Annotated in this window: 51 protein-coding genes, 7 pseudogenes and 1 CRISPR repeat array (2 of these 59 only partly in view); of the genes and pseudogenes, 46 read left to right on the top strand and 12 right to left on the bottom strand. The window is 33.0% G+C overall.

Annotated elements, in window-relative coordinates:
• Window positions 1-1,023, bottom strand: partial view of an ISL3 family transposase gene (locus B5P37_RS03155; protein ID WP_085236860.1) — the 5' portion only. Its footprint begins 297 nt before the window's first position; 1,023 of the gene's 1,320 nt are visible here — the first part of the coding sequence; its start codon is at window positions 1,021-1,023; its stop codon lies off the left edge, out of view.
• Window positions 1,024-1,359: 336 nt separating this feature from the next.
• Here B5P37_RS03155 and B5P37_RS03150 point away from each other — a divergent pair, with 336 nt between their 5' ends.
• The 7 genes and pseudogenes from B5P37_RS03150 to B5P37_RS12290 form a co-directional block, all read left to right on the top strand.
• Window positions 1,360-3,123, top strand: coding sequence for an RNA-binding domain-containing protein (locus tag B5P37_RS03150; RefSeq protein WP_085236859.1), 1,764 nt, complete (start codon window positions 1,360-1,362; stop codon window positions 3,121-3,123).
• Between the two features lie 351 nt (window positions 3,124-3,474).
• Window positions 3,475-3,690: pseudogene (locus B5P37_RS03145) on the top strand (transposase); the annotation flags it as partial.
• Window positions 3,691-3,814: 124 nt separating this feature from the next.
• The gene (locus tag B5P37_RS03140) at window positions 3,815-4,111 is read left to right on the top strand and encodes a hypothetical protein (protein ID WP_085236857.1); all 297 of its coding nucleotides are present in this window, start codon (window positions 3,815-3,817) and stop codon (window positions 4,109-4,111) included.
• 66 nt (window positions 4,112-4,177) lie between these two features.
• Entirely contained in the window at window positions 4,178-5,137 is a 960-nt protein-coding gene (locus B5P37_RS03135; protein WP_085236856.1) for an IS30 family transposase, read from the top strand.
• Between the two features lie 152 nt (window positions 5,138-5,289).
• Window positions 5,290-6,168, top strand: coding sequence for an IS21 family transposase (gene istA / locus B5P37_RS03130; RefSeq protein WP_244898633.1), 879 nt, complete (start codon window positions 5,290-5,292; stop codon window positions 6,166-6,168).
• A complete protein-coding gene (gene istB / locus B5P37_RS03125; RefSeq protein ID WP_085238406.1) occupies window positions 6,168-6,926 on the top strand; it encodes an IS21-like element helper ATPase IstB in 759 nt (252 codons plus the stop codon). The genes istA (B5P37_RS03130) and istB (B5P37_RS03125) overlap by 1 nt, the downstream gene beginning before the upstream one ends.
• 53 nt (window positions 6,927-6,979) lie before the next feature.
• Window positions 6,980-7,528, top strand: a pseudogene (locus B5P37_RS12290) (group II intron maturase-specific domain-containing protein); the annotation flags it as partial.
• 137 nt (window positions 7,529-7,665) lie between these two features.
• On the opposite strand, the pseudogene B5P37_RS03115 reads toward B5P37_RS12290, so the two are convergent.
• Window positions 7,666-7,836 (bottom strand): annotated as a pseudogene (locus tag B5P37_RS03115) (tyrosine-type recombinase/integrase); the annotation flags it as partial.
• On the opposite strand from B5P37_RS03115, the gene B5P37_RS03110 reads away from it, so the two are divergent.
• Window positions 7,822-8,070, top strand: coding sequence for an ATP-binding protein (locus B5P37_RS03110; protein ID WP_342351453.1), 249 nt, complete (start codon window positions 7,822-7,824; stop codon window positions 8,068-8,070). The pseudogene B5P37_RS03115 and the gene B5P37_RS03110 overlap by 15 nt on opposite strands.
• Window positions 8,071-8,098: 28 nt before the next feature.
• Here B5P37_RS03110 and B5P37_RS03105 read toward each other — a convergent pair whose 3' ends face one another.
• Window positions 8,099-8,587 carry a hypothetical protein gene (locus B5P37_RS03105; RefSeq protein ID WP_244898632.1) on the bottom strand — a complete coding sequence of 163 codons (489 nt, stop codon included), beginning with the start codon at window positions 8,585-8,587 and terminating at the stop codon, window positions 8,099-8,101.
• A 67-nt stretch (window positions 8,588-8,654) separates the two neighbouring features.
• On the opposite strand from B5P37_RS03105, the gene B5P37_RS03100 reads away from it, so the two are divergent.
• On the top strand, window positions 8,655-8,942 hold the full coding sequence (locus B5P37_RS03100) for a transposase (protein ID WP_085236845.1): 288 nt from the start codon (window positions 8,655-8,657) through the stop codon (window positions 8,940-8,942).
• A 29-nt stretch (window positions 8,943-8,971) separates the two neighbouring features.
• Here B5P37_RS03100 and B5P37_RS03095 read toward each other — a convergent pair.
• Window positions 8,972-10,101 (bottom strand): IS3 family transposase gene (locus tag B5P37_RS03095; RefSeq protein WP_103322067.1). Its coding sequence is split into 2 segments (ribosomal slippage): window positions 8,972-9,855 and window positions 9,855-10,101, totalling 1,131 coding nucleotides; the frame shifts between segments, so codons are not numbered across the junction.
• Window positions 10,102-10,176: 75 nt separating this feature from the next.
• On the opposite strand from B5P37_RS03095, the pseudogene B5P37_RS03090 reads away from it, so the two are divergent.
• Window positions 10,177-11,022: pseudogene (locus B5P37_RS03090) on the top strand (IS3 family transposase); the annotation flags it as partial.
• Between the two features lie 253 nt (window positions 11,023-11,275).
• On the opposite strand, the gene B5P37_RS12115 reads toward B5P37_RS03090, so the two are convergent.
• On the bottom strand, window positions 11,276-11,539 hold the full coding sequence (locus B5P37_RS12115; protein WP_240622426.1) for a hypothetical protein: 264 nt from the start codon (window positions 11,537-11,539) through the stop codon (window positions 11,276-11,278).
• 274 nt (window positions 11,540-11,813) lie between these two features.
• Between B5P37_RS12115 and B5P37_RS03080 the strand changes: the two genes are divergently transcribed.
• The 7 genes from B5P37_RS03080 (at window position 11,814) to rpsI (ending at window position 21,621) form a co-directional block, all read left to right on the top strand.
• Entirely contained in the window at window positions 11,814-11,999 is a 186-nt protein-coding gene (locus B5P37_RS03080; RefSeq protein ID WP_211275675.1) for a hypothetical protein, read from the top strand.
• Between the two features lie 60 nt (window positions 12,000-12,059).
• On the top strand, window positions 12,060-12,230 hold the full coding sequence (locus B5P37_RS11900; protein ID WP_169710769.1) for a DUF7695 domain-containing protein: 171 nt from the start codon (window positions 12,060-12,062) through the stop codon (window positions 12,228-12,230).
• 391 nt (window positions 12,231-12,621) lie between these two features.
• Complete coding sequence (locus B5P37_RS03075; RefSeq protein WP_085236852.1) at window positions 12,622-12,837, top strand: helix-turn-helix domain-containing protein; 216 nt, start codon at window positions 12,622-12,624, stop codon at window positions 12,835-12,837.
• Window positions 12,838-14,715, top strand: a complete 1,878-nt coding sequence (locus B5P37_RS03070; RefSeq protein WP_085236851.1) for a site-specific DNA-methyltransferase — start codon at window positions 12,838-12,840, stop codon at window positions 14,713-14,715. It abuts the gene before it with no gap.
• Window positions 14,716-14,717: 2 nt separating this feature from the next.
• Window positions 14,718-17,684, top strand: a complete 2,967-nt coding sequence (locus B5P37_RS03065; RefSeq protein ID WP_085236850.1) for a type III restriction-modification system endonuclease — start codon at window positions 14,718-14,720, stop codon at window positions 17,682-17,684.
• A 23-nt stretch (window positions 17,685-17,707) separates the two neighbouring features.
• Window positions 17,708-21,340, top strand: coding sequence for a YobI family P-loop NTPase (locus B5P37_RS03060; protein ID WP_085236849.1), 3,633 nt, complete (start codon window positions 17,708-17,710; stop codon window positions 21,338-21,340).
• Between the two features lie 206 nt (window positions 21,341-21,546).
• Window positions 21,547-21,621 carry a 30S ribosomal protein S9 gene (rpsI, locus tag B5P37_RS12320; protein ID WP_206168741.1) on the top strand — a complete coding sequence of 25 codons (75 nt, stop codon included), beginning with the start codon at window positions 21,547-21,549 and terminating at the stop codon, window positions 21,619-21,621.
• A 140-nt stretch (window positions 21,622-21,761) separates the two neighbouring features.
• Here rpsI and B5P37_RS03055 read toward each other — a convergent pair whose 3' ends face one another.
• Window positions 21,762-21,947: a hypothetical protein gene (locus B5P37_RS03055; RefSeq protein WP_085236848.1), complete on the bottom strand. Its 186-nt coding sequence runs from the start codon at window positions 21,945-21,947 to the stop codon at window positions 21,762-21,764.
• Between the two features lie 89 nt (window positions 21,948-22,036).
• Here B5P37_RS03055 and B5P37_RS03050 point away from each other — a divergent pair.
• From B5P37_RS03050 to B5P37_RS03005, 9 genes and pseudogenes are all read left to right on the top strand, one after another.
• Window positions 22,037-22,472: pseudogene (locus B5P37_RS03050) on the top strand (IS3 family transposase); the annotation flags it as partial.
• Window positions 22,473-22,688: 216 nt separating this feature from the next.
• A complete protein-coding gene (locus B5P37_RS03045; RefSeq protein WP_085236846.1) occupies window positions 22,689-23,075 on the top strand; it encodes a hypothetical protein in 387 nt (128 codons plus the stop codon).
• A 690-nt stretch (window positions 23,076-23,765) separates the two neighbouring features.
• Window positions 23,766-24,907, top strand: a pseudogene (locus tag B5P37_RS03035) (IS3 family transposase).
• 121 nt (window positions 24,908-25,028) lie between these two features.
• Window positions 25,029-25,616 (top strand): annotated as a pseudogene (locus B5P37_RS03030) (IS3 family transposase); the annotation flags it as partial.
• Window positions 25,617-25,777: 161 nt separating this feature from the next.
• Window positions 25,778-26,689 (top strand): hypothetical protein, encoded by a 912-nt coding sequence (locus B5P37_RS03025; protein ID WP_085236842.1) that lies wholly within the window; start codon window positions 25,778-25,780, stop codon window positions 26,687-26,689.
• On the top strand, window positions 26,679-27,719 hold the full coding sequence (locus tag B5P37_RS03020) for a hypothetical protein (protein ID WP_085236841.1): 1,041 nt from the start codon (window positions 26,679-26,681) through the stop codon (window positions 27,717-27,719). Before B5P37_RS03025 ends, B5P37_RS03020 begins: the two co-directional genes overlap by 11 nt.
• A 77-nt stretch (window positions 27,720-27,796) precedes the next feature.
• Complete coding sequence (locus B5P37_RS03015; RefSeq protein WP_085236840.1) at window positions 27,797-28,123, top strand: hypothetical protein; 327 nt, start codon at window positions 27,797-27,799, stop codon at window positions 28,121-28,123.
• Window positions 28,120-28,359 carry a hypothetical protein gene (locus tag B5P37_RS03010; RefSeq protein WP_085236839.1) on the top strand — a complete coding sequence of 80 codons (240 nt, stop codon included), beginning with the start codon at window positions 28,120-28,122 and terminating at the stop codon, window positions 28,357-28,359. Before B5P37_RS03015 ends, B5P37_RS03010 begins: the two co-directional genes overlap by 4 nt.
• A gap of 86 nt (window positions 28,360-28,445) precedes the next feature.
• Complete coding sequence (locus tag B5P37_RS03005) at window positions 28,446-28,682, top strand: hypothetical protein (RefSeq protein ID WP_169710750.1); 237 nt, start codon at window positions 28,446-28,448, stop codon at window positions 28,680-28,682.
• Here the strand turns inward: B5P37_RS03005 and istB (B5P37_RS03000) are convergent.
• The 4 genes from istB (B5P37_RS03000) to B5P37_RS02985 all read right to left on the bottom strand — a co-directional run bounded on the left by istB (B5P37_RS03000) (window position 28,662) and on the right by B5P37_RS02985 (window position 32,454).
• The gene (gene istB, locus B5P37_RS03000) at window positions 28,662-29,429 is read right to left on the bottom strand and encodes an IS21-like element helper ATPase IstB (RefSeq protein WP_085236837.1); all 768 of its coding nucleotides are present in this window, start codon (window positions 29,427-29,429) and stop codon (window positions 28,662-28,664) included. The genes B5P37_RS03005 and istB (B5P37_RS03000) overlap by 21 nt on opposite strands.
• Before the next feature lie 10 nt (window positions 29,430-29,439).
• Window positions 29,440-30,636 carry an IS21 family transposase gene (gene istA, locus B5P37_RS02995; protein ID WP_244898631.1) on the bottom strand — a complete coding sequence of 399 codons (1,197 nt, stop codon included), beginning with the start codon at window positions 30,634-30,636 and terminating at the stop codon, window positions 29,440-29,442.
• 156 nt (window positions 30,637-30,792) lie between these two features.
• Window positions 30,793-31,278: an ATP-binding protein gene (locus tag B5P37_RS02990; RefSeq protein WP_240622419.1), complete on the bottom strand. Its 486-nt coding sequence runs from the start codon at window positions 31,276-31,278 to the stop codon at window positions 30,793-30,795.
• Between the two features lie 46 nt (window positions 31,279-31,324).
• A protein-coding gene (locus B5P37_RS02985) for an IS3 family transposase (RefSeq protein ID WP_169710765.1) occupies window positions 31,325-32,454 on the bottom strand; the annotation gives its coding sequence in 2 pieces (ribosomal slippage) (window positions 31,325-32,175 and window positions 32,175-32,454; 1,131 coding nt in all).
• Window positions 32,455-32,819: 365 nt separating this feature from the next.
• Between B5P37_RS02985 and B5P37_RS02980 the strand changes: the two genes are divergently transcribed.
• The 16 genes from B5P37_RS02980 to B5P37_RS02910 all read left to right on the top strand — a co-directional run bounded on the left by B5P37_RS02980 (window position 32,820) and on the right by B5P37_RS02910 (window position 49,536).
• The gene (locus tag B5P37_RS02980; protein WP_085236835.1) at window positions 32,820-33,572 is read left to right on the top strand and encodes a DeoR/GlpR family DNA-binding transcription regulator; all 753 of its coding nucleotides are present in this window, start codon (window positions 32,820-32,822) and stop codon (window positions 33,570-33,572) included.
• Between the two features lie 192 nt (window positions 33,573-33,764).
• Window positions 33,765-34,193 carry a galactose-6-phosphate isomerase subunit LacA gene (lacA, locus tag B5P37_RS02975; RefSeq protein WP_085236834.1) on the top strand — a complete coding sequence of 143 codons (429 nt, stop codon included), beginning with the start codon at window positions 33,765-33,767 and terminating at the stop codon, window positions 34,191-34,193.
• A 14-nt stretch (window positions 34,194-34,207) separates the two neighbouring features.
• Window positions 34,208-34,723 (top strand): galactose-6-phosphate isomerase subunit LacB, encoded by a 516-nt coding sequence (gene lacB / locus B5P37_RS02970; protein WP_085236833.1) that lies wholly within the window; start codon window positions 34,208-34,210, stop codon window positions 34,721-34,723.
• A 69-nt stretch (window positions 34,724-34,792) separates the two neighbouring features.
• Window positions 34,793-35,764 (top strand): tagatose-bisphosphate aldolase, encoded by a 972-nt coding sequence (lacD, locus tag B5P37_RS02965; RefSeq protein ID WP_085236832.1) that lies wholly within the window; start codon window positions 34,793-34,795, stop codon window positions 35,762-35,764.
• A 23-nt stretch (window positions 35,765-35,787) separates the two neighbouring features.
• A complete protein-coding gene (locus B5P37_RS02960) occupies window positions 35,788-36,102 on the top strand; it encodes a PTS lactose/cellobiose transporter subunit IIA (protein WP_085236831.1) in 315 nt (104 codons plus the stop codon).
• Window positions 36,103-36,107: 5 nt separating this feature from the next.
• The gene (locus B5P37_RS02955; protein ID WP_085236830.1) at window positions 36,108-37,838 is read left to right on the top strand and encodes a lactose-specific PTS transporter subunit EIIC; all 1,731 of its coding nucleotides are present in this window, start codon (window positions 36,108-36,110) and stop codon (window positions 37,836-37,838) included.
• A 17-nt stretch (window positions 37,839-37,855) separates the two neighbouring features.
• Window positions 37,856-39,259, top strand: a complete 1,404-nt coding sequence (lacG, locus tag B5P37_RS02950; RefSeq protein WP_085236829.1) for a 6-phospho-beta-galactosidase — start codon at window positions 37,856-37,858, stop codon at window positions 39,257-39,259.
• Window positions 39,260-39,674: 415 nt separating this feature from the next.
• A complete protein-coding gene (cas9, locus tag B5P37_RS12110) occupies window positions 39,675-40,415 on the top strand; it encodes a type II CRISPR RNA-guided endonuclease Cas9 (RefSeq protein WP_240622396.1) in 741 nt (246 codons plus the stop codon).
• Entirely contained in the window at window positions 40,363-43,689 is a 3,327-nt protein-coding gene (gene cas9 / locus B5P37_RS02945; RefSeq protein ID WP_244898630.1) for a type II CRISPR RNA-guided endonuclease Cas9, read from the top strand. Before cas9 (B5P37_RS12110) ends, cas9 (B5P37_RS02945) begins: the two co-directional genes overlap by 53 nt.
• The gene (gene cas1, locus B5P37_RS02940) at window positions 43,679-44,554 is read left to right on the top strand and encodes a type II CRISPR-associated endonuclease Cas1 (protein ID WP_085236828.1); all 876 of its coding nucleotides are present in this window, start codon (window positions 43,679-43,681) and stop codon (window positions 44,552-44,554) included. Before cas9 (B5P37_RS02945) ends, cas1 begins: the two co-directional genes overlap by 11 nt.
• A gap of 16 nt (window positions 44,555-44,570) precedes the next feature.
• Window positions 44,571-44,888 carry a CRISPR-associated endonuclease Cas2 gene (gene cas2, locus B5P37_RS02935; protein ID WP_240622393.1) on the top strand — a complete coding sequence of 106 codons (318 nt, stop codon included), beginning with the start codon at window positions 44,571-44,573 and terminating at the stop codon, window positions 44,886-44,888.
• Window positions 44,885-45,733: a hypothetical protein gene (locus B5P37_RS02930; RefSeq protein ID WP_085236827.1), complete on the top strand. Its 849-nt coding sequence runs from the start codon at window positions 44,885-44,887 to the stop codon at window positions 45,731-45,733. The genes cas2 and B5P37_RS02930 overlap by 4 nt, the downstream gene beginning before the upstream one ends.
• 128 nt (window positions 45,734-45,861) lie before the next feature.
• Window positions 45,862-46,290: direct repeats of the CRISPR family, unit length 36 nt; unit sequence GTTTTAGTACTATGATTTTTTAGAAAGAAGTAAAAC.
• A 556-nt stretch (window positions 46,291-46,846) separates the two neighbouring features.
• Window positions 46,847-47,857, top strand: coding sequence for a zinc-binding alcohol dehydrogenase family protein (locus tag B5P37_RS02925; protein ID WP_085236826.1), 1,011 nt, complete (start codon window positions 46,847-46,849; stop codon window positions 47,855-47,857).
• Window positions 47,858-48,194: 337 nt separating this feature from the next.
• Entirely contained in the window at window positions 48,195-48,737 is a 543-nt protein-coding gene (amaP, locus tag B5P37_RS02920) for an alkaline shock response membrane anchor protein AmaP (RefSeq protein ID WP_085236825.1), read from the top strand.
• A gap of 12 nt (window positions 48,738-48,749) precedes the next feature.
• Window positions 48,750-48,995, top strand: coding sequence for a DUF2273 domain-containing protein (locus B5P37_RS02915; protein WP_085236824.1), 246 nt, complete (start codon window positions 48,750-48,752; stop codon window positions 48,993-48,995).
• Window positions 48,996-49,050: 55 nt separating this feature from the next.
• A complete protein-coding gene (locus tag B5P37_RS02910) occupies window positions 49,051-49,536 on the top strand; it encodes an Asp23/Gls24 family envelope stress response protein (RefSeq protein WP_085236823.1) in 486 nt (161 codons plus the stop codon).
• Window positions 49,537-49,828: 292 nt separating this feature from the next.
• Here the strand turns inward: B5P37_RS02910 and B5P37_RS02905 are convergent, their stop codons facing one another.
• Window positions 49,829-50,989: an MFS transporter gene (locus B5P37_RS02905; protein WP_085236822.1), complete on the bottom strand. Its 1,161-nt coding sequence runs from the start codon at window positions 50,987-50,989 to the stop codon at window positions 49,829-49,831.
• A gap of 143 nt (window positions 50,990-51,132) precedes the next feature.
• A complete protein-coding gene (locus B5P37_RS02900; protein ID WP_085236821.1) occupies window positions 51,133-53,094 on the bottom strand; it encodes an IucA/IucC family protein in 1,962 nt (653 codons plus the stop codon).
• A 100-nt stretch (window positions 53,095-53,194) separates the two neighbouring features.
• On the opposite strand from B5P37_RS02900, the gene B5P37_RS02895 reads away from it, so the two are divergent.
• From B5P37_RS02895 to B5P37_RS02880, 4 genes are all read left to right on the top strand, one after another.
• Window positions 53,195-54,385: an MFS transporter gene (locus B5P37_RS02895; protein WP_085236820.1), complete on the top strand. Its 1,191-nt coding sequence runs from the start codon at window positions 53,195-53,197 to the stop codon at window positions 54,383-54,385.
• A complete protein-coding gene (locus tag B5P37_RS02890) occupies window positions 54,363-56,126 on the top strand; it encodes an IucA/IucC family protein (protein WP_085236819.1) in 1,764 nt (587 codons plus the stop codon). The genes B5P37_RS02895 and B5P37_RS02890 overlap by 23 nt, the downstream gene beginning before the upstream one ends.
• 3 nt (window positions 56,127-56,129) lie before the next feature.
• Window positions 56,130-57,206, top strand: coding sequence for an alanine racemase (locus tag B5P37_RS02885; protein WP_085236818.1), 1,077 nt, complete (start codon window positions 56,130-56,132; stop codon window positions 57,204-57,206).
• Window positions 57,207-57,274: 68 nt separating this feature from the next.
• Window positions 57,275-57,671 carry the start of an ABC transporter substrate-binding protein gene (locus B5P37_RS02880; RefSeq protein WP_085236817.1) on the top strand. The gene runs 602 nt beyond the window's last position, so only the first 397 of its 999 coding nucleotides appear in the window; it begins with the start codon at window positions 57,275-57,277; its stop codon lies off the right edge, out of view.

Genomic DNA, 57,671 nt, shown 5'->3' with positions numbered 1-57,671 from the left:
GTTTGCTTTCAAAGCACTTAAAAGACGGTGTCCTGTTTCATATGTCTCTTTGAGCGTCTCATCAAGATTTAACAAGTATTGAACTAAACTGTACTGGCTCTGCCATGACTTAAAAAGTCTGTATGGTTGATATATCATTCGTTCTAAATCAATGGGCGCTTTTAATAGTAACTTCCAATAACGCTTTAATTTATTATATTGAGGTCGCTCTTTTGTCCTAAAACTATTCATGACTTGAACACGGCAGCGATTGATTTCACGATTGATGGCTTGTACGATATGAAAGCGATCGATAATGATTTCCGCATGAGGAAATAAATCCTGAATCAGAGCGATATAAGGTGGAAACATATCTATAGAGACCGTTTTTACTTTTTCACGTTGTTTTCTAGAGAACTTTAAAAAATAAGCTTCTAATTGATGTTTGCGACGATCAGGTAAAATATCAATGATATCATGAGTCACACTATCACAGTAAATAAAGCTCATTGCACCTTCGACATCCTTCGTCGACTTGAATTCGGCAAAAGCTAAGTGCTTAGGTAAAACGTAATGTGCGTGTGCCTTCACCGAATTACTTACTACTTTTAAATGGCGATGGACAGTTGAAGGCGATACACATAGACTTTCAGCGATATCTTTTTCAGATGTAACTTTTGATAGTTTCCAGGTCATCATGCGTTTGACCTCATTTGAGATGGTACATCGGGGTTGAATATAGGGCGTTTCAGCTGTATAGGTTCGTTGGCAAGCTTTACAGTAAAAGCGCTGTTTCTTCAATTTTAAATAGGCAGGTCTTTCAAAAATTAACCCCATATAAACATTCGTTTTACGAAAGCCATGTTTAATAATTAAATGGTTATCATTTTTAATTCCACAACACTCACAAGCACTGGGGTGATAAGTCAATTGACCTTCATAGAATAATGACTGTAAGTTTTTATGAACATGTAATCCTAAATTTTGAGTGATTTTTAAATTTTTAACTTTAATTCCTAGTATTTCTGATATATCATTACACATAGGCACAATATCTCCTTAATCGTTGGTTTGGTCACTTACAATTATAGAGATATTTGTGCTTTTTTAATATCAAAAATTAAAATAACGGTCAGTGAATCTCTCACCAACCGTTAAAAATATACAACCTTTGTTTAAAATTCAATGATATGAGGTTGTATGAAACGACATGAAATGACCTGGTTTTTCTCTGAGATTCATACATAATTAACCATGTTATATTATTTTAAGGTGTGAAGAATATCAAAATAGAATAATAATTAATGATTTTGACGGTTCATGCAACATGAACTTTTAGTTTATAATTAAATTATTAAGAGTAAAAGTGGGTGATGTGCATTGAAAGAACAAGATATCTTAGAGTTAATCAAATTTGGAGAACATAGTCAACTAGAATGTAAACTTGGTAAAGGTGGATTACCAAAAGATATTTGGTCTACATACTCAGCGTTTGCTAATACAACAGGTGGTATGATTCTTTTAGGTATTGAGGAGAAGGAAGGGACTTTTTATCCAGTTGAAGGAATTGATGTAGTCAAACTTCAAAAGCAGTTCTGGGACCATATTAATAGTAACCAAGTTAGTATTAATATTTTACAAAGTGATGATGTAAAACCAATAAAAGTAGGGTCATATGATATTCTCCAGATTAATGTACCTAGAGCGCTTAGGCAGCAAAAACCTGTCTCAATTAATCAAAATCCATACATAGGAACATATCGTAGGAATTTTGAAGGAGATTATAAATGTACTAAAGAAGAAGTAGACACAATGATTGCTGAAGCTTCGAATTCTACTCGTGATAGTATGGTTTTATCTAACTATGGGTTAGAAGATTTAAATAAGCAATCATTGATAAAATATAGACAAAGATTTATGATTCAGAACCCGAATAATGATTGGAATGAATTAGATGATAAAGAGTTTCTAAGAAGAATAGGTGGATGGGGTAGAGATAGAGAAAAATCTATTGAAGGGTTAACAGCTGCAGGACTTTTAGTTTTTGGTGAAGAGCATACTATTACTGATTATTTTAATAATTACTTTCTTGATTATAGAGAAAAGGTTAATGAAGTGGAAGGGCAACGTTGGATGCATCGATTTACTTCACAAAGTGGTGATTGGTCAGGTAACTTATATGATTTTTATCAAAAAGTGATAAAACGCATGAATGAAGATGTAGATGTACCGTTTGAGTTAAATAATGAAGATTATAGTAGAGTTTCTGTTACAAATATTCAACGTGCCATAAGAGAAGCGTTACTTAATACGATTATTCATGCTGATTATTTTACTAGGGGAAATATAATTGTTGAAAAGAATAGCGAAGAATATAAGTTTGTAAATCCCGGCTTACTGCGTATTCCTTTAGAAAAAGCAATTAGTGGAGGAACAAGTGATACTAGAAATCAAAATATTTTTAAAATATTCTCTTTGATTGGATTAGGAGAACGTTCTGGTTATGGTTTAGAAAATATTCATAATATATGGCGTAAAAATGATTGGGAAATTCCGGAGATAATCGAATCTTTTCAACCTGAAACTATAACTTTATCTTTAAAAACAAAAAAACTTATTTCACAAAATCATTTAGATACTTTGAAAAAATCACTAGATGATGTATTTAACATTTTAACATCAATGGAGATAAAATTGCTTTCGTTTCTATTAGATAAAAATTCAAGCAGTCATAGAGATATTCAAGCATCATTAGATATAGATTCTATTGAACTGAGCAAAATGATTATTCATCTAGAAAAACTTGATATTATCGAAAGAAATACTATTAATAATATAGAATTTTATAAATTAAAAAATATTGATAAAACAAATGATGAAGTTGATAGAGAAAATATTATTAATAGCGTAAAAGATAAAATGAAAGGAAAAATAAGAGTAAAACCGGAAGTTTTAAAGCAATTAGTATTAGAACTATGTTCTGATAATTACTTTACTATTAATCAAATCTCAAGTGTTTTAGGACGCACTGAAAATCATATAAGACAAAAAATAGTACTACCGCTAGTTTCGGAAGAAAAATTAGAATTAAAATATCCGGATAACCCTACACATAGCAAACAAGCATATAAGACTAAAAACTAAGCATATATTCTAAACTCTAAGCATATATGTTTTAAGTGTAAATGGCGGTTATAAAATGTAGGAAAATGGCGGAATGAAAAAGCTGTTTTTCCTACATTTTTTCTTTTCAAAATTATACAGTCATATCTTAACTCAATATCCAATAGGGGGGATTTTGATTGAGAGATGATATTTATGAAGGAGTGCTATTTTACATTTTGAAGGTTACGAGGGCAAATATATGATTTTACGAGAATACTGTAGAAATAAAAAATAAGACTAAAAACTAAGCATATATGCTAAACTCTAAGCATATATGCTAAACTCTAAGCATATATGTTTTAAGTGTAAATGGCGGTTATAAAATGTAAGATGAGCTTTATTTACTGTGATAGTGTGACCCATGATATCATTGATATTTTGCCTGATCGTCGCAAACATCAATTAGAAGCTTATTTTTTAAAGTTCTCTAGAAAACAACGTGAAAAAGTAAAAACGGTCTCTATAGATATGTTTCCACCTTATATCGCTCTGATTCAGGATTTATTTCCTCATGTGGAACTCATTATCGATTGCTTTCATATCGTATAAGCTATCAATCGTGAAATCAATCGCTGCCGGGTATAAATGCTAATTTAAAAATGTACACTCTCGCTTGAATAAGTATGTACAAAAACGACTGTTTTAATCATAATTTGATTGAGGTGAAATTATGAACTATACAGTCAAAATAGATACAGAAATTAAAATCACAAGCCTTTCAGACTTACCAAAGCTGAAAGAAATGATGGAGCGTGCAAAAATGAAAATCAATAAAAGCAAGTTAGCTCGGGATCTTGGTAAAGATAGACGGACAATCGACAAATACTTAAAAGGTTACACACCGTCAAGTTCTCGAAAAAGAACTTCAAAAGTTGATGAATATTACAATGTAATCCAACTACTTTTATCAGAAGAAAGCTCACAAACCTTTTATTACGTCGATTGTAAAATTAAGCTAGACAACTAAAAAAGCCTTCTGTGCTAAACTCAATATGTATTTCCGACCAAAGAAAACATAAGGAGTTAGTACAGAATGGCCTATAAACATCTTAACACGGATGAACTCACGTTCATAGAATCATATTATCATCAAAATCTTTCGGTAAAAGAAATCGCAAAGAGATTGAAACGATCAAGACAGACAATTTATAACGTAATAAATGCACTTAAGACAGGTATAACTGCACTGGAATATTACCAAGAGTATAAGCAAAGAAAATCAAATTGTGGCAGACATAGAATAGTACTTCCAGAAAATCAGTCAGCTTATATTCGAGAAAAAGTAGCCGATGGCTGGAGACCTGACACCATTATTGGCAGAGGTGAACTCCCGATTGATTGTTCTGTAAAAACTTTTTATAGAATGTTTAAGGAAAACGTCTTTTCGGTACAATCTTTACCTATGAAAGGTAAAAGGAAGCCGAATGGTCATTGTGAAAAAAGAGGTAGACAGGCTTTCAAAAGACACATTTCTGAAAGAGTAGAAGAGTTTCCTTTCTTCTTTCAAGAATTTGGTCATCTTGAAGGTGACACTATCATTGGCCGTAATCATGGGAAGGCTGTCATAACCTTAGTAGAAAGAATCTCTAAGATGATTATCACTATACGACCTCAAGGTCGCAAGGCAGATGATATTGAAGATGCTCTTCACTCTATGTTTTCAGCTTTACCTCCTCATATATTTAAATCGATTACTTTCGATTGTGGTAAGGAGTTCTCCAACTGGAAAACAATCTGTAACCGACACGATATCTCGATATTCTTTGCTGATCCTGGCACTCCGTCGCAACGTGGATTGAATGAACATTCTAACGGGATACTTAGACGCAGTGGATTAGATAAAGAATTAGACTTTAATTCAGTCACTGATGATCATATCATTAGTGTTGCTCAAAATATTAATCATCGTCCCAGAAAATCGCTGGGCTATAAAACACCATTGGAAGTATTTATGAGTTTCATCGAAGATGAGAAATTGTCTAGCTTATTTTGACAAACGAAATTATAAAAGAGTTTTATGGCAGTATCTCAAAGATAATCACGGCTTAGATTGTTCTCAATCACTTTTTAGAAGTTATATATCGAAGCACCAAAACATTTAATGATTATTTTAAAACGGGGGCTAAAATTAAAACGCTTAAAAGCGTGGCACGTTACGAAACGGCACCAGGCACTCAAGCACAAGTGGACTGGAAAGAAAACATCAAATTTAGATTGAAAGACGGCAATGTCATTGAAGTTCATATCGCCATGTTAATCCTGTCTTACTCTAGATTTCGAATTTTTAATATATCAACCACAAAATCACAAGAAATACTGAAGTCTTTTTTAACCCAGTCATTTGAAATGATTGGCGGGGTGCCTAAAGAACTACTCACAGATAATATGAAAGCAGTGATGGATCAGCCCCGTACAAGATTCAGTAAAGGACAAATCAATCGTCGATTCGAACAATTCGCACATGATATGGGAACAAAAATACGACCGTGTATAGCAGGGAGACCTATGACAAAGGGTAAAGTGGAAGCTTCTATGAAACTACTTGATGAAATCCATGCCTATCAAGGCAAATTTAATTTGCCTGAGCTTCATGCATATATCTCAAAACTGAATCAAAGAGTGAATTATCAACTACATCAGGGTACGGGAAAAATACCGATTATTGAATTAGAAAAAGAAAAGAGCCACTTACTTCCACTTCCTACGGAAAAAGTAAGAGACTCCTATAGAATAATTGGACAACATGTAAAAGTTAACGCTTCCAATATGATTACGTACCAAGGCAATCAATATTCAGTACCATCTGAATATGCCAGAAAGCGCGTGCAATTACAAGTATTCAATCATGAACTACATGTATATTATAACATGAAGCTGATAGCGTGCCACTCTATAAGTAACGCCAAGTTGAATTATAAAGAAGAACATTATATTGAAGCACTTCAATTATCATCCCCATATTATCCAGACATTGACGATTTAGCGAAAGAAAATTTAAAAGCCATTGGAGAGATGTATGAATGATGAAAACGAATTCTAACTATAGACAGCTTCTAGATAATTTAGAGTATCTGAAAATGAAACAAATGATATTACATCTGGATGAAGTTGTAGATTTTAATATTAGGAACAATGGTTCTATTATCGATTCCCTGATTAAGCTGACGAACTATGAAGTGGATATAAGAGAAAAAAATATGATTCAATCTATGGTTAAGGTGGCGGGGTTTCCATTTCAAAAGGAGCTGAATAGCTTTGATTTTGAGTTTCAACCGAGTATTAATCCACAGCAAATCAAGGATTTTATGTCTTTAAGATTTATAGAAAACAAAGAAAACATCGTTTTTCTAGGTCCTAGTGGGGTGGGTAAAACCCACCTCGCAACCGCCTTAGGCATAGCTGCTGCTAAAAAAAGAAACAGCACCTACTTTATAAAATGCCAGCAGTTGATTGAGAATTTACGTAAGGCTCACAATGAAGGGAGACTTGAAACTAGGCTTAAACATTATAGTAAATATAAGCTTTTAATTATTGATGAAATTGGATATTTACCGATTGATGTTGAAGACGCAAAGTTGTTTTTTCAAGTTATTGATCGTCGATATGAAAAGAAAAGCACGATACTTACCACGAATATTAATTTTAAAGCATGGGATGAGGTATTCCAAGATACGAAGATAGCGAACGCAATTTTAGACCGCGTATTGCATCATGCCTCAATCGTATCTATCGTTGGAAAGTCTTATAGACTAAAAAACCATTTCCCTTCAGAAAAAGAATAAAACTGTACATGCTTATTTAAGCAAAATTGTACATATTTATCTTGACGTTTATAAGTGTCACGAAATTCATTGAAAAGCAACTGAAGTAGGTTGTCAATGAAGATAAAAGTAAAGTAGGAGCAGTCTCACGTTTAAAGTTCTTGAGTTGTCTAATAACCAAGGTAAATGGGGTTTGTCGTTTCAGACCGACTACGGAAGCCAAAAGAAATTTAACACGCGACTTAAGGAAAATAACGAAACGAAATAGACCCGGTACCTTTAAAGACATTATCACTGAAATTAACCAAGTGACGAGAGGTTGGATCAATGACTTTGATAGAGATTTTATCAGAGGTTTTATTGAAACCACGCAATCTTGGCTAAACCGCCGACTTAGACAACTCATACTTAAACGGTGGAAAAGAGTAAGAACAAAATATAAGATGTTGCGCCAATATGTTCTTGACCATTGAAGTGCAATGAAAATCGCACAGTCTCGCAAGAAATATTGGCGGTTATCAAACACGTACGAGGTTCATCGTGCACTTACAACAAAACAACTCTACAAGTGGGGGTTAATACCATTAACCCAGCTTGCAGAGTTGGCTTACGCAAGATATTGAACCGCCGAGTACGGAACCGTACGCTCGGTGGTGTGAGAGGATGAATAGTCAATTAATGGCTATTCTTCTACTCGATTGGTTTGTGCATGAATAATACCCCGTTAATACCCCTGGACTTAATAAGTTCATACTATATATTAAAAATTTATGTGATTTTGGAATTTTTCAGCTAACTTTTCTCTCGATGATTGTGTAATGTGTGTATAAATGTCCATTGTCGTCTTTATATCACTGTGACTTAATCTAGTTTGTACTTCTTTAAGTGTTGCACCTGATTCGAATAATAGCGAAGCATGGGTATGTCTAAAGAACAAGCTGATTTATTCTATCAGTTAATGTCGCTAAGATATGAAATGAAATCAACAATAATTACGACTAATATTCCGTTTTCTAGTTGGGGTGAGTCATTTAGTAATAAGATTGCATCAGCAGCTATAATTGATCGATTAATTCACCACTCTAAAGTATTTAAAATTACTGGAGAATCTTATCGATTAAAAGATTATAAAAACGAAAAATCCTTAAATATGAGACAATCTTAAACCGCTAAAAAACATCATTTTCAAACCGCTATTGACATTCATCTTCGATGTAAGTATCTAGTAACTTTGCATTAAAAGAATTTAAATGTTCTTTTTCTTCAAAATTGAAAACGTCTATAGGTCGTTGTTCTGTTGCTTGTGAAATTTCTAAGTGATTCAATTCGTGACATAAATCATTTACTAACCCAATAAGTTCGACAGCATCATAAAATTCATAATCGTATGGTCTTAAACGTTGTTCAACAAATTTAGCTAATGATTCAACAGACCCTTTTGTTTGAGGACGATAGGGTCTACAAGCAATAGGTTCAAAGTTGGCATCCTTACTAAATTGATAAAATATATTATTAAAAACGACTTTTTTATATTGTGTTCTTGGTCGATCAACTACAGTTCTCATATTATCGAACCATATTTCTTTTGGAACGCCTTCGGTGTATTCAAAAGCTTCTTTTAGACATTCAAATAAGGTATCTTGTTTTCTATCCCAAGTTAATGTGATTGATGTTAGACTCATTAACGGACACAGCGAATTGATAATAAATAGTTTATAATAATATTATTAATTTACGGGAGTGTCTGTCATGACTAAGAGAAGATATGAGCATAACTTTAAGATGGAAGCAATAAAACTGGTTGAATCAGGTAGAAAAGCGACTGAGGTCTCAAGAGACCTTGATATACCGATACAAACACTTACAAAATGGCTGAGTAAGTATCGTGAAGGTGGCGAAGCATCTTTTGTTGGTAGCGGTAAATTAACACCAGTAAAACAAACAGAAGTCGAATTACAAAAGCGACTTAAGGAACTTGAAGAAGAGAATCGAATATTAAAAAAGGCTATGCACATCTTTGCCAAAGACCAGAAATAATTTATGAATTTTGGAATGTCAACAGTTTCCTAGACACTTTTCATGTGTAGATCTTTAAACGCCACTGGTGTTAAATACTGTAATGAAGAATGTGGTCTAAAATTGTTGTACCAATTTACATAATCAAATAATTCTGTCTCTAACTGTTCTAGGTTTTCAAATTTCATCTGTTTTACAAATTCGGTTTTTAGTGCTTTCATCGTTGCTTCTGCAACTGCGTTATCATAAGGACAACCTTTAGTACTTAATGAACGTTCGATTTCAAAAGTCTTTAATACTTCATCTATCAATTTGTTATCAAATTCTTTACCTCTATCTGTATGAAATAGTGCGATTTGTTTTAGGTTATGATTAATTTTACTAATTGCTTTCACCACTAAATTTGCATCCTTATTTTTACCTGCACTGTAACCAACAATTTCTCTATTGAAGAGATCAATAAATAAACATATATAATGCCATCTATCTGCTACTTTTACATAGGTTAAATCACTTACCAATGCATCCATTGGTTGTTCTCTATTAAAAGTGCGATTTAAATGATTTTTAATTAGTTTTTCATTTGTTTCTTTTGGATGATTTTTATATTTAGCTTTCGTATAAACAGAAACTAGATTATATTTTTTCATGATACGACCAATCTTTCGTCTGGATACAGTGAGACCTTTGTCGTTTAATTTATTCTTAATTCGTCTTGTACCAAAGCTTTTTCTATTCGAATTAAACGTATCTATAATAATTTTTTCTAATTCTAAATCATCATCTTTTTGGCTTTGAGTATTTCTTTTTATTGATTCATAGTAAGTGCTTCTTGGTATTTTCAGGACTTTACACATTGCTGATACTGAATATTGATGCGCATTCTTTTGAATGATTTCTATTTTCGTCCCATGATCAGCGCTGCTTGCTTTAAAATATCATTCTCCATTTTTAAATGTTGAACTTCTTTGCGTAATTTAATCAGCTCTTTTTCATCATCTGATAAGTTATCTTGATGATGAAATGAACCGGTGTTTTGATGTTGTTTTATCCATTTTCCTAATGCCGAAGGTGTTAAATCATACTCGCGTACAATTTCATTCCTAGGTTTACCATTTTCATATAATCTAACCATTTGTAACTTAAACTCTGAACTAAATGTTCTTCTTTCTCTTGTCATAATATAATCGCCTACTTTCTTAATTTAACAATATCTATTCTCATAGAATTTGTCCAATTAAGTGTAGACGATTCATTTATATATCAACACCGGCACGAATTTCGTGTGACTAAGATGTGCAAAGTATTAGGTGTTTCAAAAAGTGGATATTATGATTGGAAAAAACGTCCAGCTTCATCACAACAAAAGAGACGTGATAGATTAAAAAAGGAAATCTATAAAGTTTATATTGGAAGTCAAAAAAGGTACGGCAGTCCAAAAATCACAAAGGAACTGATGAAAGAAGGAATAAAGGTTTCACAGCGTACAGTAACAAGATTGATGAAAGAAATGGGTATCAGATCAATCACAAAGAAGAAATATAAAGCAACAACAGATTCTAAACACAATCTACCAATATATCCGAATTTACTAAACCAACGATTTAAAGTTGAAAAGCCAGGTGTGGTATGGGTATCAGATATTACCTATATTTATACACGGGAAGGATGGGTGTATCTCGCAACAGTGATGGATTTATTCTCAAGAAGAATAATAGGTTGGTCAATGTCGAACAGAATGACGAAAGATTTAGTGATTTCAGCACTAGAAAGAGCATTTACTGCACAGAAGCCAACAGCAGGTTTAATACACCATTCTGATAGAGGAAGTCAATATGCCTCAATAGAATATCAAAATATATTAAGAGAAAACGAAATAATAACGAGTATGAGTCGGAAGGGAAATTGTTATGACAATGCGTGTATAGAGTCATTTCACAGTATAATAAAGAAAGAACTCATTCATCATTGTAATTTTCAAACGCGTAATGAGGCAATGTTTAGTATTATAGAATATATTGTGACATTCTATAATTCCAAAAGAATTCATTCAACACTAAATTATCTAAGTCCACTTGAATTTGAAAAAATGTTTTCATAAAATGACCTGTTTAAAAATGAACTTATATGATTTAATAAGTTTATTTTTGAATAGGAAACCGAGCAGAGCGAGGTAAAATTATAAATTCACTGTGTCCGATTTCTTGACACAAATCCAGATATACTTCATTTTTGAATAGTGTAGAACGTAAAGAAAGATGTTGAATTGATAAGTTCTGCCAAACTTATCATGCATCATCATATCTTCTTTCCAGTCTACTTGAGAAGCATTTATACTATACCGGGATTTGTTTCTACTCGTATAGTTGCTTTTTAGTCTCATTTTGTTTTTTATTTTTACAGTATTCTCGTAAAATAGTATATTTGCCTTCATATCCTTTTTTCTCTATGTATTTAAACATAGCCATAGCAGTACATCCTAATTCAATTTTTTCATCAATAATTTCTTTGAATAGATTTAGTTTTGATGCTTTCTTAGTTTGTTGTCTTTTCTTCAATCGTTCTAATTCATTTTCTTTTCCTGCTTCATAATATTTTTTAACTGTTCTTGGACACAATTATATTGTCGACCAAGCTCCGCATGATTTGGTTTAATACCTTTCATAATGTAAAATAGCACTCCTTCATAAATGTCATGTCTCAATCAAATAACCTCCGATCGAAGATTGAATTAAGACATGATTATATTATTTTAAAAAAGAAAAAATGTAGGAAAAACAGCATTTTCATTTCGCCATTTTCCTACATTTTATAACCGCCATTTACAAGATATTTAGTTTTTGAAAAAAAGAATGGAAATAAACTAGAAAGCTCTATAAAAAATTAAATATTATGGATAAAAATATTTGTATCTTAATTGAAATGATGACGATGCAATTAGATACTCATGGATTAGTTCCTAACTTTTCATACACAGAAAATTTGTCCACTTCTTATAATGCTGCTAAACAATTAGTAGAAAATGCAATAGAAGATAAAATGAGACTGAAAGCAGAGAATGAGTATTTTAATATTTAGGTTTAGTTATGAAAATGAATTACTGTATGATTTGATATAATAATAAAGTGAGGGATTTTAATGAAGAAAATAATAAGAAATATAGCAAAGTGTAAAATTTGCGATGATGTAATTGAATCAAAGCATACACATGAGTATGTTATGTGTAAATGTGGTGCAATTTTTTTAGATGGTGGTACAGAGTATCAAAGGTACGGATGGTGGCCAGGGAAAGCAGAGGGGGAAAAGTAGAGATGAAATAATTGATTTTAGTTTGTCAGTATATGAGTAAGAAGGATAAAAATCAAAATTTTTTATAGTTGAGTTATCTATCCTTAATTAAACATATTCTATGAGAATAGATATTGTTAAATTAAGAAAATAGAAACTCACCTTGATTCTAAACTACTAAAATATAAAAGATATAGTTGAAAAGGAATAAGCTATTATAGGAGTAATTAATAAGTGTAAAGAAGAGGATTTGGTTAAAGATTCAGTTAAAAATGAATATAATAATGATAATGAAAGATAAATATATGACGGTGCTGTCTTTGAACTGCACCGTTTTTTATTTAACTAAAAAGTAATTCATGATATAATCGCATTAATAAAATTCAAGTTCTTGAATATAGGAGGTAAGTGAATGAAAATTAATTATAATGGCCTATGGAAAATTCTTATAGATAAAAACATGAATAAAAAAGATCTTAGTGAGCGAGTCGGTTTAGCACCAGCTACAGTTTCTAAAATGGGAAAAGGTGAGTTTGTGGCAATGGAAGTTCTGTATAGGATTGGAAAAGAATTAGATGCCGATTTTGGTGATATGGTATCTATGAAGATAAACCAGGAGGAGAAGTAAATGATTGGTAACAAATTGCAAGAAAATAAAAACATGAAGCCAAATAGTCTTGAAATGGAAAAGCTTAAAGAGGTACTACCTCAATATTTTAACAATAAAGGTGAATTTGAAATAGATAAATTTAAAGATTTTCTAAAATTAGAAGAGATTGACCTTTCAAAAGAAGGATATGGATTAGAATTTTTAGGACAATCTTATGCTAAATATCTTAGTTCACTGGAAACAGAAACTTATCTTTCACCTGATATTGAACATAATTCTAAAGAAGAAAACCGAAATAGTGAAAATTTGTATATCGTTGGAGATAATATTGATGCTTTAAAGCATTTGCTGAACTCTTATGCAGGAAGAATTAAATGTATTTACATCGATCCACCTTATAATACAGGTTCGGATGGCTTTGTTTATCCTGATAACTTTCAGTTTAATTCGGAAGAACTATCTAATAGAATTGGAATTACAGAAGAAGAGGCCAAAAGAATACTTGATTTAGCTGGGAAGAGTACGCACTCTGCATGGCTTACGTTTATGTATCCAAGGTTATTATTGGCTAGAGACTTATTGTCTAAGAATGGTGTTATTTTTATTTCAATTGATGATAATGAGCAAGGGAATCTACGATTAATTTGTGATGAAATATTTGGTGAAGAAAATTTTGAAGGACACGTTCACTGGAGAAGAAGAAGTAATCAACCTAATGATAGATCAAAAATGATTGGATTAGTAGCGGAACATATACTTATTTATGCAAAAAATAGCTTATTTCTAAAAGAATATGGAGTTGGAAAAATTGGATTAACGGGTAATTTTTCTAATCCAGATAATGATCCTCGTGGTTTATGGAATAGTAAGCCTTGGAAAGTAGGCTCGGATCAATCAGGAAGTAGATACAAAATAACAACTCCTGACGGAAGAGTTTTAGATGAGGAATGGATGGGAGATGAACAAAGTTATCTTAAATTGATAGAGGATAATAGAATTTATTTTCCTAAAGAAGGAAGAGGGTGGCCAAGAAAAAAGATTTTTAAAGAGGAGAGAGAATTAGAAGGACAATGTGCTAATAATTGGTGGAATCATACAGAGTTTGGTTCTAATCAAAAAGGTTCAGCCAGATTAACTGATTTATTTGAAGGGAATCAGAATCTTTTTTCAAAACCGAAACCTACAGAGTTAATTGAAAGGATTTTGAACGTTACTACAACCGATGATGATTTTTATATCCTAGACTTCTTTTCAGGTTCAGCCACTACTGCGGATGCTGTAATGCAATTAAATGCAGAGGATCAAGGAAAAAGAAAATATTTAATGGTTCAACTGCCAGAAAGTATTGAAAAGAATAAGCCTGCATATAAACTGGGTTATAAAACTCTAGATGAAGTAGGTAGAGCTAGAATAGAAAAAGCTGCTAATAAGATAAAAATAGAAACTAATGCTGACATAGATTATGGATATAAACTCTACTACTTGGAAACGCCTGAAGAAAAAACCTTGATTGAATTAGAAAATTTTGAACCAGAACTCAAATTGATTACGGATGATATGATATCTGTATTTGATAATAATCATTCTTCAGGGAAAGAAAGCATATTAGCTACTTGGATCAATGAAGATGGCTACGGTTTAACGAAATGTTCAATCCCCTATAAACTTGAACATTATTCAGCAGATTTTATTGATAAATCTCTTTATATTATCGATGAAGGTCTAGAAGATGAAGATGTAATGACTTTAATCAAACGTATTGAGAATGAAGAATTAGAAATTAATAGAGTTGTTGTGTACGTTCATTCTATTCGCTTTAATGTTCTTCAAGAGTTGAGAAAAAATCTCAAAGTTTTAAGAAATAACAAAAATGTGACATTGATTGAGAGGTTTTAGTTATGAGTATCGAATTATCCATTTTGCCTCATCAAAATGACTTCCTGAAAGCTGTTCGAAAAGCCTTTGAAGATATTCGTGTTATGTCTAATGAAGATATCCACCAAAATTCTATTATTGATTTAGATGATAATAAAATAAAGGAGAATATTAATGATTTATGGAATGGATATCAAGGATTACAAAAAATCCCAATGGCTTGGCGTACAAGAGACGATGACGACTATCTAGGTATCGATATTCGTATGGAAACAGGTACAGGTAAGACTTATTGTTATACAAGAATGATGTATGAGTTGAACGAAATGTATGGCTTTAATAAGTTTATTCTTCTAGTGCCATCAACGTCTATTAAAGAAGGCAGTAAGAGTTTTCTAAAAGCAGATTATAGTAATAGACATTTTTCGGATTTATATCCTAATAAAAGTCTAAAATTGTCAATATTAGAGCCACAGAAAAAAACAAAAGGTAGAAAGATGTTTCCTGATGCCATATCCGAGTTTGCTAGAGGCACAAGTTTAGAGAAAAATAGATTTTCTGTTCTATTAATGACCTCTGGTATGCTTTTGTCTAATGCAACTATGGCGAAGGATGATTATGACCAAACTATTTTAGGTAATTTCTCTCAACCATATGAGACTTTGAGAGCTACGAGACCTATTGTAATCATTGACGAACCACATCGTTTCAAAAAAGAAAATCAGGCGTACCAAAGAATCCTTAAAGAGCTACATCCACAGTGCATTATTCGTTTTGGAGCAACGTTTCCTGATAAAAAAAGTAGTAAGGGCAAAGATTATAATAATCTTATTTTTAATCTTGGACCAAATCAAGCCTTTAACCAAAATTTAGTTAAAGGTGTTGAGACATTTATGATTGATGCAGAAAGGAAAAATGAAACTAAACTTAAATTGATGGATTTCAAAAGAAGTCCTAAATTATGTACTTTTAGAGACGAAATGACAAAAAAACCTATAGAATTGAGTAGAGGGGATAATCTTTCTAAATTTGGTGAAGAATTTTCAGGGATAACTATTGAAGAAATTGGACCAACTTCAGATGATGCGATCAAAAGTGGGGTAACTCTATCTAATGGACAAATATTAGCTAAGGGTGACGTAGTTTATGGTGGGATATATACTGAGACTTACCAAGAACTTATGTTAAAGCAATCTATTGTCAATCACTTAGAAACAGAGAAAAAAAACTTCTTGCGAGGCAATAAGATAAAAACTTTAAGCTTGTATTTTATTGATTCTGTAAGATCTTATCGAGAGAAAGATGATAGACCTGGTCATTTAAGAATTAAATTTGAAAGCATGTTATCTGACGCCTTTAAGAAAGAAATCCGTTCTATAGGAAATACGAAAGACCAGAGGTTGCAAGAATATAAATCTTATTTGGAATCTTCTTTAGTGGAAATCTCCAAAACAAATGGAGGATATTTTAGTGATGATGACTCTACTTCAGATAAAGATATACAAAAAGAAGTTGATAAAATCCTAAGGAATAAAGAGGCTTTATTGAATTTCCATGATGAAACAGGTAGATGGAATACTATGCGTTTTATTTTTTCAAAATGGACTTTGAAAGAAGGGTGGGATAACCCTAATGTATTTCAAATTGTTAAGTTAAGGTCATCTGGTTCAGAAATTAGTAAACTTCAAGAGGTTGGGCGAGGGCTAAGACTTCCAGTAGATGAGAAGGGAAGAAGAATTGCGGATGAACAGTTCTATTTAAGATATCTTATTGATTACTCGGAAAAAGATTTTGCAAGTAAATTACTTGGAGAAATTCAAGCAGATACGCCAGGACAAAGCATGAATATCAAAAAATATCTTACTGAAATTGCTAAAATTAGAAATAAGTCAGAAAACGAAATATTTGGCGAATTACTTATGAAACAATACATTGACTATGATGGAAACATTCAACTTGAAAAAATTGATGATTTATATGTTGATTATCCTGAAGCAGTAACTGGACTTAAACCAAATAAGGTTATTGATGGGAATAAGAAGAAAAACTTCGTTAAAGTTAGACAGGATAAATTTGATGATATTAGTGATCTTTGGAAAAATATTAATCGAAAATATTATTTGAAGTTTGAAAATATTTCTGACGAAGAGTTAAGTGATGCTTTTTATAATGTTTTAAAATCTGATATATATATAGATACTACCATTGATGTAAAAACGAGAAGAACAGTGTCGAAAGATGGTGAAATTGTACTTCGTGAACGTGTCGCAAATTACTATCTTGTTGACGATAAGGTAGCTTATAGAGATTTCCTTAAAGAAATTAATAGACAGACAGGCATTTCTGCAAAAATAGTTCATAAGACTTTGTGTAAATATAACGATGAACAAGGAAAAATTGATAATCGCTTATTTACAAACACTGGAATTGCTTTAGCGGTAAGAGAATTTAATCGGTGGTTAGATGAAAAGCTTTTGAAAAAGCTCTCATATAAGCCGTTGGATGTTGATTCGAAAGAAACAAGCTTAACTGATTATAATGGAAACGTACTAGAACAGGTATCTCAAGGTATATTAGGTATTCATCGAGATGATACTGTCGATGTACCAGAACGCTTTATTTATGATAGCGTTGTTTATGATAGTCCGAAAGAGAGACAGACTCTTTTAACAAGTGATATTGACGAAGTTGTTGTATTTGGAAAAATCCCTAGAAAATCTATACAAATCCCATTATTCACTGGTGGAACTACAAGTCCCGACTTTATGTACGTTATTAATTCTGAAGAAGGTGGATACGAAATGAATTTTGTTGTTGAAACCAAGGATATGGATAACGATAAAGGACTGAGGCGTGATGAAGAATACAGGATTAAGTCGGCAGAAAGATTCTTTAAAACATTAAAAAATGAAGGTTTGAATGTGGTCTTTAAGAAACAACTTAGGGATGATGATATCGTGGCGATGATTAAGGGGATTTCAAGAAATTGATAATTATATAAAGGAGGAGGAATATGTCTGAGCAAAAAAAATTTAAATTTCATAAATTAACACCGAGGATGGTTGATTCCTCTCACCCTTCCTATAAAATATCAAAAAAAGCGTTAGATGATGCATATCTTGATAATGATATAAAAAATATAGCGATAACAGGAATATACGGTTCGGGTAAAAGTAGTTTCTTGAAAACATATTTTAACAATGAAGCTAATCAAAATAACATGATTAACGTTTCAATAGCAGATTTTGAGGGCGATACTAAAAATCCAAATAAAATTAAAATTGCCGAACATCAGATCATTAATCAAATCTTGTACCAGATACCGTCTTATAAAATTCCTCTTAGTAAGTTTAGGTTAAAAGATAAAAGAAGACCGTGGCAAGTGTTTTTATTTGCTTTTGTTCTAATCTTGTTTGCAGTTGGATTGTTTTCATTATTTAATAGGTCCTTATTAGAATTCATATTTTTAGATTTGTTGCATGTTAATAATGTGCCCTATTATACGAACTTAACGATTGTGCAGTCGTTATTGTTACCTTTAATATTCGCATCAGTTTGGTTATCGAGGAGGATTTCATTTAAAATCTCCAAATTCAGTTTTAAGGGAGCAGAGTCTGAATTAATTGAAGAAGACAATGCTCAATTACTTGATCAAGAAGCTCGAGAAATAGTTTATCTAATTTTAGCATCAAATATAGATACGATTATATTCGAAGACTTAGATAGATTTAATGATATATTTATTTTTATCAGATTACGTGAGATTAATAGTTTAGTTAACTCTAAGTCAGATAAAACAGTTAGGTTTATTTATGTAATTAAAGATGATTTGTTTGAGTCAAAAGATAGGACTAAGTTCTTCGACCTGATGATACCTATAATTCCTGAAGTGACATCACATAATTCTAGGGGAAAGGTTCTTGAAATTTTCTCGGATATTGAAAAAAAACAACTTAAAATCAGTCCTAAGATTTTAGAAAAAATTTCAGTCTTTATTGATGATATGAGGCTTTTATATTCGATTAGGAATGAGTATGAAATTTACTCAAAAGGGATAGAAACAGATGTCTATTCAGACGAGTTGTTTGCACTACTAGTGTTAAAAAATGTATTTCCAAAAGAATTTGAAGAGCTAGAAAATGATAGGGGATATTTATATAAAATCCTAAATAAACGAAATACTTTATTTAAAGAATATGAAGAGAATTTGAACAGGAAAATAAAGGAACGTGAGGAATTAAAGAATCTTTTAGTTACTAGGTTGTCTGATTTTCTAGCCATGAACATCCATACTAGAAAAATAAATATACAAATAGACGAATCCCTTGGTCAATTTATGTATAACTGGTATAGAAACCAGGAAATTAGTAAATGGATTGAATTTGCAAATAGTGCAGCTAACTATACATTCAATAGTTTTATTGAGATGTTATGTAAAGAGGACCCAAGTTTAAGAGAAAGATTAGAACAGATTAATTATGATGATTTTGATCTTAAGATAGAAGGTTTAGACGAGGAAATCAAAAATTTAAATGGTAATATAAATCGAAGGCATACGACTAAAACTAGTGATTTGCTTTTAGAGCTGGATGAAGATGCTTTAAGTCTTTATTTTGAAGAAGGTAATGATGAATTTAAAGACATAACAGAAAATCACTATTTTCCTTTAATAAGAGTTCTGATGTTATCTGGATTGGTAGATGAAAACTATTGGAGATATAAAGGATATTTCCACGAAGGTTATTTAGGTTACAATGACAATATTTTTATAAATAGGGTATTATCAGGAAAAACAGTTAATAATGATTTTAAACTTGACAATCCTTCAACTGTAATAACATATTTAGAAGATGTCGATTATCGAAGAAAAGATATTATTAATTACAATTTAATTGATGAACTAATTAATCAACAAAAAGGAATACAACTATATAATATTTTAAAAGTTGTCAAATGGAATAATGATTTAGAAGCTGTTAGTTATATAAGTTTATTTAAATATACAAAGTTAAAACAATTGGTAGAAATATTGCTTAATTTAGGGTTTGATGCATTCTTTGACTTATTTTCTATCAGCGATTTACCAAGTGACTTAAGGTTGAAAATATCAGGAATAGCATGTGAAAATCAGACTTTAGAGTCTAATTCTGAATTTAATATCTATATTTCAAAGAATAGTGAGATACTTGGATTGGATTATCTAGAAAATAAGATGTTGATCCTGCAGACATTAGAAAGATTAGATATTAAATTTGAAAATATTACAAACATAGTGGTTCAAAAAGAAATCTCTCAATTTATTGCTGATAAAAGACTCTATATTATGACTTTAGATAATTTAATAAAACTTACTAATGAATTATTAGTGGACCAAAGTTATACTGATCAAGACACACTGCAAAAATTATTTAAGTATGTATTTCAGGGCACAAATAAATCTTTACAAGAGTACACAAATGAGAATCTAGAAGAAATTGTTACTCAATACTTAGATAGAATTGAGGAAAAAAATTTAAAGGCTTCTTCAAGTGGCAAAGCATTCATTAGCATGCTTAATTCTAATCTTTCTGAAGACAGTAAAGTACGATTAATAGAAGCAGAAAGCTCTATTATTAGCAACTTAAAAGATGTTAATTCAATACGGTTTTGGGCTGAGTTATTTAGAAAAGACTTAGTTAAATCAAACAAAGAAAACTTGATGACGTATTTTGAAGAAATAGGAGAAGTGTCTTCCATAATTGGTTTTCTGAACAAGAACTATAGAGTAGAATTTGCTCTAAATCAGGATATGTATAGAAAAATTATTAATGATGAAAAGACTGATATAAATCTGTTTAACATGATTAGAAGAAAAGTAACCGAAACTTTAGAAGAAATTAATCCTGACATTGGTATAGAAAAATTAAAGGCACTGACATATAGTAATTTAATAGAATATAATACAAAAAACTTATCACATATTATATATGTAAATGACAATTCGTTAGTCATACAATTTATTAAAAAAGCTAAAAGTGTAAAAAATCAAGTTGATATTGTAAGTATTTTAATACAGTCTGATATTTTAGAACTTCTATCAGTATCTATGGTGGAAGATATATTGAATGAGTCATTATTTAATGACACCGAAAATATTAGACTTGTTCAATCCTACAATAAAAAATTATCTTTATTTAATATCACTGGAGCAACTAAAGAAATCAGGATATTTGTTTTTAATAATTATTTTAGAAAGGAAGATGTTGAACTTATTATTAGGGATTACAAGCACTTTGATTTATGGAATGAATTTATAACTATGGTAAATGCTAGTGTTGATTTGATGAATGAAGTTGAGTCGAAAAATAAGCCTGAAGGATTTATTGATAAAGCTATTGGAGATGAAAATCTTGAGGAATTGGCAAAATTGAATATTTTAAATTCCATTATTTTAGACAAAAAATTTCAATATAAATGGAAAACTTGGATAAAATCAATTGAATCAATAAAGACTATCTCTAGTGTGTTTGATAATGGAAAACCGACTTTAGAAAATCAATATCAGCTATCTATAGCAGAGACACTTAGGGATATAGGAGTAGTAAGTATAGGCAATAATAAAAGAATGCATTTTAAGCCTAAAAAATTTGAAGAAATAAGAAATTAGCTATACTTCTAAGGTAGAGAATTATCTCTCCATTTTCTAATCCATTTATTTTTATGAAATATATTAAAAATGCCAGCCAGCAAATTTTTGTTATATTTTAATACCTTTTTAATACCCCCAAGTTAAATTAGAGGAAACTCAATGCAATCGAAAAATCAAAAAAACCTTAATATCAAGGTGTACGATAGTCTATGTAACAATACGAAATCCTAAAGTTTTTTGAACGTAAAAAACCAGGTCTTAAAAAAGCACGTCGTTCACCACAATTCTCAAAACGTTAATTGCCAAAGCTGTTGCGAATTTATTCGCTTACAGATTGGGTACGCAAATTGCGCCAGCGATTTGTGTTCAATTGAAGAAAAGTTTACAGCACTTCTCGAAAATATTCGGGAGGTGCTTTTTTAAAATACATTCAGCATCGTTAACAACTTGATGGTGTGAAATCTTTTGAGTATTTGTCGATTGTCCGTCTATCTTTACCAAGATCCCGAGCTAACTTACTTTTATTAATTTTCATTTTTGCACTCTCCATCATTTCTTTCAGCTTTGGTAAGTCTGAAAGGTTTGTAATTTTAATTTTTGTATCTATTTTGACTGTATAGTTCACAATTTCATCTCAATCAAATTATGATTAAAACAGTTTTTTTGTGTATACTTATTCAAGCGAGAGTGTACATCTTTAAATTAGCATTTATAGGATGGCTATATCTCGTAACAGTAATGAATTTATTCTCAAGAAGAATAATAGGTTGGTCAATGTCGAACAGAATGACGAAAGATTTAGTGATTTCAGCACTAGAAAGAGCATTTACTGCACAGAAGCCAACAGCAGGATTAATATACCATTATGATAGAGGAAGTCAATATGCATCAATAGAATATCAAAATATATTAAGAGAAAACGAAATAATAACGAGTATGAGTCACAAGGGATATTGTTATGACAATGCGTGTATAGAGTCGTTTCATAGCATAATAAAGAAAGAACACATTTATCATTTTGATTTTCAAATGAGTAATGAGGCAATATTTAGTATAATAGAATATATTGTGGCATCCTATAATTCTAAAAGAATTCATTCCAACACTAAATTATCTAAGTCCACTTCAATTTGAAAAAATGTTTGCATAAAGTGACCTGTTTAAAAATGAACTTATATGATTTTAGTAAGTTTATTTTTGAACAGGAAACCGAGCAGAGCGAGGTAAAATTATAAATTCACTGTGTCCGATTCCTTGGCACAAATCCAATCTGTACATGCTTATTTAAGCAAAATTGTACATATTTATCTTGACGTTTATATAGTATAATAACACTTAAAATAATAGTTAGAAAAGGAGGATATTTGTGGTACAAGTCGAAAAAACAAATGGCAAAGGTATCACTGTATCCAGACGAAAGATTGATCGTATCATGAAAAAACATCATCTAGTTTCTGTTTATACAAAAGCTAAATATAAAAATCATCAAAAAGAAACTAATGTAAAACTAATTAAAAATCATTTAAATCGTACGTTTAATAGAAAACAACCAATGGAGGTACTAGTAAGCGATTTAACATATGTAAAAGTGGCAGGAAGTTGGCATTATGTATGTTTATTTAATAGAGAAATTGTTGGTTACAGTGTAGGTAAAAACAAGGACGCAAATCTAGTATCAAAAGCAATCAGCAGGATAAATTATAATCTTCAACAAATCAAATTATTTTATACCGATAGAGGTAAAGAGTTATAATTATTTGATGGATTAAGTACTAGAAACATTTAAAATTAAACGTTCATTAAGCACAAAAAGTTGTCCTTATGACAACCCTGTTGCAGAAGAAACAATGAAATCAATAAAAACTGAATTTATAAAACAGATGAAATTTGAAAACTTGAATAAATTAGAAATAGATTTTTTGATCATATAAAATAGTACAACAATTTAGACCACATTCTTCGTTACAGTATTTAACGCCAGTGGCGTTCAAAGAGCAACACATGAAAAGTGTCTAAAAGACTGTTGACATTCCAAACTTGAAAAATGAAATGTTTTTTATGCGCATAGAGGAAATAAAAAAGTTAGCTGAAGATAATTATAATTATGATATAGAAAATCAGCTTCAACACGAAAAAGTAGAAAGGTATGTTTATTCGTTAATTAATAAGATGAATTTAAGTAAGGAAGCTCGTTTAGCATATGAATTAAAAATGCTACAAGAGTAGTAAAAGGAAAGTATTATGAATAAAATATTAAATATATTGAGGTAATTATGGACCATAACGCATCACCATCTATATTTGGATGGCATTTTCAAATTAATAGCGCTATTGTATATTTTATTAAGTATATAAAAGATATGATGTTAGACTCATTAACGGACACAGCGAATTGATAATAAATAGTTTATAATAATATTATTAATTTACGGGAGTGTCTGTCATGACTAAGAGAAGATATGAGCATAACTTTAAGATGGAAGCAATAAAACTGGTTGAATCAGGTAGAAAAGCGACTGAGGTCTCAAGAGACCTTGATATACCGATACAAACACTTACAAAATGGCTGAGTAAGTATCGTGAAGGTGGCGAAGCATCTTTTGTTGGTAGCGGTAAATTAACACCAGTAAAACAAACAGAAGTCGAATTACAAAAGCGACTTAAGGAACTTGAAGAAGAGAATCGAATATTAAAAAAGGCTATGCACATCTTTGCCAAAGACCAGAAATAATTTATGAATTTATATATCAACACCGGCACGAATTTCGTGTGACTAAGATGTGCAAAGTATTAGGTGTTTCAAAAAGTGGATATTATGATTGGAAAAAACGTCCAGCTTCATCACAACAAAAGAGACGTGATAGATTAAAAAAGGAAATCTATAAAGTTTATATTGGAAGTCAAAAAAGGTACGGCAGTCCAAAAATCACAAAGGAACTGATGAAAGAAGGAATAAAGGTTTCACAGCGTACAGTAACAAGATTGATGAAAGAAATGGGTATCAGATCAATCACAAAGAAGAAATATAAAGCAACAACAGATTCTAAACACAATCTACCAATATATCCGAATTTACTAAACCAACAATTTAAAGTTGAAAAGCCAGGTGTGGTATGGGTATCAGATATTACCTATATTTATACACGGGAAGGATGGGTGTATCTCGCAACAGTGATGGAATTATTCTCAAGAAGAATAATAGGTTGGTCGATGTCGAACAGAATGACGAAAGATTTAGTGATTTCAGCACTAGAAAGAGCATTTACTGCACAGAAGCCAACAGCAGGTTTAATACACCACTCTGATAGAGGAAGTCAATATGCCTCAATAGAATATCAAAATATATTAAGAGAAAACGAAATAATAACGAGTATGAGTCGGAAGGGAAATTGTTATGACAATGCGTGTATAGAGTCATTTCACAGTATAATAAAGAAAGAACTCATTCATCATTGTAATTTTCAAACGCGTAATGAGGCAATGTTTAGTATTATAGAATATATTGTGACATTCTATAATTCCAAAAGAATTCATTCAACACTAAATTATCTAAGTCCACTTGAATTTGAAAAAATGTTTTCATAAAATGACCTGTTTAAAAATGAACTTATATGATTTTAATAAGTTTATTTTTGAACAGGAAACCGAGCAGAGCGAGGTAAAATTATAAATTCACTGTGTCCGATTTCTTGACACAAATCCAATGGGTATCAGATCAATCACAAAGAAGAAATATAAAGCAACAACAGATTCTAAACACAATCTACCAATATATCCGAATTTACTAAACCAACGATTTAAAGTTGAAAAGCCAGGTGTGGTATGGGTATCAGATATTACCTATATTTATACACGGGAAGGATGGGTGTATCTCGCAACAGTGATGGATTTATTCTCAAGAAGAATAATAGGTTGGTCAATGTCGAACAGAATGACGAAAGATTTAGTGATTTCAGCACTAGAAAGAGCATTTACTGCACAGAAGCCAACAGCAGGTTTAATACACCATTCTGATAGAGGAAGTCAATATGCCTCAATAGAATATCAAAATATATTAAGAGAAAACGAAATAATAACGAGTATGAGTCGGAAGGGAAATTGTTATGACAATGCGTGTATAGAGTCATTTCACAGTATAATAAAGAAAGAACTCATTCATCATTGTAATTTTCAAACGCGTAATGAGGCAATGTTTAGTATTATAGAATATATTGTGACATTCTATAATTCCAAAAGAATTCATTCAACACTAAATTATCTAAGTCCACTTGAATTTGAAAAAATGTTTTCATAAAATGACCTGTTTAAAAATGAACTTATATGATTTAATAAGTTTATTTTTGAATAGGAAACCGAGCAGAGCGAGGTAAAATTATAAATTCACTGTGTCCGATTTCTTGACACAAATCCAATATTAAAAGTATAAGAATTGAAGGGAAAGATGAAGATATTGAATTGTTACTATTTAATGATAAGAAAATATTAATTCAAGCTAAATCGTATTCTAAGTTAGGGAAGGATAGTAAAGCATTAGAAAAATTAGAAACAGGTTTAAATACACTATTTCTGGGAGCTCAAAAAAACGAAATAGAAAGGTTAATTTATACAACTAATTTTCCAAATCCAATTGGAGGTACAACTTCTCAGCACCATATTTTTATAGGTGATGGAATTATTGAAAGAACATTCAATGAAATCCCTGCTAATTATAAGAAAAAAGTAGTAAAGATTATAGAAGAGCTTTCAGAAAAATATAATAAAAAATATAATACCGATATTTTAAATATATCAGTAATAAATTTTGATGGAGATGATTATGAAACTAGATACAGAACTATCTTACGCATAATTAGAGAATTTCTAAGTAATATTTCTGTAAATCCAGTTTACTCAAAAACATTGTTAGAAATTTGGCAAAGTGAATTTTTGTTTAATGCTACCACAAGTAACGTATCTATTGATCTTACCAAGAATCAAGTTATCTGGCCAATAATAGTCATAAACTCTCAACTATTAGAAGATGATAAAAATTTTGAAAAGCTTATTGATGAGTTTCAAATGGATGAAGAGGAAATAGAGACAGTACTATATAAATATACTACTTTTATTGATAAACAATCAGAAAAATTTTCTTTTGTGATGAAAGTAAATAGTGATTATGAAATTTATAGAAAAAATAAAATAGGTAATAGAAGAAGGATAAAATCATTTATTAATGATAAATGGACTGACTATATTTATTTAGTAAATACAGATAAAATAGAAGAAGAAGTAAAACAAGTAATAGTTAAAATTATTTTATTTAAAATTCTGAATTTAAAAACAATGGTTAAAAACCTTAAAAAGGAGGTAAATCTTGAAATTTAATACTCTTTATCTTGATTATGAGGGGATGAAAAAGAAATTTGATTTTTCATCAAATAATAATCTAGTTTATAGTAAGAAAAATAGTGTAGGAAAGTCTACTTTACTAAGAATGCTTTTATTTAGCCTAGGTTATGCAATTCCAGGAACAAAAGGCATAAAATTCGAAAAGTTAAAAACAATTTTACTTTTGGAGATAGGCAATAGAAAAATAACGTTGATAAGAAATAGTAATAATCTTGAATTGATAGAAAATGATATTTCTCAATATTTTTTGTTACCCGATGAAAATATATATCTATTACAGGTTATTTTTAATTCAGAAAATAAAAATGTTCTAGAGAACATACTAGGTAGTATATATATGGATCAAGAAAAAGGTTGGACACTTTTAAATAAAGGATTTGTCATCGGAAGAATATACTTTAATTTATATGAATTAGTTGGAGGATTAGCTGAAAGAAATATTGAAGAATTGCAAAAAGAACTAAACATTCTAAAACAAGAAAAGTTGAAATATAATGCAATGAGGAGTATATATTTCTATCAAACATCAGTGATTGAAGAAAAAAGTGGTTTAGAAATTGACTATATTGACAAAATTGAAAATGATATTTTGTTATTAGAATTAGAAAAAAAACAATTAATGAAAGACCTAAATGAAATCGAAAGTGCGATTGAAGATAACAAGAGTTTTTTAAAGTTTATAGAAAAAATGAAAATAGCTGTAGAAATTGAAGGGAAGAGAGAATTAGTTACAAAAGATAATATTGTAGGATTTGAAGAATCTCAATTGTATGTTAATACTAGAAAAAAAATAATTGAAATAAAAATAAAAAAAATAAAATCAAAAATTTCTCAATTGAGAGATAATCTTTCAAAAGAATATAGCTTATTAAATCTAGAAACTGAGCTCCAAAAATTTGATAGTAGAATAATGAATATTAATCTGGATTTTAATTTAATTGAAAAATTAATAAAAGAAATTGAGACAAAAGAAAAACGTACAAGAGAAGTACTAAGAAAAAAATAATTGTAAATAATAATATTATAAGTGAACTTTATGATTCAATTGCTGATTATGCGGAAAGGCTAGGTATTGAGCAATATTTGGATTTAAAATCTGATTTTATTTTTACAAATAATTTGAAGAGATATTCAGGTGCTGTTTTACACAAACTGGTCTTTGCATTCAAATTATCTTATATAAAATCTATTCAAAAATATTTAGGTATTACTTTGCCAATATTACTGGACTCTCCATCTGGAAGAGAGGTAGACAAACAAAATATTGAAGAAATATTCAAAATTTTAAAAGAAGACTTTAATGAAAATCAAATCATATTAGCATCAATCTTTGATAATTATAAGTTAGATGAAATCAATGTTATTGAAATAAACAAGGGAATCTTTAAAGATAATGAATATATTATATGAATGTAGGCGGAAATATGTCTGATAAACTAAGCGAAGTTCAAGTCCATATAGAAAATCTGTTAGATGTAAAGAAAGTAATAGTTGAAAATCCCTTCTTTGAATTAGCACAAGATGGATCTAATGTACTTAGATTTTTAAATAACATTAGTAAAATAGTCGCTCATAAAAAGTTTATGAATTTTTTACAAGGTTTTAATCCAGAAGAAATACCATCAGAAGAAAAATTAAAAAATTAAAAGAATATGTAAATAATGAAGAGAAAGCTATGTTTATCTCAGACACTTTATCAAAAATTTTGCTGTCTAAATCTACATATGCAAACATGTTATTAGGTTATTTTTTGAATTATGTCATCGAAAACAATGAAGATTTAGATATGGATTATTTGATTGTAATTTATGCACTTCATAATTTATATGATAAAGATGTCATTAATTTCAAAAAAATATATAGTATTAATTCTAGAAGTTTTACTACTGTCAATAGCGGTTTGAAAATGTTGTTTTATGGCGATTTGAAAATGTCGTTTTTTGGCGGTTTAAGAATGACGTATGTTTAAACTTTTTTCACTTTTATAGTCTTTAAGTCGGTATGAATCGCCTGTAATTTTAAATATTTTTGAATGGTGAATAAGTCTATCAATAATGGCTGCTGACGCTATCTTGTTACTAAATGAGTCTCCCCAACTAGAAAATGGGATATTCGTCGTTATGATTGTGGATTTCATTTCATACCTGAGTGACATCAATTGATAGAAGAGGTCTGCCTGTTCTTTTGAGATGGGGGTATAGCCTATTTCATCAATGATAAGCAGTTCAATTCTGTTTAATTGTTTTAAAGTTTTATTGGTGATTCCTTTCTCCTCTGAAGTGGTTAAGAGTTCAATTAACTCTTTAAAAGTATAGAATCGAGTTTTGATATTTTGTTTACAGGCTTCTACGCCTAGCGATATTGCTAGATGTGTCTTACCGACACCACTATTACCTAAGAAGCATATATTGATATTCTTCTCTAGAAAATGCATGGATTTTAATGTGAGTATTTCTTGTTTATTAATGCTTGGTTGAAACGTGAAATCAAAGTCACTTAAATATTTAACCTTAGGGAAACGTGCTAACTTAATAGCGCGTTTAAATTTTTGTTCAGCTTGATATTCTACTTCCTTTTCTGTCAACTCAAGTAAAATTTCAGTTAAAGATTTTTGATTCTTGGATAGTGATTCTAAATACTTCGGATAATAGTCTTTAATCATTTTTAGATTGAGCAGTTGAAAATTTTCTAATAGCTTTTGATGGTCTGTATACATATCTGTTCTCCTACACCTCGTCATATTTTAATAATGAATCTTCGATATAAGTAAGAATTTCTTGATCGTCTTTGTGCTTGAATGCATCAGACTTCAATATCTCACACATATCTTCGGTAACATAATTGAATTTCTTTTCCGATAAATGATGGGTTCTAATTAACTCGGCATCAAAGTAGATGGATAATTCGTCAGTCAATTCATTAAAGATCAATTGAACCTCCTCTCCAATAAACTTTGTAGGTACTGAATATTTACCTTTTCTAAAATTAACCATCGACTCTTTAGAAACGATTCGAATGCATTCATCTTCGACATAGGTGTCTAGTAACTGCACATTAAACGGGTTCAATAGATGTTTTTCTTCAGAATTGAATAAATCAATTGGATAGCAGTCAGTTGCTTGCGATATTTCGTTATGGTTCATTTCATGACAAAAGTGATTGACAAGACTGATAAGTTCAACAGCGTCATAAAATTCGTAATCGTAGGGCCTTAAACGTTGTTCCACAAATTTAGCTAAAGATTCCACAGAGACCTTGGTTTGCGGCCTATAAGGCCTACACGCGATGGGTTCAAAGTTTGCATCTTTACTAAATTGATGAAAAAGGGCGTTAAATACCACTTTTCTATATTGTGTTCTAGGACGATCAACGACCGTTTTCATATTATCGAACCATATCTCCTTAGGAACACCTCCAGTGTACTCAAAAGATTCTTTCAAACATTGAAATAATGTATCTTGTTTTCTATCCCAAGTTAATGTGATATACTTCATTTTTGAATAGTGTAGAACGTAAAGAAAGATATTAAATTGATAACGTTTCCCAAATTTATCATGCATGACCATATCTTCTTTCCAGTCTACTTGAGCAGCTATACCGGGTCGTGCTTCTACCCGTATAGTTGCTTTTTTAATTTCCTTTCCTTTTTTATTCTTACAATATTCTCTTAGAATCGTATATTTGCCTTCATACCCTTTTTTAGTAATATATTTATAAATCGCCATAGCCGTACAACCTAGCTCTAATTTTTCGTCTATGAGCGTTTTATAGGGTTCTAATTTTGATACTCTCTTTGTCGTTTTTCTTGTTTTTAATTTTTTCAACTCATTGCCTTTCCCAGCCTCATAATATTTTTTTACTGTCCTTGGATCGCAATGATATTGTCTAGCCAGCTCAGCGTAATTTGGTTTTATGCCTTTCATAATGTAAAATGACACTCCTTCGTATATATCATGTCTCAATCAAACAACCTCCATTCAAAGATTGAGTTAAGACATGATTATATATTTTAGAAAATAAAAAATGTAGGAAAAACAGCATTTTCATTCCGCCATTTTCCTACATTTTATAACCGCCATTTACAAATGACGTATGTTTAAACTTTTTTCATTTTTATAGTCTTTAAGTCGGTAGGAATCTCCTGCAATTTTAAATATTTTTGAATGATGAATGAGTCTATCAATAATGGCTGCTGACGCTATCTTGTTACTAAATGAGTCGCCCCAACTAGAAAAAGGGATATTCGTCGTTATGATTGTTGATTTCATTTCATACCTTAGTGACATCAATTGATAGAAGAGATCTGCCTGTTCTTTTGAGATGGGTGTATAGCCTATCTCATCAATGATAAGCAATTCAATTCTGTTTAATTGTTTTAAAGTTTTATTGATTACTCCTTTCTCCTCTGATGTAGTTAAGAGTTCAATTAATTCTTTAAAAGTATAGAATCGAGTTTTGATATTTTGTTTACAAGCTTCTACGCCTAGCGATATTGCCAGATTTGTCTTACCGACACCACTATTACCTAAGAAACATATATTGATACTCTTCTCTAGAAAATGCATAGATTTTAATGTGAGTATGTCTTGTTTATTGGTATGTCAACATTTTTTAGACGCTTTTCATGTGTAGATCTTTAAACGCCACTGGTGTTAAATACTGTAATGAAGAATGTGGTCTAAAATTGTTGTACCAATTTACATAATCAAATAATTCTGTCTCTAACTGTTCTAGGTTTTCAAATTTCATCTGTTTTACAAATTCGGTTTTTAGTGCTTTCATCGTTGCTTCTACAACTGCGTTATCATAAGGACAACCTTTAGTACTTAATAAACGCTTAATTTTAAATGTTTCTAATACTTCATCTATCAAATGGTTATCAAATTCTTTGCCTCTGTCAGTATAAAATAATTTGATTTGTTGAAGATTATAATTTATCCTGCTGATTGCTTTTGATACTAGATTTGCGTCCTTGCTTTTACCTGCACTGTAACCAACAATTTCTCTATTAAATAAATCTATGAATAAAAATATGTAATGCCATGTTCCTGCGACTTTTACATATGTTAAATCACTTACTAATGCCTCCATTGGTTGATCTCTAACAAAAGCGCGATTCAAATGATTTTCAATTAGTTTTTCATTAATTTCTTTTTTGTGATTTTTATATTTAGTTTTCGTATAAACAGAAACTAGATGATGTTTTTTCATGATACGACCAATCTTTCGTCTTGATACAGTGATACCTTTGTCATTTAAATTATTTTTAATTCGTCTTGTACCAAAGGTTTTTCTATTAGAATTAAAAATGTTTATGACTGCACGTTCTACGTTTGAATCATCTTTAGTAGCTTTATTATCTTTTCTTTTTATAGAATCATAATAGGTACTTCTTGGTATATTTAGGACTTTACACATTGCTGATACTGAATATTGATATGCATTCTTTTGAATGATTTCTATTTTCGTCCCATGATCAGCGCTGCTTGCTTTAAAATGTCGTTCTCCATTTTTAGATGTTTAACTTCTTTACGTAAACGCATTAATTCTTTTTCTTCATCAGTTAAGTTATCTTTATGATTAAAAGAACCCGTACTTTGGTGCTGTTTTATCCACTTTCCTAACGCTGAAGGTGTTAAATCGTATTCATGGATAATTTCATTTCTAGGCTTACCATTCTCATAAAGTCTAACCATCTGTAACTTGAATTCAGGACTAAAATTTCTTCTTTTTCTAGTCATAATAAAATCGCCTACTTTCTTAATTTAACAATATCCATTCTCAAAAATTGTCCAATTAAATGTAGACGATTCACGTTTGTTATCTGTACGTTTTTCGTTAGATGCAAGTGTTTGTTCTTTTAATTGATTCAAATTTATAATATAACACTTAAGATTTTTAAAAATCTATTCGTCTAATGGTTAATGCTTACAAACTGATTATGTTTCAAAGAGTCATTTAATGTTGTTTTTTGTTTGATTTACCAATCTTATTTGTTTAATTTTTGTAGCATATATAGTAAGTTTAGATTAATATGAAATCAACACTCAAATAGACTTTTAGAGTTCAAAATAATAATTAAGATTGTACAAAAGGAGGCCCACTTTTGAATAAATATGAGCGATTGGATGAGATAGCACGTCGCGTAAATGAAAAAGGAACGATTCGTATTACTGACATTGTTGAAGACTTAAATGTGTCGGATATGACTGTAAGGCGAGATTTAATCGAGCTTGAGGAACAAGGGATTTTGACGAAAATACATGGTGGGGCGCGAAGTAACCAAGCGTTTCAGTATAAGGAAATGTCGCATCATGAAAAACATACACAAAAAAGCAAAGAAAAATATGAAATCGCAAAAAAAGCGGCCGAATTAATTGAAGATGGCAATATCATCTTTTTAGGACCAGGTACGACAGTTGAAATGTTAGCAAAGGAAATTGAAAATAAACGTTTATCTGTGGTGACGAATTGTTTACCGGTTTTTCAAATATTACAGCATAAACGATCAGAACAATTTTCAGTGTATTTAATAGGCGGTTCTCAACGAAAGGTCACTGAATCATTTGTCGGGGAAATGGCGAATACACTCCTTGAAAAAATGCGATTTTCTAAAATATTTTTTAGTGCCAATGGTATTAAAGGTAACGAGGTGATGACTTCCTCATATGAAGAAGCCTACACACAAAAATTAGCAATTTCGCACTCGAATGAAAAATACATACTTGCCGACGATTCAAAAATTGGTAAGGAGGATTTTGTATCGTTTTGTGAATTAAAAAATTTAACAGCCATTGTGACAAATCGTTTAAATAGCGAACAAATGAAAGCAGTACAGCAGTATATCGAAGTGATTTAAAAACAAAAAGAAGTGCTACATAAGCGTAGTACCTCTTTTTGTTTGATTTTGGTGATTTAATACAATTAATCAAACAAAATAAAACAATTCGTGTTGAAATTATGTTTGTTTAGGTGTATGATTTAACTGTAAATAAATGAAAGCGCTTGATTATGTTCAAGTCAACATTATTTTTTTGGAAGGATGATTACTGTGAAAGTGATTATTGGTGCGGATCAATATGGCGCTCATTTGAAAGCGCATATCAAAACATTTCTACTCAACAAGCAATATGAGGTCGTAGATGTGACAAGTGACGACTTAGTGGATTTTGTCGATGTGACAGTGGCGGTTGCGCATAAGGTACAAGAAGATGATAACAATTTAGGTATCGTCATTGACGAGTTTGGTGCAGGTAGCTTTATGGTTGCAACAAAAATTAAAGGCATGATTGCAGCGGAAGTGTCGGACGAGCGCTCTGCTTATATGACACGAAGTCATAACAATGCCAAAATGATTACCCTTGGTGCGGCTTTGGTAGGAGAGACACTCGCTGAAAATATTGTCAAAGGTTTTATTGAAGGACATTATGATGGCGGACGTCATCAAATACGTGTAGATATGTTAAACAAAATGGGATAAGAGGAGGCAAAAAAATGAAAATTGCAATTGGTTCAGATCATATTGTCACAGATACCAAAATGGAGGTGTCTCAATTTTTAAAATCATTGGGTCATGAAGTGATTGATTGTGGGACATACGATTTTACGCGCACACATTACCCAATCTATGGAAAAAAAGTAGGGGAAGCTGTGACGCGTGGTGAAGCGGATTTAGGTGTGTGTATTTGTGGGACAGGTGTCGGCATCAATAATGCAGTGAATAAAGTGCCAGGTATCCGTTCTGCATTAGTTCGTGATATGTCTTCTGCGCTTTATGCAAAAGAACAGTTGAATGCCAATGTAATTGGTTTTGGTGGCAAGATTGTGGGCGATTTATTGCTTTGTGATATTGTAGAAGCTTTTATTAATGCAGAGTATCAACCGACTGAAGAAAATCAAAAGTTGATTGAAAAAATTAGTCAAGTTGAATCTGTCAATGCGCATCAAACTGATGATGATTTCTTTGATGAATTTTTAGAGAAATGGGATAAAGGCGAGTACAAAGATTAATGACTTATTGACGGTAATGACAATCGAGATTTTAATGAATCAAACATAATAATACAAGAGGTGTCAATAATGAGCACAAAAGAAGAACTGTTAACACAATTAAGTGACGACAAAGGGATTATTTCAGCATTAGCTTTCGATCAACGCGGGGCATTGAAACGCATGATGGCGCAATATCAAACCGAAGAACCTCAAGTTAAAGATATGGAACGTTTAAAACAATTGGTTTCTGAAGAGTTAACACCTTACGCCTCAGCTATATTATTAGATCCGGAGTATGGTCTTCCTGCGACGACGGTGAGACATGATTCAACGGGTTTATTGTTGGCTTACGAAAAAACAGGATACGATGTGAATGCGAAAGGTCGTTTGCCAGATTGTTTGGTGGATTGGTCGGCCAAACGCATTAAAGAAGCAGGCGCACAGGCTGTGAAGTTCTTACTTTACTATGATGTAGATGATGAGGATGCGATTAATAATCAAAAAGAAGCGTACATTGAGCGGATTGGTTCAGAATGTAAAGCCGAGGACATTCCTTTCTTCTTAGAGATTTTAGCCTATGATGATGCCATTGCAGATAATAAAAGTGCTGAATATGCCAAAGTGAAGCCGCGTAAAGTAATTGAAGCGATGCGTGTCTTCTCAAATGAACGATTTGGCGTCGATGTATTAAAGGTGGAAGTGCCAGTCGACATGAATTATGTTGAAGGTTTTGCGGCAGGTGAAGTGGTGTATACGCGCGAAGAAGCAGCACAATATTTTAAACAACAAGATGAAGCGACTGCCCTACCATATATTTACTTAAGCGCAGGCGTTTCTGCCAAACTCTTCCAAGAGACATTGCGTTTTGCACATGATTCAGACGCGCATTTTAACGGTGTGTTATGTGGACGTGCAACATGGGCTGGAGCAGTCAAAGCCTATATTGAGCAAGGTGAAGCGGCAGCAAGAGAATGGTTGCGCACGGAAGGAAAGGCAAATATTAGTGAATTAAATAAAGTATTAGAAGAGACAGCTGTTTCTTACAAGGCCGGTTTATAGCGTACAAATTGGAGGGATTTTCTATGAACAGAGAAGAAGTTGCAATGTTAGGATTTGAAATTGTTGCTTATGCAGGGGATGCGCGCTCGAAATTTTTAGAAGCGTTAACAGCAGCACGTGAAGGGGACTTCGAAAAAGCTGAGCAACTGATTGAAGCAGGAAATCAATGTATTATCGAAGCGCACCATGCACAGACTTCATTACTACAAAAAGAAGCGGCTGGAGATGATATTGCTTACAGTGTAACGATGATGCATGGCCAAGATCACTTGATGACAACGATTTTATTAAAAGACTTGTTGAGTCACATGTTGACGTTATATAAACGGGGGAGTTGATAGGTATGAATAGACTCATTGAATTCATTGAAAAAGGCAAACCATTTTTTGAAAAACTCTCACGTAATATGTATTTAAGAGCCATTCGTGATGGATTTATTTCTGCCATGCCAATCATTTTATTTTCGAGTATCTTCTTATTGATTGCCTATGTTCCGAATATTTTCGGTTTCACTTGGAGTAAACATGCAGAGGCAATTATTATGAAACCTTATGGCTATACCATGGGGATTGTGGGGTTACTTGTAGCGGGGACAACGGCGAAAGCATTAACGGACTCCTATAACCGTAAGCTTGCAAGTACGAATCAAATCAACTTTATTTCTACGATGCTCGCTTCAATTTGTGGATTTTTATTTCTTGCATCTAATCCACTTGAAGCGGGTGGATTTGCGAATGCGTTTATGGGAACAAAAGGATTACTTACGGCGTTTTTATCCGCATTTGTGACGGTCATCATTTATCATATTTGTGTGAAAAATAATATCACGATTAAGATGCCGAAAGAAGTTCCACCGAACATCTCACAAGTGTTTAAAGATTTAATCCCATTTGGGCTTGTAATTTTGGTGCTTTACGGATTGGATTTACTTTCAAGAGCAGTCGTGAATACGAACGTGGCAGAAGCGATTGTGAAGTTTTTCGAACCTTTATTTACTGCTGCAGATGGCTATGTGGGCATTACGATTATATTTGGTGCTTTCGCATTATTCTGGTTTGTAGGGATTCATGGCCCATCCATTGTCGAACCAGCAATTGCGGCGATTACGTATGCCAATATTGAGACGAACTTTAAATTATTACAAGCTGGAGAACATGCTGATAAAATTTTAACACCGGGTACGCAAATGTTCATCGTTACAATGGGTGGGACCGGTGCGACTTTGATAGTGCCGTTTATGTTCATGTGGCTTTCTAAGTCAAAACGTAACAAAGCCATTGGACGTGCCTCAGTGGTTCCAACATTTTTTGGTGTGAACGAACCCATTTTATTTGGTGCACCCATTGTATTGAACCCTGTGTTCTTCGTTCCGTTCATTTTAGCACCGATCATTAACGTTTGGATTTTCAAATTTTTCGTAGATGTCTTGGGAATGAATAGCTTTAGTGTCGTCTTACCTTGGACGACACCGGGGCCTTTAGGTATTGTAATGGGGACAGGATTTGAATTATGGTCTTTTGTGTTAGCGATTACTTTAATTGTTGTTGATGTCATTATTTACTACCCGTTCTTCAAAGTGTATGACGAACAAATTTTAGAAGAGGAACTTAAAGGAAATCATGATTCTGATGGATTACGTTCAAAAGTAGCCGAAAACTTTAATACAGCAAAGGCAGATGCGATTTTAGCTTCTTCTACTGGACATGTTGCGACAGAATCACATTCTGATACAACTTCAACGACATCTCCGGACATTACGAAACAAACAAATGTATTAGTCCTTTGTGCAGGTGGTGGAACGAGTGGTTTGTTGGCCAATGCTTTAAACCAAGCCGCAGCTGAATATCAGCAACCGGTCACTGCAGCAGCGGGCAGTTATGGGGCACATATGGATATCATGAAAGAATATGATTTAATCATTTTAGCACCACAAGTTGCGTCAAATTATGAAGACATCAAGCAAGATACAGATCGACTCGGTATTAAGCTCGCAAAAACGCAAGGTGCAGAATACATTAAATTGACACGTGATGGTGAAGGCGCACTACAATTTGTGAAAGATCAATTTAATTAAAAGGAGCCTAAAAAACTATGAAAAAATTACCAACGGACTTTATTTTTGGTGGCGCAACTGCAGCCTATCAAGCTGAAGGCGCAACAAACATAGATGGTAAGGGACGTGTCGCTTGGGATACGTATTTGGAAGAGAACTATTGGTATACCGCAGAACCGGCAAGCGACTTTTACAATCGTTATCCGATTGATTTAGAGCTATGTGAGAAATTTGGGGTCAATGGTATTCGTATCTCTATCGCATGGTCACGAATTTTTCCAACCGGTTATGGCGAAGTGAATCAAAAGGGCGTTGATTATTATCACGCACTATTCAAAACTTGTTTAAAGCATCATGTCGAACCTTTTGTGACGCTACATCATTTTGATACGCCAGAAACGTTACATTCTGATGGTGATTTTTTAAACAGAGCGAATATCCAACATTTCGTTGATTACGCAGCTTTTTGTTTCAAGGAATTTAGTGAAGTGAAGTATTGGACGACATTTAATGAAATCGGCCCTATTGGAGATGGACAGTATCTCGTTGGAAAATTCCCACCTGGTATTCAATATGATTTCGAAAAAGTATTCCAATCTCACCACAATATGATGGTTGCTCATGCTAAAGCGGTTGTTTTATATAAGGAACAGGGTTATCAAGGTGAAATTGGGGTTGTTCATGCATTGCCGACTAAATATCCTTATGATTCAACAAATGCTGAAGATGTACGTGCAGCAGAATTAGAAGACATTATCCATAATCGTTTCATTTTGGATGCAACTTATTTAGGGCGTTATTCAGAACAAACGATGGCGGGTGTCAACCATATCTTGTCTGTCAATGGGGGGACACTTGATCTTAGAGATGAAGATTTTGAGATTTTAGACGCTGCAAAGGATTTAAATGATTTCCTAGGTATTAATTACTATATGAGTGATTGGATGCGTGGATTTGAAGGAGAGACTGAGATTACGCATAATTCAAAAGGCAGCAAAGGCGGTTCTAAATATCAATTAAAAGGTGTAGGTCAACGTGAATACGATGTAGACGTGCCCCGTACGGATTGGGACTGGATGATATATCCGCAAGGGCTATATGATCAAATGATGCGTGTTAAAAATGACTATCCAAATTACAAAAAAATCTATATTACTGAAAATGGACTAGGTTACAAAGATGAATTTGTAGATGAAACAGTATATGATGACGCACGTATTGACTATGTTAAAAAACATTTGGAAGTCATTGCAGATGCGATTGAAGATGGCGTAAATGTAAAAGGGTACTTCATCTGGTCATTAATGGATGTCTTTTCATGGTCAAATGGTTATGAAAAACGTTATGGTTTATTCTATGTCGATTTTGAAACGCAAGCCCGTTATCCTAAGAAAAGTGCCTATTGGTATAAAAAATTAGCAGAAACACAAGTAATAGAATAAGTAGTAATAAAGTGGGACATCAAATCTTTGGTGTTCCTCTTTTTTATAAATGTTAGCCTTCAAATAAAGCAAATAAGAATAACAAGAGGTTAAGCTAAACAGTGAGCAATTTATACTCTGAATTATTCTAATTTTTTACTATAATTTATGACATAATTTGCCTAATATGAGAAAAGGTGAACTAGTTTTTGATCAAGATTAACAATCGTATTTGGAACGTATCTTTAAATAATAAAAAACCCTACTGACACAGTAGGGTGTTAATAAAAATTACATCTTCGCTTAAAGCTTATTTTAACTTAACTATGATTTTTTAGAATGAAGTAAAACTTCTAGTACAATTCTATCACAACTATTCACAATTATCAAATAATTTGAGATAATATTCACATAAAATTTGATGGGGGTAAATTAAATGGAACAAAAGCCTTATATCTTAAGTCTAGATATCGGTACAGGTAGTGTTGGATATGCTTGTATGGATAAGGAATTCAACATTTTAAAATACTACAACAAAGATGCAATTGGTGTCCATCTTTTTGATAGTGCGAACACAGCCGCTGATCGAAGAGCGTTTCGATCCTCAAGACGAAGAAAAAATCGTCGAATTAAACGATTAGGTTTGTTACAAGAAATATTAGCACCTCTGGTAAAAAATCCTAATTTTTATCAATTTGAAAGACAATTGACATGGAAAAATGACAATACCGATTTTAAAAATAAGTCATTGTCAGAAGTGCTTCGATTTTTAGGATATAAACCGGATTATTACCCTACCATTTATCATTTGCAAAGTGAATTATTATGTAAAGATCAAGCATACGCACCAGAACTCATTTACTTAGCGATTTATCATTTAGTTAAATATAGAGGCCATTTTTTATTTAATCATTTAAGTATTGATCAATTATCTAATAGTGAAAGTATTTTTGACTTTGTAGAACTTATTCAATCTTATGAAAACATCAATCAAGTCTCATTAGACTTGGATTTCGAGATGAAAAAAGACGTTTATCATATTTTAAATGATCATGACTTAACAAAAATGGATCGTGTTAAAAGTGTAAAAAAAAATATCAAAACCTTTAGAACAGATTGCAAAAATGGTGCTTGGTTTAAAATTTGCAGAAGCAAAGTTATTCGACCATGCTCATAATTCGGACGTATTAGTTGAGAACAATCAATCACACTCGTTTGATGATAATTATGAGGAAAATCTTTCTGATGCTTTAACAGAAGAGCAAATTGAATTTATTGAAAAAGGTAATAAAATTTATTTGTCGATTTTATTACAGCAGATTTTAAAAGGGCATAATTCAATGGCCGTTGCAAAAGTTGAAGCTTATAAAAAGTTTAAGCAGGAATTAAAAGAAGTTAAAAATGAAGTGTATCATGCCGATTCTACAAAAAAACTATTCAAAAAATTCTTTGTGTCAGGTAAAGAAGATTTAAAGCGCTATAAGGAAGCACCAAGTGGTGAAAATTTAAAAGCACTTTGCTATTTTGATCAATATCTTATGCATCCAAAGAAGCAGTATGATGAATGGATAAAAGAATTAAAAAAAGTTTTATCTAAAGATAGTGAACTCTATAAAGCTTTAGAAAATAAGACCTTACTCAGAATATTAAACACGACTGATAATGCAAGTATACCGATGCAAATTAGTAAATATGAAGCTGAAAAAATATTGAAAAATCAACAAAAGTATCATCCAGAAATTACAAATGAGATGATCGAGAAAGTAGTGGATTTAATACAGTTTCGTATTCCCTACTATGTCGGACCATTAGTTAAAGATTCAGAAAATGCTAAGTTTGGATGGATGAAACGGAACGATAACAAACCAATAAAACCATGGGACTTTGATGCGCTTGTTAATCGTTCAGAAAGCGCGACACAATTCATCCGACGTATGACAAATAAATGCACATACTTATTAAATGAAGACGTCATACCTAAAAACAGTCTGTTATACCAGGAAATGGAAGTTTTAAACGAGTTGAGTAACATTCAAGTTAGACGTGAAACCGATGCTAAAAGCCGTAAATATCGATTAACTCCTGAATTGAAAAATTTCGCAGTAGAACATATCTTCAAGAAATTCAAAACTGTAAGTCATAAAAAATTTTTAGAAATTATGTTGAATTCGAATTTTAGAGCACACTTTATGAATCATGGTGAAAAATTATCTTTATTCGGTACACAAAATGAAAAAGGATTTGGTTCGAAATTGTCGTCATATCAAGATATGATAAAGATTTTTGGTACAGTTGATGACAAAAGAGAGATGATTGAAGAAATTATTCAATGGATAACAATATTTGAAGATAAAAAGATTTTGGTAGAAAAGCTTCAACAAAATTATCCAGAGTTGACCACTGTACAAGTAAATCAATTAAAAAATTTAAATTATTCGGGTTGGGGGAGATTGAGTGAAAGATTATTGACTCATCGTCACCATCATCATACGATTATTGAATTATTAAGAAGTTCTAATGAAAATTTTATGGAAATTATTACAAATGAAGCTTATGATTTTCAAGGTTTTATTCAAAGTGAAAATGAATTATCTTCAAGCTCAATTCGATATCAAGATGTTGAAGAATTATCAACATCTCCAGCTTTAAAGAAAGGAATTTGGTCCACGGTAAAGTTAGTAAGGGAACTGACTTCAATTTTTGGGACGCCGGAGAAAATTATTATTGAATTTGCAAAAGAAGATCAAATTAAAGGGCGTCGCTCAAAAACGCTTAAGCAAATGTGGGAGAACAATGTTAAGAAAAAAGGTTTGAAGTCTGATGAAGCCTTTAGGGATATTATTAAAGAGGCAAATCAACTTAGTCAGACACAATTTCAAAACGAGAATATAAAGCTATATTTATCTCAAAATGGTAAATGCATGTATAGTGGTAAAAAAATCGACATACATGCGTTACTCTCTAAGCAATCCGATAAATATTACGAAGTTGATCATATTATACCAAGAAGCTTTATTAAAGATGACTCAATAGACAATAAAGTATTGGTGATTAAGGAGATGAATCAAAATAAATACGATAGGGTTCCATTGCAGTTCGTTCAAAATCCAGATGAGAAAATTGCATTTTGGAAGAGTTTAAATAAAGCTGGATTAATCAGTGATCATAAGCTGTTTAGATTAATGAAACCTCAATTTACTGAAATGGATAAAGAGGGATTCATTCAAAGACAATTGGTTGAGACACGTCAGATTTCAGTACATGTCAGAGATTTTCTTCAAGAAGAATATCCGAATTCACGTATTATCCCGATGAAAGCTAAAATGGTCAGTGAATTTCGGAGACGATTTAAAATCCCGAAGATTCGTGAATTGAACGATGCACACCACGCAATAGATGCCTATTTGAACGGGGTGGTCTATCACGGTGCACAATTAGCGTATCCAAAGGTGGATTTATTTGATTTTAATTTTAAATGGGAAAAGGTAAGAGAAAAATGGAAGGCACTCGGAGAGTTTAGTACGAACCAAAAGTCGAAAGAGCTATTCTTCTTTAAAGCTTTGGAAAAATTGACAGTGAATAGTGGTAAACTTCTAATAGAGAAAGTCTATAATGACATTGATCATTTTAAAATCAATTACTCAAGAAAGCGAGTTGACACTGAAAAACAGTTTTACGATCAGATGCCTGTATCTCCGAAGATTTCGATTCCCAAATATCAATCAGATAAAACAGAATTTGCAGTATATCAAAGTATGAAAGTCCACCAAACACATGTGGTTGCAATGAAAATTGCAAATAAAAAAGGAAATATCAAGTTAAAGTATCAAATCATAGACGAATATGTTATTGAACACTATAAATTTGGAGAAAATAACGAAAAAGCATTAGCACTGCATTTAGCGCAGAGAGAAAACAATAATGAAATTGTAGCAGCACAAATTGTTTATACGTTATATAGAGGAGATTTATTATATATAGAGGGGCATCCGTGTTACTTTATTTCAAGTGATGAAGTTATAAATGCAAAACAATTTGAACTTCCTTTATCCAAACAGCGCGAATTAAAAGATACAATTAAAAATCAAAATATGACAATAGAAAAGTTAAAAGAAATGTACCAGTTTCTTGCTAAACAGCTCATTGTAGAATATAGAGAATACTTAAACGTCGATGGGGAAAATAAAAAATCCAAAGAAATATTGGGACTTTTTTCACAAATCAAACAGACACATGATGATTATATCAATGCAATTGGTGAAATTTTTAAGGCTGCAAAAGCGTCTTCAGCAAGATCGGAGAAAATCGGAAGCCGAAGAAATGGTATGGGAACTCGTACGTTTTTAGGCTTGGGAACTGATGTGAAGGTGGGTTACACATCAATCACTGGATTAAAAACAACAAAGCCAAAATCTCTATTTAAATTAGCGGAGTCCAACAATGAGCTTTAGAACGGTGATTGTTACGAAAGAAGCTAAGTTATCATTGAGAATGAATCAACTGATTGTTAATACAGGTGATTTAAATTACATTCCACTAAATGAAATCTTATGTTTAGTCATTGAGCATCCAAATGTCTCAATGACTGGACATTTGATAAATGCATTGAGTGACCGAAAAATTATAACGATACTTTGTAATAATCGTCATCTTCCTAACACATTGATACTCCCAATGTATGGCCATCATAGACAAGTGAAACAAATTAAAAAACAGATGAATTGGTCACAAGAACGGAAAAATAAACTTTGGCAACGACTTATTAAACAAAAAATTCGTAATCAACAACAAGTATTAGATACATTTTTTAAACAAAAAAATACTGAAAATTTTGATGAATATATTGAAGCAGTTGAGCCTGGTGATATTACGAATAGAGAAGGTCACGCAGCAAAGGTTTATTTTAACACGGTTTTACAACCAGGTTTCACGAGAGGCTATGACAATGCACAAAATGCAGCGTTAGATTATGGATACCAGGTTTTATTAGCAATAGTGGCTAGAACAATTGTAAGTAAGGGTTATTTAACTGAGATAGGAATTAAACATAAGAATGAATATAATATATATAATCTAGCTTCAGATTTTATGGAAATATTTCGCCCTATTGTTGATAGCATCGTTTTAAAATTTGTCAAACAAGAATTTGGGAAAGAAGAAAAAAGAGTCATTATCGATTTATTAAATAAGAAAGTAAAAATCGATAATAAAAATTATTATTTTGTAAATGCAGTAGAACGCTATGTTGACAGTTTATTTCTATATTTGTCAACGGGGGATATGGAAGTTATCAGAATACCAACATGGACATATTAGAGGTGAATAAATAGAGGTGAAGTATTTGAGACTCATTATTATGTTTGATCTGCCTGTTGAGACTTCTAGCGAAAAACGTGCTTATAGAAAGTTTGTAAAGTTTTTAACGACTGAAGGTTATGTAAGGTTACAGTATTCTATTTACAGTAAGCTAGTCTTTAATAGCACAACATTAAAATATACACTCGAGAAATTAAAAATTGTCGTTCCTTCAAAAGGGCTTATCCAAACGCTTGTTGTGACAGAGAATCAATTTTCTAATATGAAATACATTGTTGGAGAACCACCAAAAGGACATCTGGGTTTAAGTTCAGAAAGAGTGATTGAGTTATGAAACTAGCAAGTGATGTAACGGAAGTCCTTGATATTGATTTGCACCATACGCATGTTATTACATTTGAGGATACACAGTTATGTGAAACATTCATTCAAAGCTTTTTATCGTATTTACAAAAGAAACCACAAAAAGATGAACATTATGCACATTTTATTACTGACGGATATGAAACCATTAATGTTCAAAAATTTCATCCAATCATTTTAAATTGTGGTGATAGAAATATACTTGGGCAAAAAGTAATAGAAGACCAAGTATTAAATCATTTTGAAAATCAAATTATATACGATGAAAAGACAAATAAAATATTCAATGAATTTGAGGAAAGTCTAAATATTTTCAAACAGTCTTTGGGAATATACGATGATTACTACCATGTTGAAATTCATGATAATGTTATAAAACTTAAAAAGTTGTTAAAATTATTAGGATATGAATTTCATTATGATTTAAGGGATTTAGATGAAACTCGTAAAAGAAAAGCTTTCATCGATTTAATGCGTAAAAAAGAGAAAGAAGAAATACTTGTTGTACTCTATCCAGAATCATATTTAGGCATCAAAGAGATTGAAGATTTTTTGACGATGATAAAAATGTATCAGTTGACAACATTAGTATTTACTAATCATCCGTCTGTTATCATGAGCGGCGATCATGCATTTTTATGTAAATCAAATAAAACGTGTCATGATTTAAATTTAATTAAAGAAGAATTGAAGCTCTTTATGCCTGAAGAAATGATTACTTCCAAAATGGTTCATTTGATAGCATATCATGAATTTATAGGGGATAATTTATTAGAACTTGGACAGTATTTTAAGTTTATCAATCAATATGAATGAGTTATAATTACGGTGTAAAACGTATTATCTCGCGAAGTCAATGGTATGTTCAACTAGGAAGAAACTGATTTTCGAATGGTTTTACTTTAATTATAGTAGTAGAATCGCATTGATTTTTTATATTTGAGGTTTTAGTACTATGATTTTTTAGAAAGAAGTAAAACAAAGATACGGGACGTCTCATTGTCGATGTGTTTTAGTACTATGATTTTTTAGAAAGAAGTAAAACGCTTCTGATTCGATAATTTGCGTGTTAAAGTTTTAGTACTATGATTTTTTAGAAAGAAGTAAAACTCAAAAACTTGATGCAGGTGAATATGGATGTTTTAGTACTATGATTTTTTAGAAAGAAGTAAAACTGGTTCGTAAATATCCCACAGATAATGTTCGTTTTAGTACTATGATTTTTTAGAAAGAAGTAAAACAATGAATGAGTATCCTCACAAAATCGAAGTGTTTTAGTACTATGATTTTTTAGAAAGAAGTAAAACATGTATAATTTAATTGCTTCCTTATCTTTAGTTTTAGTACTATGATTTTTTAGAAAGAAGTAAAACGAAAACAATTTAATCAATGTGGAAGCATTGTTTTAGTACTATGATTTTTTAGAAGTCTAGAATTTTATGCTATAGGTTTCATGATTTGAAAGGCATTTATTCATATTTTTCAAGAAATAATGTTTCATAGATATACCCAGAGTAGGGGTGTGAGGTTTACTGCTTATACTACTGGTCTTATAATCAAATTCCCGGTGACATGCGAAATATGTCGCCTTTTAATATTGTTTGAATTTTTATCCTTTGTTTGCTTTTTATTCGATGAATGTATTTCATTTCACACCTTTTACATCGAATCCATCGGAATTTTGTTTACATTATGGTGATTTTCGTGTGCAACAGATATCTTTAAGGAAACAGTCGTAATCAATTTTAATACGTTAAAATAACAAATTTTATAATACATATGGATTGAACAAAGTCCAATGTTTTTTCCTGTAAATTGGTATGACACACCAAACGAGTGATTATGGAAAATGGAAGGGATAGGAAGGTCCATGATATAATAGGCTCAAATATATGCAGAATGAACGAATATAGAGAAAGTAGGGAGCGTATGAAAACAATTCTAGCACGTCAACCATTTCAATTATCAGAAGGACTATTGTTTGAGGCAGTCACGCGTGAGATGCCTCAACCTGATGCGCACGAGTTGCTTGTGAAAGTGTATGCTTCAGGCGTTAATCCAGTAGATACGAAGATGCGTCAAGCGCCACTCAACCAGGCGTCACGTGTATTAGGTTTTGATGCAGCGGGTGTGGTCGTCGCAGTGGGCGATCAAGTGAGTGATTTTACGCCGGGTGATCGTGTGTACTATTCTGGTTCTAATCAACGGGATGGCTCGAATCAAACATATCAGCTCGTCCATGAACATTATGTGGCGAAGATGCCGGATCGTTTGTCGTTTACTGAAGCGGCGGCTTTACCTTTAACGGCGATTACCGCTTATGAAACGTTATTCGATTGTTTTGGGATTGCGACAACGCCTAGTGATAATCAGGGAAAAACACTACTGATTATTAATGGGGCAGGTGGTGTGGGCAGTATTGCGACACAAATTGCAAAAGCGTATGGTTTGACGGTCATCACGACTGCTTCTCGTCCTGAGACACGTGCATGGTCTGAAAAGATGGGGGCAGATGTTGTATTAAATCATCGACACAGTCTAATCGATCAATTTGAAACGCAGTCATTGGCACGTCCAGATTATATTTTCTGTACATATGATACAGACGGTTACTATGATACGATGATTGAATTGGTTAAGCCGAGAGGACGTATTGCGACGATTGTTGCGTTTCAAGAAAAACAAGATTTGAATGCATTAAAAGCGAAAAGTATTACATTGACTCATGAATTTATGTTTGCTCGTGCGATGTATGGCATTGATGTGCATATGTACCGTCATTATTTAGAAGATGTGACGGAAAAAGTGGAGTCAGGGCAATATCAAACGACATTAAATACCGTTTTAAAAGGCTTGACACCAGAAAATATCTTTCGTGCACATGAAATGATGGAAGCGCAGTCGCATATCGGTAAACTTGTGATTGAAGTGGCCGAGTAATTGCGGTGTCAGGGTGAAAGATGATTCAAAGCAATCGATTAATAGAATTATTAAATCGACTGATTATCGCTACATTTTATCATTTAAATAATACAGCACATGATGTTGTACGCTTTAAAACGAGACACTTGGATGGTGTTTCGTTTTTTTAATTTTAAAAAGGAAGATATATGGTTTCCCGTAATAATATGAAAGAAAAAGTTAAAATTACAATAGAGAAGAAAAAAGGTAGTATGATTGGACATCTATTTTTGAAAAATATATAAATTTTTGTTTTTCTGTCACAAATCCGGGTATATGCTTGATGTAAGACGTTGAATAGGAGGTGGCAATCAAAATGACAAGACTTAAAAATTTTATCCTAGGGTTGCTGATCGTGGTCATTGTAGGTTTCTTATTGTTCATGTATGTGGATTATCAGCCAATTAAACAGTACCAAAATTATTTTTATCAATTTAATTGGTTTGACCCATTACTCATTGGTTTAGCTGCATTGTTAATCTTAATTGGTTTGATACTGTTTTTCAGAGCATTTAAGCCTACATATCGTAAGCCTGGACTCTATAAAGACTATTCGGACGGTCATATTTATATTTCAAGAAAGTCTATTGAAAATACGGTTTACGATACACTGCGTCAATATGAGAACGTACGCCAACCGAATGTTGTATCTAAATTGTATAACAAGAAAAACGATAGCTTTATCGATATTAGCACAGATTTTTTTGTACCCTCAGAATCAACGCACATACAGTCACTTGTTGAAGAAATCAGAGCTGATATCAAAGAAAGTGTCGAACGTTTTTCTGAATTGCATGTGAAATCAGTGAAAGTCAATGTCCGTGACCAAAGAAAAGACAATGGTCCACGCGTCATATAAAGGAGGGATCCTATGTCTAATGAAAAACAAAACGGTCAAGGTGAACGAGAGGCAGTGGAACAATTTGTGCAAACATTGAAACATTATAAATGGCGCTTAATTGGTTTCTTCTTTTTCTTAGTCATTGCAATCTTGTTTTTAACACTTGGCTTTTGGAAAACGATTTTGATTATCGTATTATGTTTAATCGGAATTGGATTAGGGTATATTAAAGACCGTACACAAGATTTCTTAAATTTACTTAATCGGCTAAGTTGATTTAATATTTTTGTAAAGTAAATACTGAATAACAAATAATAAAGGAGTTGTTATTATGGCAGTTGACAACAATAAAGCAAAAGAAAGTTATAACAAAGAAACAGGTGTAAATGAAAAAGAAAGACAACATGAAAATCAAGGTCAACAATTTTCTAATACATTAACATTTTCTGATGAGGTCGTTGAAAAAATTGCAGGTATTGCGGCACGTGAAGTACGCGGTATTTTAGATATGAAAGGCGGCTTTGTTGATACGATTAGTGGTTCATTCTCAAGTGGTAATAATGTGACTCAAGGTGTGTCTGCAGAAGTTGGAGAAAAACAAGCTGCAATTGACTTGAAAGTCATTTTAGAATATGGTGAATCTGCACCTAAAATTTTCCGTAAAGTGACTGAATTGATTAAAGAACAAGTCAAACATATTACAGGATTAGATGTTGTTGAAGTGAATATGCACGTAGAAGATGTAATGACACGTAAAGAGTGGCAACAAAAGCATGAAAAAAATAGAAACCAAAACGATGACAAAGGTTTACAATAATTCATCGGACTGGGGGCTTGTGCGATAACCGCACGGGCCTCTATTTTTTATGTGCTCTGACAATTCGGAGATGACCGATTAAACGAAGGGGATGCCATCTTACTCAATGATATTCATAAAAAGCCGAGAGATGTTCTGAAGTACAACGACAACGTTGATTCTTAAAGTTCAACTGTAGGATTGTACGACATCCTCGGCTTGTGATATAAAATATGAATGATGATGGTTGTATTGGATTTCGGTCTCTCTAGACGAAATTTTTCAATGTTCCTCGACTCAGTTTGATTAGAGTTTATGAGATGTTATGGGATTTGCCGTGTTGAGACTTTAATGATAATACAATAAGAAAGCTGATGAAACCAATCCCTGCTGCAAATTGAATGGTCGCATATAAGTGTGTATGTGCGACGATCACCCCTCCAAGTAACGCACCGAATCCGATACCGGCATTGAGCGCAGACATGTTCCAGCTCATCACTTGGCTATGATCTCCTTCAACTTGGGCGATTAACCCGGTTTGAACGGCCGGATTCGTACTCCATTGTATGATTTGCCAAATAAATAAAGCAATTAGCAAAGCGAGTGATGTCCCCCACAATGAATTTAGAAGTAGCATCATAACGACAAAAACGAAAGTGCTAATGATTAACCAAGTTTTAAATGAAAAGAGGTCTGTAAAAAAACCACCTAAAGTCGTACCACACATGCCTGCGATACCAATGATAAATAAGGCGAGAGAGACAAATGTAATCGTATGTCCACCTGATAAAATAAGTGGATTGATATAAATATAGGCGACCGAATTCGCTGTCAATAAAACAAATGTCGTTGCTAATAGTTTGATGATTTCCCGTTGATGGACCATTCGACTTTGGGTTTTGGAATGTGTTTCGTACGAAGGCATCACTTGACGAGGGAGGTAAATCGTCAGCAACAGACCTGCGAGAAGACCGACGGCGATAATCAGTCCGAATGTAAAGCGCCACCCGACCCAATCACCGATTAATGTGCCAAGAGGGACACCGAAAACATTGGACGCACTAAAGCCAGTGTACACAATGCCTAACATTTTCCCGCGATGTGCAGGTTGTGTCAGTATTACAGTGATAGCTAAAATTTTAACAACGATGAGTGCAGCGGCTGCAGATGAAATCACGCGACCGACAATAAGCACGATGAAGTTGGGCGAAAGTGCAATCATTAAATTGCCTAATACGAAAAAGGCGACTGCTAAAAGCAATACATTTTTCGGTGAATATTTTTCAGTCATCTTGACTAAGATGGGGCCTGTCAGTGCAAAAGTAAAAGCATAAATCGTTACGAGTTGTCCGATCCATGCTTCAGAAATATTTAAATCTGCGCTCATCAGGCTCATGATACCAGCGACAACCATCTCAACCATTCCCACTATAAAGATACTTAACATAAACGTTAAAGTACGCATGATTGTCATAAAAAATCTCCTCGAATTAAATTTTGTCTACACACTATTCTAATACAATAAGACCTGTTTAGAAAAGGCTTTGTCTTAAATTATGTAGAGAAAAGGCGCTCAAGTTGTTTCGTATTCGAGAAGATATGATAGATTACGTGTCGTTAGCGCGCGAGTGGATTTTTAACCTTGATGTAAGTATATTCATGCGCTTCGTCCAACAGTCGCATCGTTGTGACGCATTTATAATCAATGGTCTCATTAAAAAATGTTTGATACATCGCGTCGATGCGTTCAGATGCAATATCTCCGTCAGCTTTCATACGCTGGAATATTTGTACCATTTGTTGGCGGACGATGTGCCACAGTGCTGCTTCAATTTCAGGATGATCGTAAAATCGTGCCAGTGAGGCGACCATTTCACCAAGGTGGTTTTGTATCGTCGAATAAAAAGCTTTATTAAATACAGACGTTTGGCTCGTCGTTAATATTCGAGATTTTTCATGGAAGTGATCGGTATGATATCCCATTTTAGCAAGTTGCGTCGCATCAATACGTAACCCTTCGAAATCACGAATCAACATGTGTGAAAACTGACCTGTATGAGGATGGAAGACAGCAATCGCATTTTGTAAATGTGCTTCTAAAGCAATGCCGTATTTCACTAATAGTGGGACGACATAAGAAATTAACGCATTGGCATATGTTGTGAACCATTCTGCACAGGCATCGACAGTTCCCGTGATGTTGTTGTGGGTTTGATACCGTTCAACCAAATCGACAATAAGTGGACGTCCAGTTTGCGGGTGTGTCACGACGAGACTAGATGTGATACAAGGAAGCAAGTCGGGTTCAATCAACGCATAAATATTTTGTCTGAAAAGTGTCCCCAATTGTTCACTCAGGCGTTCTTGTATTTCTGTTGATCCGTTTTGGTCGTTATAGTAATGTGCCCCAGCGATTTCCGGTACAGGTGATGTGGGAACGTGATCTAGTAAAGGATCATGTTGAGTGATATGTGTTAATATGCGCGTCATTAACGGGCCGTTATATGTCGTTTGCTCGGATAACGTCCGAATTTCACCTGTAATATGGACGTTGGTTGACAATTTAATATGTGGTGTAAGCGTGGGTTTTTTCGGCATTAATGTCCGAAATGATAGCCCTGCATAATAATCTATCGAATAATCTAATGGCACGATCATTTGCGATTCGAATGCAGGATGATAGTCTTTGAGAATCACATGTTCATATTGCCAAGGATGTACAATGAAAGGGACATATTCATCTAGCGTTGATGTTGGTGGCAAGGCATGTTGTGCAATATTTTTAAGTCCTTTAAAAGCGGGATACACCACTTCCAAATAAGTCTCCGCTTGTGCCATTGTGCGTGTCATACTTTTATGTATGAGAATGAATTGCATTGGAATCGCTTGTTGATATTCTGATGAGTACGCAATGGTTTCCTTAGCAGACATGCCCTTACGCAATTTTGCTCCAGGATGTATCGGATGTCCTTCGATGACTAATTGTTCTGACGTTAAATAAGAGTCAGATTGGCTTTGGATGTATTGTAGCAATGATGCCACGTCGTTGAGTGGATGCTGTGCTTGATAGCTTAGAGCCAAGGTCATGTGTGTGGCGCTGTTCTCTAAATCGTCGCGAAATTGATTGGCAGCCTCGCCTTGATACTGTGGATCTTCTTCAATCATCATATCGAGGACTTCATTCGGGTGTAAGATGCGTTGGAATACACCTGATTGTGTTTCCCAGTAGAAGGGCCCTTGAACATCGATACGATTAAAAGCATGGTGACTCACAACGGGCGCATATAATGTCTTTTGACAACGTTTAAAATGAATGCACAACAGTTCTCCTGACGTGATTGGGCTGTTTTGTAACTGCTCAGCACGTTTTAAATCACTATGCGTATAGCCGTTAACCAAATTTTCACGATATAGAGATGCGACAAGGCGTGCTGTAATCTTATCACGTCCCAACAAGCATCGTTGTTTAAATTGTGTTGCCCAACCTGTATCTTGGGAAAGTAGTGTTTGATAAGTTTCTTTTTCATCTTTTGTAAAGTCTATGACTGCCATTTCAAGATGATTTTGTTCCGTTTCCATGACGACACCTCGTTCATTTTATTTTACAAATACGAAAAGGATTCGTATAATCCATAATAGCGGAAATGAGAATCATTATCAATTAAAGAAGGTGGAGATTTTGGCAAAATGGTTTTTTCCAAGTACCTTTTTACTGTTTTTAGGGAATTGGATCGGTCAAATTGCGCTGAATTGGTATGCCTATCAATTGAACCAAAACGCAATGGATCTGGCTTTGATTAATTTTTTCAGGCTCGCTCCGATTTTTGTGCTCAGCTTATGGGCGGGAAGCATTGCGGATCGTTATCGACGGTCGACATTAATAAAATTGACCGTAACAAGTTCGATGGTGATTACTAGCGTCTTAACAATATGTGTTTTGATCGTCCATCAAATTCCAATGCCTTATTTATATATTTATGCTTGCTTACGCGGTTGTATGAGTGCGATTGAAACGCCTGTTCGTCAAGTGGTATTACCAGATATCTCTGAAAAATTATCAATATCCAAAGCGGTTTCTTATCATTCCTTTCTGCTCAACGTATGCCGTTCAATCGGTCCAGCGGTTGCCGGATTTTTAATTGCAGTTTGGGGTGTACCAGTCGCATTTATTGCACAGTCTTTATGTTATGTATTGGCGCTTTGTTTATGTTTACCGCTAAAAATCGCTAAGACTCAGGCTGTTGTAAGTAAACAGTTATCATTATCTGTGGCTTGGCAATATTTTAAAATACATGTACAAGGAAGACAAATATTTATCACTTCTTTTCTGATTATGGCGATGGGCTATTCCTATACGACGATGTTGCCTATCTTGACAGATGAAATATATCCGAATAGCGCATCTGTCTTTGGAACGGCAATGACAATGAGTGCGATAGGTGGTATCTTAGCAACGTTAGCTGTACCCTACATCTTGCAAAAATTATCAAGCGACCATGCCTATTATCTCAGTTCATTGTGTTTTGGGATAGCGCTCTTATTAATTTATCCTTTTGGGCAAATCGGCTTGTTTTTGATGATTTTTTTCGTCGGATTATTCGGTCAGTTCGCACGTACGACGAATCGCATCTATTTTCAAAATGATATTCCTGAAGTAAGAAGGGGTAAAATTTTAAGTGTCGTCATGATGGATAGAGGAATGATTCCGCTTGGTGCGATGTTACTCAGTTATTTGACCCAATGGCTTGGCATTACAACAACGTTTTTATGGATGGGTGGTACGACAACGCTCATCGCGATCTTAGGCTATTTAGCAAAATTTAAAATAAATGGAGGCAAAACAATTCATGGCAATCACTCGTCATCTTAATGCGGACAGAAATATTCAGTATCGTATTCTTAGTGCATGCGTAAAAGAACAATTATTTCCTAACGGGACAAGTGTTCAATTTCAACAGGGACAACTTATCATTCAATATCATCAACATCTACTCAGCGTTCGTTGTGAGACGAAAAGTGCTTTTGCACAATTTGAATTGGCGGGTATGATTCATTATTGCGTCGCGCAACAAGAAGAGGAGATAAAGTCCGTAGAGCAATTGATTCAAGTGCTATCACAACATTTCAAAATTTCATTTCATGAACAGTTAGTGGAAGAGTTATATCATAGCCGTTTAGGTTTGACGCTAAGCTATGAACAACTGCAACAGCGTGAACGCCTCACACGGCATGCTTTGAAGTTTTCGAGAATGCCGGATAAGTTAAATTTCATTGCATGGCTGAATCATATGGCAGATGAAACATCTTTCTCAGTACTCGGTTATTCAGAAGGGATGATATGGGAAGGTCATCCGTCACATCCGCTCACAAAAACAAAACTACCACTCACTGTTGATGAAATACGGCAATATGCGCCTGAATTTATGAAAGTGATCCCGCTTAAAATCCTATTAGTTCGACAATCTTTGTTGAAAAGTACAACGATGACTGGAGAAGATGATTTTGTATTGAGAAAAATGTTTCCAGATATTGAAAGTCAACTCAGACAGTGGATGCAAACTTATGAAGGAACATTGGATGACTATCGTGTCATGTTGGTACATCCGTGGCAGTATAGCCATGTCATTGTCTCACGTTTCCAACAGTTGATAACGCAACATGATGTCATTCCTACCCCATTTACAATTGATTCGAAAGCCACACTTTCGTTCCGAACAATGCAATTGCTCGACTATCCGTATCATGTGAAATTACCCATCAATGTTCAAGCGACCAGTGCCGTTCGAACAGTGTCTACAGTGACGACAATCGATGGTCCGAAATTGAGTTATCAGTTACAAAAGATGCTGAATATTTATCCGACGTTATCTGTGGCCAGTGAACCGTATGGTGCGCATATTGATGTGGAACCGGATCTCGCACGGCAATTTGCAATGATTGTTCGACATTCACCAGAAGAACATAAACAAACGCATTTGCAGCTTGTGACAGGCGTACTGACACAGTTAAACCCAGTCGATGGTCAAGTCGTGATAGAAAGTTTAATCGAATACCTCTTTGGGGAATTGAATCAACAAACGATATCAAAATTTATGAAGCAATTTTTAAACGCGCTGATCCCACCATTAATCGGCTATATTCAACATTACGGTATTGCATTAGAAGCGCATCAACAAAATACGATACTTCAAATTAATAGAGAAGACCATACGTTGTCATTTATCGTTCGAGATTTAGGGGGGTCACGTATCGATTTGGATACATTGAAACGAGCGATTCCTGATTTTGAAGTCACCAATGAAAGTTTAATTGCTGAAAATATTGAAGCGGTGATTGCGAAATTTCAACATGCAGTGATTCAAAATCAATTAGGCACACTGATTCATCATTTTCATCATGCACACCAAATTGAAGAAGCAGAATTGTACCAAATTGTTGCAGATGTTGTTGCACAGTCAATCGACCCATCACAGCCACATGCCGAAGTATTACAACGGATTTTATTCGGTCCGACAGTTACGGTAAAAGCGTTGTTAAATATGAGAATGGCGCAAAAGGTTAAACAGTATGTGCAAATAGAGATAGAAAATCCATTAGAAAGAGAGCTGTAGACGATGCCCCAACTTCATATCAATCTGAGCAAAATTAAATATAATGCAATGATATTACAACAGATGCTCGCTGAAAAAGACGTGCGTATGGTGCCAGTTACAAAATGCACGGGTGGTGACGTGAAAATTCGTCAGCAATTATTCGACATGGGCTTCCCAATATTAGCAGAGTCCCGTTTAATGGCTATGGCATCAGAGGAGACTGCACATCGCTCCAAAAATATGATGATTAAAGGGGCACTGCCAGATGAGATTGATGCAGTCGTAAAGTTAAGTCAAATCAGCATCCAGACTGAAATTGAGACCATTCGTGCACTGAATGAGAAGGCAATTGAGCAAGGGGTGAAACACCATATTTATTTAATGGTGGATTGGAAAGACGGGAGAGAGGGGGCTTTGACGTATGAAGTCGTCAATCTGGTTAAAGAAATTGTGCAACTCAAAGGCATTTATTTAAAAGGGCTCTCATTTAATTTCATGTGCTTTCGTCAAATTCCTCCAACTGAAGAAGACATTGTTTACATCAACTATTTCATAGAATCTGTAGAACGTGACACAGGCGTTCGGTTTAATACGATTTCTGGAGGAAATTCCAGTATGTTAATGCTTGCAATGTACACGGATTTAGGTCGTATTAATGAATTGAGAATTGGAGAGGTACTGTTTAGAGGCTATGAAACGGCATATGAAATGAGGCTCCCGTATTTATATGATGATGCAATGATGTTGAGTGGCCGGGTACTTGAAATCAAACCCCGTCTCAACCTCGATCAACGGCAATCTTATATGCAAGCCCTTGTGGATATCGGCCAATTAGATACGGATATAGAAGGCATCACCGCCGTCGATCAGCAATTACATATTGTCGGTCATTCTAGCGATATATTGATGGTTAATTTAGGATTGACAGATTATTATCAAATCGGTGACAAAATTGAATTTCGTATAAATTACAGTGCCTTAGCGCAAAGTATGCATATGGCACATATCCCTAAACGTTATTATGAAGATCAAGGGATTGAAGCTTTGATAAATGGATTTGTTGAAATTAAAAAGAATCGTTTTATAAAACAGAGTTGACAATGAGAATCGTTATCAATTATCATATAATATGTCTAGTAAATTAATTTTAAAGGAGTGGCAATAACGTGAAAACTAAGAAATGGTATGGGCTGCTCACTGTTATAGCGATTATGCTTATCGTTGCAGCATGTGGCAAAACCAATGATTCTGGTCAATCAGACTCAAAAAAACAAGCAGATGGAACAAAAGGTGTTGAAATTAAGCACAGTGGAGGAACGACAAAAATTGACAAAGAACCGAAAAGAGTCGTTGCTTTAGAATATTCATTTGTGGATGCATTAACTGCATTGGGTGTGAAACCTGTGGGTATTGCTGATGATGGTAAGAAAAAGAATATCATCGAACCATTACGTGATAAAGTCGGAGATTATAAATCTGTAGGTGCACGTAAACAACCGAATTTAGAAGTGATTAGTGAATTAAAACCAGATTTAATCATTGCGGATAGTAACCGTCATAAAG

The sequence above is a fragment of the Staphylococcus lutrae genome, from assembly GCF_002101335.1.
Taxonomy (GTDB): domain Bacteria; phylum Bacillota; class Bacilli; order Staphylococcales; family Staphylococcaceae; genus Staphylococcus; species Staphylococcus lutrae.
This window is presented reverse-complemented; position numbering and strand designations above follow the sequence as displayed.

Bases quoted from the DNA above. Each gene is read 5' to 3' on its own strand.
- B5P37_RS03140 (WP_085236857.1), top strand. From the start codon at position 3,815: ATGAACTATACAGTCAAAATAGATACAGAAATTAAAATCACAAGCCTT.
- B5P37_RS03135 (WP_085236856.1), top strand. From the start codon at position 4,178: ATGGCCTATAAACATCTTAACACGGATGAACTCACGTTCATAGAATCA.
- istB (WP_085238406.1), top strand. From the start codon at position 6,168: ATGAAAACGAATTCTAACTATAGACAGCTTCTAGATAATTTAGAGTAT.
- B5P37_RS03110 (WP_342351453.1), top strand. From the start codon at position 7,822: ATGGGTATGTCTAAAGAACAAGCTGATTTATTCTATCAGTTAATGTCG.
- B5P37_RS03105 (WP_244898632.1), bottom strand. From the start codon at position 8,587: ATGAGTCTAACATCAATCACATTAACTTGGGATAGAAAACAAGATACC.
- B5P37_RS03100 (WP_085236845.1), top strand. From the start codon at position 8,655: ATGACTAAGAGAAGATATGAGCATAACTTTAAGATGGAAGCAATAAAA.
- B5P37_RS03080 (WP_211275675.1), top strand. From the start codon at position 11,814: ATGGATAAAAATATTTGTATCTTAATTGAAATGATGACGATGCAATTA.
- B5P37_RS11900 (WP_169710769.1), top strand. From the start codon at position 12,060: ATGAAGAAAATAATAAGAAATATAGCAAAGTGTAAAATTTGCGATGAT.
- B5P37_RS03075 (WP_085236852.1), top strand. From the start codon at position 12,622: ATGAAAATTAATTATAATGGCCTATGGAAAATTCTTATAGATAAAAAC.
- B5P37_RS03070 (WP_085236851.1), top strand. From the start codon at position 12,838: ATGATTGGTAACAAATTGCAAGAAAATAAAAACATGAAGCCAAATAGT.
- B5P37_RS03065 (WP_085236850.1), top strand. From the start codon at position 14,718: ATGAGTATCGAATTATCCATTTTGCCTCATCAAAATGACTTCCTGAAA.
- B5P37_RS03060 (WP_085236849.1), top strand. From the start codon at position 17,708: ATGTCTGAGCAAAAAAAATTTAAATTTCATAAATTAACACCGAGGATG.
- B5P37_RS03010 (WP_085236839.1), top strand. From the start codon at position 28,120: ATGAATGTAGGCGGAAATATGTCTGATAAACTAAGCGAAGTTCAAGTC.
- B5P37_RS03005 (WP_169710750.1), top strand. From the start codon at position 28,446: ATGTTATTAGGTTATTTTTTGAATTATGTCATCGAAAACAATGAAGAT.
- istB (WP_085236837.1), bottom strand. From the start codon at position 29,429: ATGTATACAGACCATCAAAAGCTATTAGAAAATTTTCAACTGCTCAAT.
- istA (WP_244898631.1), bottom strand. From the start codon at position 30,636: ATGAAAGGCATAAAACCAAATTACGCTGAGCTGGCTAGACAATATCAT.
- B5P37_RS02990 (WP_240622419.1), bottom strand. From the start codon at position 31,278: ATGCATTTTCTAGAGAAGAGTATCAATATATGTTTCTTAGGTAATAGT.
- lacB (WP_085236833.1), top strand. From the start codon at position 34,208: ATGAAAATTGCAATTGGTTCAGATCATATTGTCACAGATACCAAAATG.
- lacD (WP_085236832.1), top strand. From the start codon at position 34,793: ATGAGCACAAAAGAAGAACTGTTAACACAATTAAGTGACGACAAAGGG.
- B5P37_RS02960 (WP_085236831.1), top strand. From the start codon at position 35,788: ATGAACAGAGAAGAAGTTGCAATGTTAGGATTTGAAATTGTTGCTTAT.
- B5P37_RS02955 (WP_085236830.1), top strand. From the start codon at position 36,108: ATGAATAGACTCATTGAATTCATTGAAAAAGGCAAACCATTTTTTGAA.
- lacG (WP_085236829.1), top strand. From the start codon at position 37,856: ATGAAAAAATTACCAACGGACTTTATTTTTGGTGGCGCAACTGCAGCC.
- cas9 (WP_240622396.1), top strand. From the start codon at position 39,675: ATGGAACAAAAGCCTTATATCTTAAGTCTAGATATCGGTACAGGTAGT.
- cas9 (WP_244898630.1), top strand. From the start codon at position 40,363: ATGGTGCTTGGTTTAAAATTTGCAGAAGCAAAGTTATTCGACCATGCT.
- cas1 (WP_085236828.1), top strand. From the start codon at position 43,679: ATGAGCTTTAGAACGGTGATTGTTACGAAAGAAGCTAAGTTATCATTG.
- B5P37_RS02930 (WP_085236827.1), top strand. From the start codon at position 44,885: ATGAAACTAGCAAGTGATGTAACGGAAGTCCTTGATATTGATTTGCAC.
- B5P37_RS02925 (WP_085236826.1), top strand. From the start codon at position 46,847: ATGAAAACAATTCTAGCACGTCAACCATTTCAATTATCAGAAGGACTA.
- amaP (WP_085236825.1), top strand. From the start codon at position 48,195: ATGACAAGACTTAAAAATTTTATCCTAGGGTTGCTGATCGTGGTCATT.
- B5P37_RS02915 (WP_085236824.1), top strand. From the start codon at position 48,750: ATGTCTAATGAAAAACAAAACGGTCAAGGTGAACGAGAGGCAGTGGAA.
- B5P37_RS02910 (WP_085236823.1), top strand. From the start codon at position 49,051: ATGGCAGTTGACAACAATAAAGCAAAAGAAAGTTATAACAAAGAAACA.
- B5P37_RS02905 (WP_085236822.1), bottom strand. From the start codon at position 50,989: ATGACAATCATGCGTACTTTAACGTTTATGTTAAGTATCTTTATAGTG.
- B5P37_RS02900 (WP_085236821.1), bottom strand. From the start codon at position 53,094: ATGGAAACGGAACAAAATCATCTTGAAATGGCAGTCATAGACTTTACA.
- B5P37_RS02890 (WP_085236819.1), top strand. From the start codon at position 54,363: ATGGCAATCACTCGTCATCTTAATGCGGACAGAAATATTCAGTATCGT.
- B5P37_RS02885 (WP_085236818.1), top strand. From the start codon at position 56,130: ATGCCCCAACTTCATATCAATCTGAGCAAAATTAAATATAATGCAATG.